This window comes from Streptomyces sp. bgisy159 (assembly GCF_965341775.1).
GTDB lineage: Bacteria > Actinomycetota > Actinomycetes > Streptomycetales > Streptomycetaceae > Streptomyces.
The window spans coordinates 1-57,671 of record NZ_CBDQZH010000039.1 but is presented as its reverse complement, the minus strand read 5'-3'; the positions used below and the strand labels follow the sequence as shown (position 1 = coordinate 57,671).

Here is a 57,671-nt window from a genome sequence, read left to right as displayed (position 1 = left end):
GAGTCCGGCGTCCCGTCACGACGTGAGCGGTGACGGGTCTGCGGGGCTACGGGGGCGCGGGGGCCGGTCGCACGGTTCCCGCGCCCCTCGCGCGTCGAGGCACCCTCAGCTGAGCGGAGGACCTGGTTCCGGGTTGGGGACCGGTTCCGGTCCCGGGGGGATCGGCGACGGACCGGGCTCGGGCACCGGGCCGGGGGCCGGGGGCGCCGGTGTCGGGGGCGCCGGCGGTGTCGGGGTGGGGGGTGGCGGCGGGGCCGGCGGAGGCTCCGGGGCGGGTACCGGGCCAGGAGGTGGCTCCGGGTGCTGCGGATCGGGGCCCTGCGGATCGGGGCCGGGCGTGGGGCCCGGCTGCACCGGGTCGGGGTACGGGTCGGTCATGGTGTCCTCCAGCCAGTGGTCGGCAGTGGCTTTGGACTACTCCCCCGGCTACCCGCCCGGCGCGCGCACAGTCACCCGGCGGCACGGACCGTCACCGTCCGCTTGGCGCAACGAGGGGCACGTGGGTCGTCCGACGGCGTCGGGCGGGCAGAGGAGCACGGGCACCCAGCTGGCGGCGGGCCCTGCCACGCGCGGGGCTGTCCGGTCGCCGAAGGCCGACGGCACCGTCCCGCCGACGCGATGTTCCGCCAGGGCCGGGGGACGCCGTGGGAAGGCGCACGCGGTGCGTCAGAAGCGGCCCGGGTGGGCCGCCAGCCAGTCCTTCGCCGCGCGCAGCAGGGCGGGGTCGGCGACCGGCGCCTCCTCCGGGTGACGCGCGGCCCACTTCATGACGTACGGGCACAGCGGGGCGACGGCGCTGCCCTCACGGGCGGCGACGCGGTACAGCGCACGGGCCAGGGACCCGGCGATGCCCTTCCCCTCGTGCGCGGGCTCCACGATCGTGTGCACCGGGACCAGCGCCGACGCCGGTGACTCCAGCGTGAAGTACTCGATGCGGCCCACGACCTCACCGCCGTCTCCGAGGGCCTCCAACCGCCCGTCGGCCCGGTCGTCACGGATCTCGATGTCGGTCATGGGCGCGCTCCTCGTCGGCTGGTCAGGCCCGTACGGCCTGTGGGCTGCGCTCCTGGTCGGAGCCCGGCACCGGCTCCGAGGGGTCGGCCCCCAACGACACGATCCGGTTGTCCGCGTCCACATGCACGACCTGGGGCCGCAACGCCCGCGCCTCGGCGTCGGTGACCTGAGCGTAGCTGATGATGATCACCAGGTCGCCGGGGTGCACGAGATGGGCCGCGGCCCCGTTGATCCCGACCACACCGGAGCCACGCTCACCCTCGATGACGTACGTCTCCAGCCGGGCCCCGTTGGTGATGTCCACGATGTGCACCAGCTCACCGGGCAACAGATCGGCGGCGTCGAGCAGATCGGCGTCGATCGTCACGGATCCCACGTAGTGCAGGTCGGCCTGGGTGACGGTGGCGCGGTGGATCTTGGACTTGAACATGGTGCGCAGCATGTTGAACTCCTGGAAGACGGCTCCCTGCCAGCTTTCTGCAGGTCAAGGGCGATATCACCCTACAACTGGCACGCACCTGAGTCGAAGATTGTGAGGAACATCGCTTCACTTCGGTGAGCCGGCTCCCTGCCTGGGCTTCCGTACGAACCAGGCTGTTGTGGCTCGTCGAACTGAACCGCCCCGGGTTCGGTAGAGATCTCAGTTAGTGGTTGTGACCTGGCGTTTCGTGGCTGTCAGGTAGTAGCTGGTCTCGTATTCGACGGGTGGGACGTGGCCTATCTCACCGTGCAGGCGTCGGTGGCAGTACCAGTCGACCCACTCGGCGGTGGCCAGTTCGACCTGGGAGAGGGTCTTCCAGGGGCGCTGCGGCTTGATCAACTCGGTTTTGATCAGGCCGATCGTGCTCTCCATCAGGGCGTTGTCGTAGGCGTCGCCGACGGAACCGATCGAGGCCGCGATGCCGGCCGTGTCCAGGTGCTCGGCCAGCTTGAAACTGGTGTACTGGCTGCCCGCATCGCTGTGACGTATCAACTCGCCCCGGACGTAGGGGAGTTCATCGCGATCGCGCTGCCACAGCGCCATCTCCAGAGCGTCCAGGACGAGCCGGGTCTCCTTTGATGTCGCGGCGGACCAGCCGACGATCCGGCGGGAGAAGGTGTCCACGACGAAGGCGACGTAGACCACTGCGGACCAGGTTCGCCACGTGCGTGAAATCCGCAACCCAGCAGCGGTTCGGCGCGCTGGCGACGAAGTCGCGCTCGACGCGGTCGGGCGCCCGCTCGACTTGCTGGTCGGGGATCGTGGTGATGACCTCCTTGCCACGGACGGCGCCGGTGATGCCCATCTCGCGCATCAGCCGTTCGACGGTGCAGCGGGCCACCGTGCGGCCCCGCCGGTTCAGCTCCCGCCAGATCTTCCGAGCCCCGTAGACACGGTAGTTGTCGGTGTGGACCTGCCGGATCAGCTCCTTGAGTTCCGTGTCCCGCACGGTACGGGCGGACGGAGCGGCCAGGCGTTTCTTGTGGGCGTAATAGGTGGAAGGGGCGATCTTGCAGTCGTGCTCGGTGAGCGACCTGCAGATCGGCTCGACCCCGCCGAAGCGGTCCCGGTGCTCGTCGATGAACGCTACGAGCGCGTGTGTGGCCGGTCGAGCTCGGCCGCGAAGAAACTCGCCGCTGCCTTGAGGATCTCGTTGGCCCGCTTCAGCTCGGCGTTCCCCTTCTTCAGCGCCTTGAGCTGGGCAGACTCCTCCGTCGTCGTCCCCGGACGCGTCCCCGCGTCGGCCTCGTGCTGCTTCACCCAGTTCCGCGGCGTCTCCCGCGAGCCGATGCCGAGCTTGTCGGCCACCGCCTGCAGAGCGGCCGTCTCGTTCGGGCAATCGTCGCGGACCTCGGCGACCATGCGCACCGCACGGCGGCGCAGCTCAAGCTGGTAACGGGAGGGTCGTGCCATGACTCGATGCTTTCACGAAATCGAGTCTCCATCCGAGCCGGGGCGGTTCAAGGATTACGCCTGGGCTTTCGCAACGCGCCGGTGCCTGTTCGGGCAATTGTCCGGGAGAGCCCAGCGACTCATGCTGGCCGGATGCTGACTTGCCTGATGAACCATTAAAGGTGCGGGAGACCACTCTGCACACGGACAACGTGCGTCCACGCACCGACCTGTCGGGCACCGACATCGCTCTAGTCCGTGGGAAACGGTCCCCTTTGGTAATCGCCCGGTCGGCGCTCGACCGCCCGGAAACCGGCTCGCTGCCTGCCGCCCGCCCGAGGCCCTCGGCAGCGTGGAACTCGCGAGCGAGGCGGGGTCGAGGCGCTGACACCGACCGCCCGGGCCGAAGTCCAGCTCACGCGCCCCTGCGCACTTGCGTGCGCCGCTCCTCCCTTCCGTACGGTCCAGCCGATGGCTGAACCGCCCACGCACACCGTGAAGGAGAGCCGTTGAAGCCGACCGAGGAAGTGCTCCAGGACCTGACCCGGCCCTCGAACGTCTCCGTCCACTCCGACGACGCGCTCGTCGGGAAGGTGAAGGCCGCCATCACGGCGGACGACGAGAAGCGGAAGGAGAACGAGGACGAGCCGCTCCGCCGGAAGCCCGCCCTCGTCCCGATCCTGCCGACAGAGCTGCCCCGGCAGTTCGAAGTGACCCTCTGGGACGTGCTCCACACCCTCGCCCGGGCCACTGCCCTGTCGTGGCGCGGTGCGGGCCGGGGACTGGCGGAGCACTGGGGCGCACTCAAGTACACCCAGGCCCTGGCCGGCGGTCGTGACTCCTTCCTCGGCCTCACCGACGAACATCGACCTCACACTCCTCGCCGGTGTCCGGATCGATGACGAGGAACCGGCCGCTGAGCGGATCAGTCTGGACGTGCGTGGTCCGGCATCCGCGCGCGGAGGCCGGCTGTGAGTGAGGCGACGATCTCCTGCATCGGAGCGGGGTTCTCGGTGGCGACGTCGAGGTCACGACTGAAGCGTTCGACCAGGCCGTGAGCCTGCACGGCGTATCCGCCGGTGAGGACCAGAGGGTAGGGGGAGCCGAGGTCGAGGATGTCGGCGAGGAGACGCTCGTGGAGCGGAGTGAGCTTCATGCGGCGGTCGTGTCGGCCGGAGCGGTGCGGAGCAGCTCGGGGAAGGCGTCCTCCCAGACCTCGCGGATGTAGGGGCTGATCAAGCGCCGCAGCACGGGCCACTGATCGGCGAGCAGCCGGTGGTGCAGGAGGGTCACCAGGTCCTGGCGCAGTCCTTCGGCGAGGACGGTCCGGTAGAGCGTCATGCGGGACTTCGGACGGTCCAGGCTGTAGCTCGTCCGCCCGGACCAGACGATGTGGAGCGGCAGGTCCACGTTGCCCTCGATGGGGCCGGCCAGCTCCTGCAAGCGCTCGGGCAGTCGGCTGCGATAGCGGTCCCGCAGCACCTCGGCGCGGGGCGCGGTGGTCGTCGTGTCCATGCATCCAGCATCACTGCTGGGAGGCGGCGGCACGGCGGATTCGGGGTCCCCTGTGGTACGTACATCGGGCGGGCGCCCGCCCTTCCCTCGGACGTCTCACCCAGTGGGCGCTTAGAACTCCTAACGAAATGATCTTCGAGGTGGTTGGATCACTCCGGAACCGATGATCTGGGGGTGCGGGGTGGCTCGTCCGAAGCCGTGGGAAGTCGACGACGAGCTGTGGGCAGTGATCGAGCCGCTGCTGCCCAAGGTTGAGCGCCGGACCCTGCACCCTGGGCGCAAGCGGCATCCGGACCGGCTGGTGTTCCAGGGCATCCTGTTCGTGCTGCACACCGGGATCTCTTGGGAACACCTGCCGCAGGAACTCGGCTTCGGGTCGGGCATGACCTGCTGGCGGCGCCTGGCCGAGTGGACCGAGGCCGGCGTGCGGTCCCGGCTGCACTAGGTCCTCCTCGCCAAGCTCCGCAGCGCGGACGCCTTTGACTTCTCCCGGGCGGCCGTCGACGGCTCCCACATCCGCGCGTTAAAGGGGGCTCCAAGACCGGACGAAGCCCTGTCGACCGGGGCAGGACGGGCAGCAAGCACCACCTGATCACCGACGCCACCGAGATCCCGCTCGCCGCCACCCTGACCGGCGGCAACCGCAACGACGTCACCCAGATGATCCCGCTGCTCCAGGCCGTGCCGCCAGTGCGGGGCAAGCGCGGCCGGCCCCGGCGCCGCCCGGACGTGGTCCTCGCGGACCGTGGCTACGACCACGACAAGTACCGCCGTCTTGTCTGGGACCTCGGCGTGAAGCCACTGATCGCCCGCCGTGGCACCGAACACGGCTCCGGTCTGGGCACTCAACGCTGGGTCGTGGAGCGCGCGTTCGCCCATCTGCACTGGTTCCGCCGCCTGCGGATCCGTTGGGAGATACGAGATGACATCCACGAAGCCTTCCTCACCCTGGGATGCGCACTCATCTGCTGGCGACGCCTGAACTCACTGCCAGTAGCCCCTTGACCGAGGCGTCGTCACCACCTCGTTCGGCCACGTCTGCCGGACCCGTCCGAGCTGCTCACGCAGTTCGTCCACCCAGTTGTCCCCCGGATCCAGGACAACGCGGACCGAAACCCCGGACTCGCCACCGTCGTCCACCGTGACGACGGGACGGGGCACCGAGAATTGCCTGTCGATCTCAATCCGGATCTCGGCGTCGCTCATGGCCGTCCAGCGGATGCCCTGCCTGTCGGAGAGCTCGTTCAGGGCCGTTGACCAGTCGTCCATGACTTCCGGTGACAAGCACAGCCCAAGGCGCCCGCCGACGAAGGCGCTCGTGATGACGAGCTCGGCATCAAGGTAGTCGTTGTACGGCGTGTCCCCGGGCCTGTTCCGCCCCAGAATGCGTACCCGGACGCTGCTGTCCGGGTCGATCAGGCAGATCAGGTCCACCCCCTCCTCATCCACGCGCCCTCCCGAACCCCAACGTCTTCCCGATCATCATGCCCGAGTCGCGAACTGGCCCCGGTCGGTATTTCGTCAGGAGTTTTCAGCGCATCATCGCCTACCCGTGCAGGCCCCCAGATGGCGTGGCAACCGGCTGCCCTACAGACCCGGGAGCAGCCCCGCTCGCGGGCGCGGGTGATCATGACGCAGGAGGTTACGCGGAGGGCCGCCGCAGTGGAGTCGGCTGTGGCTTCGGTCTCGGTGTCAGAAATGACGACCTTGCCGCGGGAGCCAGGCACCTGTGCCCAGGTCCTCCGTCATGGCGGCCATCGGTCAGCAAGCAGGGACGCTCCGCGACCGATGCTGACCGTTTGCTGACCTGGAGGCAGCGATCAGGGCGCTGACCTGCCACAATACCCAAACGCTAGATCTTGGACTTGAACATGGTGCGCAGCATGTTGAACTCCTGGAAGTCGGCTCCCTGCCTGCTTTGTGCAGGTCAAGGGCGCTCTCGACTTTACACGGGCACACGAAGCCGATGATTGTGAGGAACATCGCTTTCAACGGGGAGAGGGCTCCCTGCCTGGGCTTCCCTGACGCTGCGGCTTGAGGGCACACACGGGTGTGGCCCCCGAGCACCTCGTCACACACTCCGTTCCGGGATCGCCGGAAGAACCTTCTCGGCGATGTCGAGGAGAGCGCTGTCGTCCGGGAGGGCTCCGGATGCGCTCCACACGGTGATGTCGTAGTAGCCGCCCAGGTCCTTGCCGTCGAGGGCCACGGTCAGCGTTCTGGCCTGTGGGCCTCGCTCGACGGGTCCGCCGGATCCGCCGCTCCCGAGATCGATCTCGATCTTCATGGTGTGATCCGAGAAGAGGACCGCGGGTCGGCCGAGGACCGAGAGCGTCCTGATGTCCGTCTCCTCCCCGAACGCCATCAGTTTCACGTACTGGGCGACCGACAGCTCGTTGTACGTGGCCGAGACGTTCACGGTGTAGGTGTCGAACTGGACCTCAGCCTCCGGCTGGGCGACCTTCCCGTCGGTCAGGGGAGCGGTGTTGCTGGTGCCGGAGGCCACCGCCGCGGTCTCCGTGGGCGTTCCGAGGAGTTGGGCCAGGTCGGGCCTGTTGAGCGCCTTGCACAGCTCGCCGCCGGTGACAGCCCGGGCCGTGTGTTCGTAGGCGCTCGGCAGCTCCTCGTCCTCCCCGCTCGAACATGAGGCGGCCGGGGGCGCGTTGTCGATGTCGGAAGGTAGGAGATGCGGTCCGAGCCACAGTGCGGCCCCGAGTGCCGCGACCACGGCCACGGCGGCGACTGCCTGGCCCCACGCGTTGGGCTCCTTCTCGGTAGCGGCCGGAGTCGGCCGCTGCCCCGCCGGAGCCTGGGACTGGGACTGGGACTGGGGCTGGGGCTGGGGCTGGGGCTGGGCGGCAACGTCGGACACCGCCCTGCCCGCGGAGGCCGCCGTGCTCGGGTTCCGGCGCGCACGCAGGGCCCGGACGACCATGTGGACGCGCACCGCGGTGAAGACAAGGAACGCCACGCCGATCGCGGCTGCCGCCCCTTCCTCGTCGCGCAGGGCCAGATACATGATGCGTACGCCGAAAACAGACCCGACCACGATGAGCAAGGGCTCCCGGATCCAGAAGGGCAGGAGACGGAGGAAGAAACCGAGCATCTGGCGATCACACCAGGGCAAGATCGCGCCGGCTGTGATGGAAGCCATAATTCCGGCTCAGGACCCAACCGTGACCGCAGAGAAGGCATGGCTGCCCCCGAGCCCCGGCGGGCCGGGGCTCTCCCTTCACCGGCGCACCTCGGCTACCGCCTCGACCGCTGCGAGAACCTCACGCGAGGAGGAGCCACTCGACAGGCTCGGCGCCCAGCGCGGGTCCGGGGCTCACCAGCGGGTGAGAGCGGCGAACGCGGGCCGACAGAAGGTGGCGGCCATCGCGAGTCCGGCCGGCGCCTCGATGAGCGTGTTGCGCGCGTACTGGTACGCCGGCGTGCCCTCCTCCAGCTCTCCGAGCCGACGGAACCCGGCTGAGGAAGACCGGGACGGCGGGGGCCGGGGCCACGATCAGCAGGCTGATGACGCCGAGCACCGTGCCGGCGGTCGTCACGGCGCGGGGGCCGCGACGGCCGAGGAGGCGGCCGACACGGATTCCGGCAAGGGCGGAGACGCGAGAGCCTGGGAGAACACCGCGGTGGCCGCCCCGGTCGGCCAACCGGTCGCGGCGGTGATCTGGGGGGTGAGGACGGGGGAAGGCTCTGCCCGCCCTCCCGCCACGCAAATCCTGACCTGGGGCCTCGTCCACGCACTCTGCGGAGGGCCGCGACCCGTCGTCCCCTGTTCCGGTCGCAGCCCCGCCGTCGCGGGTGTCCAGGCCGGTCATGAACCGCAGCAGCCGCCCGCCGGGGCCTGCTGGGCAGGCGTCCCGAGCGTGGCGGGGGCGCCGAGCTGGACGAGCGGCGCGGTGGGCGCGCAGCAGCCGCCGCCGTCGGCCTGCTGGGCGTCGGGAGCGTCGAACAGGCCGGCGCCGCCGCAGACTCCGGTCTCGGGAAGGGTGAGTTCGACGCGGTCGGCTGACTCGAGGTCGCCCGCGAGCGCGGCGGCGACGGAGCGGACCTGCTCGTAGCCGGTCATCGCCAGGAAGGTCGGGGCGCGACCGTAGGACTTCATGCCGACCAGGTACACCCCGGGTTCGGGGTGGGAGAGCTCGCGGTGGCCGTGGGGGTGGACGGTGCCGCAGGAGTGCTGGTTCGGGTCGATCAGCGGAGCCAGTTCGGCCGGCGCCTGGAGGCGCTCGTCGAGGCCCAGACGCAGCTCGCCCAGGAAGGAGAGGTCGGGGCGGAAGCCCGTCAGGACGATCACCTCGTCGACAGGGGCCAGGCGGCGCCCGTCCTCGCCGACCAGGGTCAGGCGGCCGTCGTCCGCCCGCTCGATCGCCTCGGTGCGGAAGCCGGTGACCGCGTCGGCGTGGCCCTCGTCGACGGCGGCCTTCGCCGTCAGGCCCAGCGCGCCGCGCGCCGGAAGCTGGTCGGCTTGCCCGCCACCGAAGGTGGAGCCGGAGATGCCCCGGCGCAGGATCCACACCCCCTTCGTTCCCGCGCCGTCGTCGGACTTGGCCAGGTCGGCCAGGTAGGCGAGGGCGGTGAAGGCCGAGGCTCCGGAGCCGATCACGGCAGTGCGCTTGCCCGCGTACCGGGCCCGGACGGCGGGGTCCTTCAGGTCCGGGACACGGTAGGTGATCCGATTCGCGGCGGCCTTCTCACCGAGCGCGGGCAGGCCGCTGCCGCCGGCCGGGGACGGTGTGGCCCAGGTACCGGAGGCGTCGATGACGGCATGGGCGAGGACGCGCTCGTCACGGCCCTCGGCATCGGTGATGTGAACGACGAACGGCTGCTGCTCGCGGTCGGCGTCCACGAGCCGGTCCCGGCCCGCCCGGGAGACACCGGTGACGGTGACGCCGGTACGTACCCGCTCGCCGAGGACGTCGGCGAGCGGCCGCAGGTAGAGGTCCGCCCAGTCGCCGCCGGAGGGGTAGGCGGCCGGGTCGGGTCGGGTCCAGCCGGTGGGAGCGAGGAGCTTCTCGGCGGCCGGGTCGACGACTTCGCCCCAGGTGGAGAACAGCCGCACGTGGCTCCACTCGCGCACCGCGAAGGCGGCGGCCGGTCCCGCTTCCAGGACCAGTGGCTCGATGCCGCGCTCGACGAGGTGGGCGGCAGCGGCCAGGCCCGTGGGGCCGGCTCCGATGACGACGACGGGGAGCTGCTGGGTGCTCATGGTGCTCGGGCTCCTTGAGAGGTGGAGGAGGCTCAGCGCGCGTGGGTGAGGGCGATCGGCTGGTTGTGCCGGCGGAACCGGCCGCTCGGGCAGGGCGCCACTGGCCTGGGCGCGGCTGTCGCAGAAACCGACGCCGGCCGGATGGCGGGCGGTGCGGCGTTCCAGGGTCACCGCAAGCACGGTGTGGACGGCGGTAGCCACGACGACTCCTTGTTTCGATATCTGTCGATGACTGCCGACACCTCGGAGCTTGCCAGCTGTTTCGACGAACGTCAACATAGACGCATATCGAAATTCGGGGGGTCTTCGGACCGGGGCGACACCAGGGTCTCCCGTCAGGTCGCCGCACGCGGTCGACCACCGCGGCCCCGAGCCCTTCACCGGCCGACGTGTCGGCGTCGTGGGCGGCGCCAACCCCGCTGTGCGGGTCGCCGCCGCACTCGCGCGCGGTCGCCGTGAGGGCGGTGGCCGTCCGCCGGCCGATCAGCTCGACGCGACAGGGCCCGCCAGGCCGCGTCTGGCAAGTACTGCGTGAGTGAGAGGGCTCTGTTGTGTCGGATGTGCGCTGGACCCGTCGCGTGAGGGCGGGCGTGCGCCGCTTTCGACGCGAGGCGGCCGGTCTAGAAGACGTGCACCATCGGCACGATGCTGAGGGCAACTCCCAGCAGGCCCGCCATGTCGTAGTGCTTCCAGAACGGTTTGCGGGAAGCGAGTGCCGTCTCCGCGCGCCCAGGGGACATCGGGTCGTAGAGGACTGCGACGGTGGCCCCCTCTCGGGTGCCGGCGGGGACGTGGCCTTCATCTGCACTGTGTGTCCGCTTGACGCCGTCTGGCGTCGTATAGCTCAGAAGGAACCGCGGGCCGCCCTTCCCACGCCAATCACGATCGATGCACCGAGCGGCGACCTCGACGCCCCAGGAACGAAGCGTCAGCCGCCGCCACATCTGCCAGACCACTGTGAGCAGCAGGAAGACTGCAACACTGTCGCAAGCGATCATGTCCTGCACCCTCAAGGCTCCCCCATTTCCGCGGCGGCACTGATGAGCATTCAGCCAGCCGTCGAGGCCCTCCGGTGCTGCGTTACCGGCTCGCGAAGCCAGAGGACGAGTGGGGCGAGGCCCGACCGGGCAGCGAGGAGTGTTCCGCCGGGGAGAAGAGACGCAGCGAGTCCCACATGTGCTGCCAGGCCCCGCCCGGCGCGGACGCGGCATCGAGGATCGTGAAGTCCAGTCCCCGGCAGACGCAGGTGGCGGCCGGCGGCCAGCCCCGCTTGGCCGGCGCCGACCACCACCACGTCCACGTGCCGCGTCATGAACCCGGCCGGTCGGCCGTGAACCTTCGCCGCCAGGCCAGCGACACGTACACCAGCGCCACGAGGACCGGGACCTCGATGAGCGGGCCGACCACGCCCGAGAGAGCCTGGCCGGAGGTGACACCGAAGGTCGCGATGGCGACCGCGATGGCCAGCTCGAAGTTGTTGCCGGCGGCCGTGAAGGCGAGAGTGGCGGTGCGGTCGTAGGCGAGACCGATCGCCTTGCCGAGCGCGAAGGTGCCGAACCACATCACCGCGAAGTACACGAGCAGCGGCAGGGCGATACGGGCCACGTCCAGCGGCTGCGAGGTGATGGTTCTGCCCTGCAGGGCGAAGAGGACGACGATCGTGAACAGCAGCCCGTACAGCGCCCACGGTCCGATCTTCGGCAGGAACTTCTGCTCGTAGTTCTCGCGGCCCGTCTTTCGTTCGCCGATCCGGCGGGTCAGGAAGCCGGCCAGCAGCGGGACGCCCAGGAAGATCACCACGTTCAGGGCGATCTTCCACATGGAGATGTCCAGGTGCTCGCCGTCGCCGAGGCCCAGCCAGCCGGGCAGCAGGTCGAGGTAGAACCAGCCGAGCAGGCCGAACGCCAGGACCTGGAAGACCGAGTTCAGCGCGACAAGGACGGCGGCTGCCTCGCGGTCCCCGCAGGCGAGGTCGTTCCAGATGATCACCATGGCGATGCAGCGGGCCAGGCCGACGATGATCAGGCCGGTGCGGTACTCGGGCAGGTCCGGCAGGAAGATCCATGCCAGGGCGAACATCACCGCGGGGCCGAGGATCCAGTTGATGACCAAGGAGGGGATCATCAGCTTGCGGTCGCCGGTGACGGCGTCGAGCTTGTCGTAGCGGACCTTGGCCAGGACCGGGTACATCATGATCAGCAGGCCGAGGGCGATCGGCAGGGAGATCCCGCCGATCTCCACCTTCGCCAGCGCGTCGTCCAGTCCGGGGATCAGCCGCCCGAGCCCGAGGCCGACTGCCATGGCGATGAGGATCCACACGGCGAGGTAGCGGTCGAGTGTGGAGAGCTTGGCGACGACGGATGCTTCCTGGTTCGTCGCGGGCGCCTCGGTGCGGGTCACGGGCAGGCCCTCTTGTTGTGGGCGGCAGCACGGGCCTGCTCGGCGAGGTCGGCGAACTGCCCGGCGAGCTGGGCGACGACGTCGGGGCGCAGCTTGTAGTAGGTGAAGCGTCCGCACGGTTCGGTCTCGACGACCCCCGCCTCGCGCAGAACTCTCAGGTGGTTGGAGAGGTTGGTCTGCCTGGCACCGGTCTCCTCGACGAGGTGGGTGGTGCACAGCGTCTCGCGGGCGAGCAAGGTCACGATCCGGAGCCTGAGCGGGTCGGCCAGCACCCGGAGCAGGTCAGTGTCGACTGACGTCATCATGGGCTGATAATGTCACATCAGCCGAAGGTGATACCAGCCTGGACTGACCTATTAGCACGCCGAACGGGTCCCTCGACGGCGCCCAGACCGCGCCCCGACCGCGGTCACCCGCCACATCCGCAGCGGCATCGACCGCCGCACCACCGACTTGCCCGCCGGCCGGCCGGGCATCCGAGCCCCCGCGCCGCCTGCCCCTCCCCTCGACAAGGAAGAACACATGCCCTCCGCCCCGCTCGCCTCCGTGCTGTTCGTCTGCGTGCACAACGCCGGCCGCTCGCAGATGGCCGCCGGTTTCCTCTCCCACCTCGCGGGCGACCGCGTCGAGGTCCGCTCCGCCGGCTCCCTCCCCGGCGACCAGGTGAACCCCGCGGCGGTCGAGGCGATGAAGGAAGTCGGCATCGACATCTCCGCCGCCGAGCCGAAGGTCCTCACCACCGAGGCCGTCCAGGCGTCGGACTACGTGATCACGATGGGGTGCGGCGACGCCTGCCCGGTCTTCCCCGGCAAGAAGTACCTCGACTGGGCTCTCGAGGACCCCGCCGGCAAGGGCGTCGCGTCCGTACGCCCCATCCGCGACGAGATCAGGACCCGCGTCGAGGCCCTGATCGCCGAGATCGACGCCGAGCCGCATGCGGGGACCCCGTGAGACACGGCCGCGGGGCGGCTCCGCGGTTGGCCGGACGCGGAGCCGCCCCAGCAGCGGGGACGGCCCGCCCCGGTGCGGTTCGTCAGCCGGCGTTCGCCGGGTGGGAGAGGTTGGAGCCGGTCCTCGGGTCGAACACATGGGCCTTGCTCATGTCGACCCGCATCTCCAGCGGCCGGCCCTCCCGCGCACGCGTGGCGGCGTCCAGGCGGGCGACGACCTGCTGGACGTCGCCGGCCCCGGTGTCCCTGAGACCCGAGTCGGTCGCGAGCTCCTCCAGTTCGGCGCTCCGCGCGGGGCCGCCCTCCTGGGTGAAGTAGACGTACACGTCGGAGCCCAGGGACTCCAGCACGTCGATGGTGGCGGTGATGACCGGGCCGTGGGCGTCGTGCGCCAGGGCCGCGTCCTCGAAGGCCTCGGGACGCAGGCCGACGATGACCTCGCGGGGTGCGTTCTGCCGCTCCAGTGCCTGCCTGGTCCGGTCGTCCAGAGGGAGTTCCCCTAGGGCGGAGCGCAGGGTGCTCCCCTCGAAGGTCGCGTTGAGGAAGTTCATCGCCGGGGAGCCGATGAAGCCGGCGACGAAGAGGTTGCGCGGGAGGTCGTAGAGCTGTGCGGGCGTTCCCACCTGCTGGACGACTCCCAGCCTCATGACGACGACGCGGTCGCCGAGGGTCATCGCCTCGGTCTGGTCGTGGGTGACGTACACGGTGGTGGTCCCCAGGCGCCGTTGCAGGCGGGCGATCTGGGTGCGCATCTGGACGCGGAGCTTGGCGTCCAGGTTGGACAGCGGCTCGTCCATCAGGAACGCCTTCGGGTCGCGGACGATCGCCCGCCCCATCGCCACGCGCTGCCGCTGGCCGCCGGACAGGGCGGCCGGCCTGCGGTCGAGGAACTCGCTCAGGTCCAGGACCCGCGCGGCCTCCTCGACCTTGCGGTTGATGGTCGCCTTGTCCACCTTGGCCAGCCGCAGCGGGAAGCCCATGTTCTCTCGGACGCTCAGGTGCGGGTACAGGGCGTAGCTCTGGAACACCATCGCCACGTCGCGGTCCTTCGGCGGAAGGTCGTTCACCACCCGGTCGCCGATTCTCAGGGTGCCGTCGGTGATGTCCTCCAGGCCCGCGATCATGTTCAGGGTGGTGGACTTGCCGCATCCGGACGGACCGACCAGGATCACGAACTCGCCGTCGGCGATGTCGAGGTCCACGTCCTGCACGGCGAGGGATCCGTCGGGAAAACGCTTGGTGACTCCCGAGAGGACGATCTCGGCCATGGGTGGTGCCTCCTTGTCTTCACAGCTTCCGGTTCAGGGGTGCGCCATCGGGGGTGGCGGGTCCACGGCGGGCCCGCCGCCCGGGGGCCGGTCACCCCTTGACCGCCCCGGAGGTCAGTCCGGCGACGATCCGCCGCTGGAAGAACAGGACGAAGATGATGATCGGAACGGTGATCACCACGGCGGCCGCGGCGATCGACCCCGTGGGTTGCTCGAACTGCGAACTGCCGGTGAAGAACGCGATCGCGGCCGGCACGGTCCGGGCGCGGTTGGTGGAGGTCAGCGAGATCGCGAAGAGGAAGTCGTTCCAGCAGAAGATGAACACCAGGATGGCCGTGGTGAACACGCCTGGCGCCGCCAGCGGGGCGATGACCAGCCGGAACGCCTGCGCCGGGGTGGCCCCGTCGACCTTGGCGGCCTTCTCCAGGTCCCAGGGGATCTCCCGGAAGAACGCCGACAGGGTGTAGATGGCCAGCGGCAGCGAGAAGGTCATGTAGGGGATGATCAGGCCGATCCAGGTGTCGAAGATCCCCAGGATGCGCTCGATGTTGAACAGCGGCGAGACCAGGGAGATCGGCGGGAACATGGCGATCAGCAGCGACATGCCGATGAGGAGCCCCTTGCCGGGGAACCTGAGCCTGGCGACCGCGTAGGCGGCCATGGTGCCCAGCACGACGGCGATCGTCGTGGAGATCAGGGCGATACCGATCGAGTTGATCAGCGCGCGGGTGAACTCGCTGGTCTGGAAGATGCCCCGGTAGTTCTCCCAGGTCCACTGCCTGGGGATGTAGTACCCGTCGGTGAGCGTGCTCGGGTCCTTGAAGGAAAGGGCGATGATCCACCACACCGGGAACAGGGCGTACAGCACCACCGCGACGTTCAGGACGCCCCATCGGACGGCGTGCGTCCTTCCGACGGCTGCCATCAGCGCTTCACCTCCGCGCCGGGTGCCGCCGCACCGAACAGTTTGACGAACGCGAACGCGATGATCGCGACGCAGATGAAGATCAGCACCGAGATCGTCGATCCGATGCCCAGGTTCAGGGCGGTGAACAGGTTGTCGTAGCCGAGGATCGACACGGACCCGGTGCCGTGCGCGCCCGAGGTGAGGATGTAGATGTTGTCGAAGATCCGGAACGCGTCGAGCGTACGGAAGAGCAGTGCCACCAGGATCGCCGGTTTCATCAGGGGCAGCATCACCTTGGTGAAGCGCTGCCAGGGGGAGGCGCCGTCCACCATGGCCGCCCGCAGGGTCTCCTCGGGCACCAGGGCGAGGCCCGCGAGGAGCAGCAGCGCCATGAACGGCGTGGTCTTCCACACCTCGGCGAGGACGATCAGCCACAGGGCGGGCCACTGCTCGGTCAGCGGGGCGCTGCCGCTGGGCAGCAGCCCGGCGAGATAGCCGAGTTGGGGGGTCCAGGCGTACTGCCAGGAGTATGCGGCGACCACCGTGACGATTCCGTACGGGATGAGCACCGAGGTGCGGACGGCGCCGCGCCAGAAGATCGTCCGGTGCATGACGAGGGCGAGCCCCATACCGAGGACCAGTTCGACGGCGACGGAGACGCCCGTGATGAACACCGTCACCCAGAAGGCGTCCCACCAGTACGGGGAGGACAGCACGATGCCGTAGTTGCTCAGCCCGACGAACTCCGCCTGCCCCGGGAAGCGCAGGTCGTAGCGCTGGAGGGAGAGGTAGACGGCGTACCCGATGGGGTAGGCGGTCACCGCGAGCATGACGATCACGGCCGGGGCGCAGAGCAGCCAGCCGAGCCGCCGCTCCTGCCGGGCGCCCTCCGACAGGGCCTTGCGGTCCTCCCCCTGCTGCTGCTCGGCGGGCGGTGGGCCCGCTTCCGACGGGGCTTGCGTGCTCATCTCGGACCACCTCGGTGCGGGCGTGGCGCACGAGGGTTCCGGCCGGCGGCGGATCGGGGACGGTGGCGGTTCACGGGATCACACCCTTGGATTGCAGGGCATCGTCGATCTGGCTGCTGATGGTGGCGACCGTGCTCTTCGGTTTGATCGCGGAGGGTGGGGAGAGCGCGTGGGAGATCACGATCGACACGTTCTGGTAGGCCGGGGTGATCGGGCGGACACTCGCCGACTGCAGGGCGTCGAGCACCTCTTGGGCGAACGGGTACTCCTTGACGAACGACGCTTCGTCGTACAGGGCCCGCAAGGTCGGCGGCAGACCGCCCTCCAGTGCCGCGGTGAGCTGGTTCTGCCGGTCGCGCAGGCACAGGGCTGCTTCGAAGGACAGGTCGGGGTGGCGCGAGTAGGCGCTGACCGCCAGGTCGATGCCGCCGATGGTGGGCCGTGACGGCCGGTCGGCGTCGACGCGGGGGTAGGGGGCCCAGGCGAAGTTCTTGAACAGCTGCGGGTTGTTCGCCTTCATCGACGGATAGACGAACGGGTAGTTGAGTTCGAACGCCGCCACGCCCGACTCCATGGCCAGCCGGTTCTGGTCCTCCATCTGGTTGGACAGGGAGGGGTCGGCGGCCGGGGAGTTCGCCATGTCGCGCATGACGGAGGCGGCCCGTACGGCGGGCGGGCCGAGGGAGGGCTCGGTGGCGCTCGGGTTGAGGATGGATCCGCCCGCGCTGCTGACCATCGTGTTGAACCAGACGGTGAGCCCCTCGTACTGGGCGCCCTGGATCTCCACGTAGTGGGGCTTGCCCTGCTGGGCCAGCCGGCGGGCCGTGTCCAGCATCTCCGCCCAGGTCCTGGGCGGAGTGGGCACCAGGTCCTTGCGGTACCACAGCAGCTGCGTGTTGGTGTTGTACGGGACGGCGTAGAGCTTGCCCTCCCAGGTCGCCGTCTGGAGGGGGACGCGCAAGGTGCCCTCGGTGGCCTGCTGCTTGTTGCGGCCCGTCCACTCGCGGATCCAGCGTGCCTCGGCGAACTCGGCGGGCCAGGTGACGTCGAGGCCGAGGACGTCCATCGAGTCGTCCTCGGCGGCGAGCCGGCGGACGAGTTGCTGGCGCTGGCCGTCGGCGGCGCGCGGAAGCTTGTGGTAGACGATCCGGTAGCGCCCGCCGGACTGCTGACCGCACCGGTCGGCCGCCTTCTGCAGGGCGCCGGAGTCGTCGGGGAAGTTGTACCAGTTGACGGTGACCGGGCCGGAGCCCTCACCGCCGCCGCACGCGGCGAGCGGGGACGCCAGCAGCGGCAGTGCGGCAAGAGCCCTGAGCCACCGCTGCCGCGCGGTACGCACGTTCCTGCCCGGAGCCCGCTGGATTCCACACCCGCGCACGCGGCGACACCTCGAATCCGGGTTGGTGGCACGGGACTGGGCCCGGCGCGCTTCTCTTCCGCGACCACGCTAAGCCCCCAGAACGCCACATGACGTCACAAGAGCCAGAAATAGCCCATATCGCCCAATAGAATGCGACACTCGTGTTCGTCCGCTCCGGCGGCCCTCGCCCCGCGCTCTGGCCGGCCGCGACGAGGGGACGACGGGGCGGGCGGGCACGCCGGGGGCGCGCGCCGCACGGTTTCGCGCCTCCTGCGGGCGGGCTCTGCCCTCACGCACGCGGGTACGCCCGCCGCGAGGAGGGGCGGGCTTCGCTCCACAGTCGGCGGGCGGGCGGCTCGAAGAGCGGGGAGAAGGCGACTCGAAGAGCGGGAAGAACGTCGCTCCGCCCCGGCGAGCGGGCTCCCCGGCCACCACGGGCGGCCCGCACGAACCGCCCGCCCAGCGCATCGCCCCGAGGGCTCGCGCCCGTGGACGCCGGTCCGGCCGCCCCGGGGGCGACCGGATACAGTGCCCGCAACGGCAGACCGGCCGGGGAGGGGAGAACGTGACCGCCACCAGCAACACCCGGACCGCCGAGGGTGAGGCGCGGACGCCGCGGCGCAGCAGGCTGCTCCGCCTGCTGCGCTACCTCCCCCTGATCGCCCCCGTCCTGCTGTGGGCCACGCCGTGCTGGGTGCTCCTGTACGGCGGCCAGCACTGGCCGCTGCCCGTCACACTGACCGGCACCCTCCTGTTCGTCGTCGGCCTCGTCGGTATGCCGCTGGCGATGGCGCGCGGCCACGGCCGGCGCCAGCGGGACCGGGCGGCGATCGTCGGTGGCACCCTGCTGGGCACCAGCTGGGTCCTGTTCACCTGGTCCGTTCTGCTCGGCGTGCTCGTGCGGCTCGTCCTGACCGCGGCCGGCGTCGGCGAGAGCCAGGACCGGGCCCGCATCGTCACCTGGGCCGTACTCGGTACCACCGCCGTGCTGCTCGCCTGGGGGTACGCCGAGGCCCGCCGCGTGCCACGCGTGCGCCGACTCGACGTGCCGCTCCCCCGGCTGGGTGCCGGGCTCGACGGCACCCGCGTCGTCCTCATCACCGACACCCACTACGGCCCGATCGACCGGGCCCGCTGGTCGGCACGGGTGTGCGAGACGGTGAACACCCTGGAGGCCGACCTGGTCTGCCACACCGGGGACATCGCGGACGGCACGGCCGAACGCCGACGGGCCCAGGCGGCACCGCTCGGTACCGTGCGGGCCACCCGGGCCCGTGTGTACGTCACCGGCAACCACGAGTACTACAGCGAGGCCCAGGGCTGGGTCGACCTGATGGACGAGCTGGGCTGGGAGCCGCTGCGCAACCGCCACCTGCTGCTGGAACGCGGAGGCGACACCCTCGTGGTCGCCGGCGTGGACGACGTCACCGCCGAGTCCTCCGGACTGGCCGGCCACCGCGCCCACCTCGCCGGAGCCCTGAACGGCGCCGACCCCGACCTGCCCGTCCTGCTCCTGGCGCACCAGCCCAAGTTCGTCGACCGGGCGGCGGCCGCCGGCATCGACCTCCAGCTCTCCGGCCACACCCACGGCGGCCAGATCTGGCCCTTCCACCACCTCGTCCGCATCGACCAGCCGGCCCTGGCCGGCCTCAGCCACCACGGCACCCGCACCCTCCTCTACACGAGCCGCGGCACCGGCTTCTGGGGCCCGCCGTTCCGTGTCTTCGCCCCCAGCGAGATCACCCTGCTCGTGCTCCGCAGCCCGCATCCGCCCACCTCGCCGTAGCAGGGGCCACCGCTGAGGAGCAGCCGGTCGGTGCGGCAGGGCGGATACGGGGCTCGGGTTCACCTGGCGCATGTGCGGTTCGGGCGTCGCCCGCCCCTCGGACCTCGCACCGGCGGGCCCTCGGCGTGTCATGGCCGGCCCGTGGGCCCCGTACAGGTGGCGCGGCAGCTCATGAGCAGCCGCTCGCGGGTGCGGTGGTGCGGCCCGGATCAGCCGGGCCGCACGCCCGCCGTTCAGAAGGCGGAGTTGGCGAACCAGTGGGTCAGCAGGTGCTCGTCGCCCTCGTGGGCCAGGGGCTCGGCGCGGTGAGGAAGGCGGCCGTAGACGAGCAGGAGCAGATCGGCCGCGGTGCCCCGGACGGTCGCGTCAGCGGTGTCCGCGGTCGCGTCGGCCGAATCCAGGCCGAAGCCGTCGGGCCGCAGGCGAACGAGCCAGGTGTCGTCGCCGTCGGTCGTGCTGAAGCGGATGGTCCTGTCGGGGCCGCGCAGCTCGGCCACCTTGGGAGCGAAGAAGGTGGCGAAGGGCAGGTTGACGAGGAACTCGTCGATCCCGTCGACGGCGAGGGAACGGTCGATGGCGGGCCGCAGGCCGAGGGCGAGTTCGGCGTCGGCCCGGTGCAGCAGCGTCTCGAAGAGCATGCGGCGGGCCCAGAATCGGGCGTGCTGGTCCACGCCCCACGCCCACATCGGCAGGTCAGGGTCGGTGGCCGCGAAGGCCTCGGCGGCCACGAGCGCGCTCTCGGCCAGCCAGTCGGCGTATCCGTCCTCCCCCTGGGGAAGCCGCAGGTCCACCTCACGCGTGCGCGGGGGTTCCTGGATGCGCGTGCGCAGCAGCACCGAGAACCAGCGCTGGACACTGCCCGTGTGCTTCACCAGGTCGGCCAGGGTCCAGCCGGGGCAGTGGGGCACCGCGGTGGCCAGGTCGGCGTCCCTGACCGTGGCGACGAGCCGTGCGGTCTGAGCCGCGACCGCCGCGCGGTGATCCACCGGCGGGACGGCGGAGGCGTGGTGGGTGGGGTCGGAGGTGTTCATCGTGACATGCCTTTCCGCGAAGGGTGCGAGGTCAGCCGGACGGCTGGTCGAGGACGGCCCGGGAACGGCCACGGCCGGGCAGCTCACCTGAGAGCGTGAGCCGCCCGGCACCATGGGGCACGTCGTCGGGATGTACGACGCTCAGACGCCGGCGGGCCTGCCCGGACCGGGCACGTTGCGGAACCGGAACGGCTCCGGGTCGCGACCGGGCTGGATGAACCAGCACTCCCCCGTGCCCTCCCCGGTGGCGATCCGCAGCACCGTGTCCGCCACGAGTTCGGCCGGGATGACCGGCAGCCCCTGCTCGGAGAGCATGCCGCGCAGGTGGTCGATGATGCGCGACTCGGCGAACCCCGGGCAGACCGCGTTGAAACGCACGTTGTCCGGGGCGAGGGCCGGGCCCAGGGAGCGGGCGAGGCCCACGACCGCGTGCTTGTTGGCCGCGTACAGGGGATCGAGCGGCACCGCCGCCAGACCGGCCAGGGAGGCGGTCGCCACGATCGAGCCTCCGCCGCGTGCCCGCAGGGCGGGCAGCACCGCGTGCGTACCGAAGACCACGCCGTCCAGATTGGCGCCCATCGCCCGCCGGTAGCGTGCCGGGTCGAAGTCGTCGCCGATGCCGCATCCGGTGGCCACGCCGGCGTTGAGGAACGCGATGTCGACACCGCCGTAGCGTTCCTGGGCGAAGTCCACCAGCGCGCGGTTGGCGTCGAGGTCGGAGACGTCGCAGGCACGGAAGTGGCCGTCGATCGTCTCGGCCACCTCGCGGCCGCCCTGCGCATCGAGGTCCGCGACCACGACCCGCGCCCCCGCCTTCGCCAGCGCCAGCGCCGTGGCCCGGCCCAGCCCGCTGGCGCCGCCGGTGACGATCGCCACCTTGCCGCGGAGCCCGGCCCCGCCGCCGACGGCCGTCACGCCAGCTCCAGGACGAGCTTGCCGACGTTCTCACCGCGGAAGAGCATCTGCAGCGTCTCGGGGAAGTCGTCCACCGTGCCCCGCACCACGTGCTCCTTGACCTTGACGCGGCCGGCGCCGATCCAGCCGGAGATCTCCTTCGCGGCCTCCGCGTAGCGCTTGGCGTAGTCGAAGACGACGAAGCCCTCCATGCGGGCGCGGCGCACCAGCAGCGAGAGATAGTTGGCGGGTCCCTTGACCGGGGAGGCGTTGTTGTACTGGCTGATCGCGCCGCAGACCACGACGCGCGCGTGCATGGCCAGCCGGGTCAGGGCGGCGTCGAGGATGTCGCCGCCCACGTTGTCGAAGTAGACGTCGATGCCGTCGGGAGCGTGCTGCCGCAGCGCCTTCCTGACATCCTCGGCACGGTAGTCGACCGCCGCGTCGAAGCCCAGTTCACCGGTGAGCAGGGCGCACTTCTCCGGCCCGCCGGCGATGCCGACGACCCGGCAGCCCCTGGCCTTCGCGATCTGACCCGCGATGCTGCCGACCGCTCCGGCCGCCCCCGACACCACGACCGTCTCACCGTCGCGCAGTGCCCCGACGTCCAGCAGGCCGAAGTAGGCGGTCATGCCGGGCATGCCCAGCGCGCCGAGATAGGTCGAGGGCGGAGCGAGGGAGGTGTCGATCTTCATCGCGCCCCGACCGTCGGAGACCACGTACTCCTGGACACCGAAGGTGCCGACCACGTGGTCGCCCGGCTGGAAGTCGGGGTGGTCGGATGCCGTGACCTCGACGACCGATCCGGCGCGCATGACCTCACCGATGCCCACCGGGGGCAGGTAGGAGGGACGGTCGTCCAGCCAGCCCCGCATGGCCGGGTCCAGGGAGATGACGCGGGTCCGGCCCGCGAAGTGGCCCGGGCCCGGTTCGTCCACGGGCCCCTCGGTGTGCTCCCAGTCCTCGGGTTTCACCTGGCCCACGGGGCGGGCTGCCAGACGGATCTGGCGGTTGGTGGCAGACATGGCGCCTCCTGTCGTCGCGGCTCCCTGCGACCATACCGACCAGTAGGTACGTCAGTTGTGGTGATATTCGCCACAGACCGCTCCGGCCGCCGCACGCCTATGGTTCGGAGGCCCTCGGACCGCCGGCCACCCCCGCCGTCCGAATGCGGTCTCGAGTTCGAAACGTGACGCTCGACTGGCTTACCAGGCATTCCAACCGGTCGGTATCGTGCGCCGCCACGTTCCCCCAAGCCCCCACGGTCCCCGCAGCATCGGAAGGCCTCGCGATGACATATCCCGAAGACGGGTGGTACCCGCAGCCGGCATCGCCGGAACGGACACAGCCGCGGACCGGGCCGTCCGGCCATGTCCCTCGGCACGAGTCGTACGGGCGGCTCCCGGGGCGGCAGCCCTCCGCGTCCGGATACGGCACCCCTGCGCTGCGCGACGACGGTGACGGGCACGGCGACTCCCCGTACGGCAGGTACGGAACGGCCGCCCCGCAGGAGCCGTACGCCCACGAGCGGCACGGCGGCGACCTGGTCGCCCTCCGCTCGGCCTACCGTGTGCTCCGCCGCGTCTCCACGTTCACCGCGCTCGGCTCGTTCGTGGTCTACGTGGTGCTGTCCTGCTGCGCGCCGGGCCTGATGGGATCCAGGATCGCCGGGGAGCTGAGCCTGGGGATGGCCCTGGGGGTCCTGCAGCTCGTCGTCACCTTCTGGGCGGTCCTCTGGTACGGGCGCAGTGCTCGGCGCTCGGTGGATCCGTTGGCCGCCTTGGTCAGGGAGCGGCCGGGCGGCCGGGTCGCGGGCGTGGCGAGATGAACACCGTCGACTCCGGGACCCAGGCCACCGTCCTCGTCCTGTTCACCGCGCTGGTCACCGTCACGCTGCTGATCTGCGTGGTGGCGGGACCGGAGCGCGACGACCTGACGAACTTCTATACCGGCTACCTCTCGCTCACCCCGGTCAAGAACGGCCTGGCCATCGCCGGCGACTACATCTCCGCGGCCACGGTGCTGAGCACCACCGGCATCATCGCGCTCACCGGATACGACGGTTATGTCCTAGCGGTCAGCACGGCGCTCTCCCTGGTGCTGCTGATGTTCCTGCTGGCGGAACCCCTGCGCAACGCCGGCCGGTTCACCATGGGCGACGTCCTGGTCCGCACCCTGCCCGGGCGTGACCGGGCCGTGCGCGTCGCCGCCTGCCTGGTGACGCTTTCGGCGACCGTGCCCTTCCTGGTCGTCCAGCTCTCCGGGGCCGGGTCGCTGCTCACCTTCATCCTGGACATCCCGCACGGGGAGGGTGCCCGGACCGCGTGCATCGTCATCGTGGGCAGCCTGATGATCATTTACGCGGCGCTGGGCGGCATGCGAGGCACCGCCCTCCTGCAGATGATCAAGATCGTCATTCTCCTCGGCGTCAGCGTCGTCGTCGCCGCGCTGGTCCTGAACCGCTTCGACTGGAACCCCGGGGAGGTGCTCAGGGCCGCCCAACACGGCAGCGGCGCGGGCCCCGCCTTCCTCCAGCAGGGACTTCAGCTGGGCACCTCGGCCGTGGACCGGCTGGACTTCGTCGGTCTGCAGATCACCGTGGTCCTCGGCGTGGCCTGCCTGCCGCACATCACCATGCGTCTGTACTCCGCGCAGGACGTGCCGGCCGTGCGTCGCTCGATGTCGTGGGCGGTCGGCACGGTCACCACCTTCTGCCTCCTCGTGATCATCGTGGGGACCGGCGCGGCGGCGCTCGTGGGATCGCGGTCCATCACCGCGGCCGACCCGCACGGCAGGACCGCGCTGCTCATGCTGTCGCAGGTGCTTGGCGGGGCACCCGACTCCGCGGGCGTGACGATTCTCTACTCGGCCGTGGCGGGGATGGTGTTCATCACCCTGCTGTCCTCGGTCGCGGGCATGACCCTGGCCGCGGCCTCGTCGCTCGCCCACGACCTGTTCGCCCACGCGGTGCGGCGGGGGCAGGGGAAGCCGCGTACGGAGATGACGGTGGCGGCGTGGACGAGCGTGGCCGTGGGAACGGTGGCCATCGGGCTCTCGACCATGGTCCAGGACTGGGACGTCGGCGTGCTGACCACGCTGGCCGTCTGCATCGGGGCGTCCGCGGTGGCTCCCGCGCTGACCTACTCCTTGTTCTGGAAGGGCTTCACGCGTACGGGCCTGCTCGCTTCCCTCTACGGTGGTACGGCCTGCGCGGTGGTGCTGATGGTCTTCTCCAAGGCCGTCTCGGGCACGCCGTCCGCGGTCTTCCCGCACTCCGACTTCCACTGGTTCCCCATGCAGTCCACCGGACTGGTCTCGATCCCGTTCGGCTACCTGGCGGGCTGGCTCGGCAGCCGTCTGGACCACCGGCGCCGCGCCGCGGGCAGCCGGCAGACCCGGCAGCTCTACGAGGAGAGCGAGGCCCGGCTGCTCGCCGCCGCCGAGTGACCCGGCACCGCGCGGCGTCCCGGCTCTCGCGAGGCGGCCCGGCGGGACCCGCCGCCGTCCTCGCCGCGTAGGCGGCGCTCACCGCCCCCACAGCCGGAGCCGCCGCGTCCGCGGCGTTCATGGTGGACCCCGTGTCCGACGGGACCGACGCGGACCGTCGGACGGCCGGTGCCGCACCGCGTCGGGCACGTGCAGTCCGCGCGCGGCGGTGACGTCCCCCAACCGCCGCCCGGGCGGCACCGTCACGCCGCCCGGCCGCTACCGGCCGACCGTCCCACCCGGCTCCGCCTCATCGTGTGTGGTGCCGTGCTCCTCCTCGGGGCTGGCGGTCTTCCCGTGGTCGCCACGATGCGTCAGGGGCGGTCGGCCACGGCCGCCTCGACCGCCGCCCGCACGGTGGGATAGACGCGCATCAGCTCCGCCCTGGCCGCGGCGGTGCGCAGGACGTCCCGCACCTGGCCCACGTCGCGGGCGAGCAGGAGCCGGGTTCCGCGGGCCTCGAGTTCCTCGGCCAGGTCGTCGAGCATCCGCACGGCGCTCACGTCGACGAAGGGAACTGTCTCCGCGTCGATCACGACGGCCGTCACCTCCTCGTGTGCGGCGGCCGCCCGAACCCTGGACTCGATCCGTTCGGCGTTGGCGAAGTAGATACCGGACTCGACCCGCAGCACGATCACCCCCGGGACCCGGCGGCTCTCGGCGTGCCTGTCGAGCGCCGCGAAGTGTCCGTCGCCGGGCAGCTGCCCCAGCTCGCTCACGACCGGGCGCGAGGAGCGGTACAGGAGCAGGAGCAACGAGGCGCCGATGCCGATGAAGAGCCCGGGCAGCGTGTCGAAGGCCATCACTCCGAGCATCGCGGCGACCGCGGCGAGGAAGTCGGGCCGCGCGGCGACGCCGTACGCCTGGCCGAGCCTGCGGGTGAAGACGTGGTGGAGGGCGACCAGCGAGGGGATGTCGACCAGTTCGACGACCGCCGCGATCACCACCGCCGCGAGCACGGCCTCGGGGAGCTGTTCGAACAGGCCGGTGAGGAAGAGGAGCGTGATCAGGGTCAGGGCGGCGACGACGATCCCGGAGAGCTGGGTGCGCGCGCCCGCCGACCAGTTGACGGCCGTCTTGGAGAGGCTCCCGTTGACGACCATACCGCTGGACAGACCGGCGCCCAGACCGGCGGCCCCCAGTCCGATCAACTCGCGGTCGGCGTCGATCTGGTAGTGGTCCCGGGCGGAGTAGGTCTTCGCCGCCCCGAGTCCCTCGGCGAAGGCGACGAGCAGCACGCCGACGGTTCCGGCGGCGAGGGCACCGAGGTCGTCGAGCGAGACGTCGGGGAAGCCGTAGGACGGCAGGCCCGCCTCGATGCCGCCGACCACGTCGACGCGATGGTCCTCCAGGTCGAAGGCCGTTGCCGCCGCGACCCCCAGCACCACCGCGATCAGCGAGCCGGGCACCGCCGGGGCGAGCCGCTTGAGGACGAGGATCAGCAGCAGGCTCAGGGCACCGACCAGGAAGGTGGAGACGCTGGTGCCGCCGAGGTCCGCGATCAGGCCCCAGAGCCTCTCGAAGAAGTTTCCCGAGTCGCCCTCGACGCCGAACAGCTTCGGCAGCTGGCCCGCGATGATCGTCAGGGCCAGGCCCACGATGAAGCCCTTCAGCACGGGCTCCGAGATGAAGCCGGCGAGGAAGCCGAGGCGCAGCAGCCCGGCGAGGAGCGCCGCGACGCCCACCGTGAGGGCCAGTGCCGCGGTCAGCGCCGAGAAGCTCGCGCTCGAACCGCCCGCGGCCTCACCGACGATGGCCGCCGAGAGTGCCGCGGTCGCCGCCATCGGCCCGACGATCAGGTGCCTGGAGCTGCCGAACGCGGCGTAGAGGATCAGGGCCGCGGGCGCGGCGTAGAGGCCGACGACGGGTGAGACGCCGGCGATCGTCGCGTAGGCGAGCGCCTCGGGCACGAGCACCGCCCATCCCGTCGCCCCGGCCAGCGCGTCCCGCCCCAGCCACTGTCGCCGGTACCCTCGCAGCGACGGGAACAGTCCACCCATGTCCGCCCTCCCGCCTTCAGGACGACAGGTCGCTGACGGCCTGGCCGATCAGCTTCGCGGCGAGGATCAGGCAGAGCACGGCCATGATGGCCGAGTTGTTCTTCTCCATCCAGGACTTGAGGCCGTCGAGGATGTGTTTCGAGCGCTCCTTGAGGGCGAAGTAGAGCACGACCGGTGTGCCCGTCCCGAGCGCCCCGATGACCACGAAGACCGCGAGTGCCACGGCCTGCGCGCCCGCGGAGGCGCCCGAGCGCGCGATCGCCGTCGCCGCGGCGATCGTGAGCAGCAGGTTCTTGGGGTTGACGGCCGACAGCGCCAGCCCGAGTGCTCCCGCCTTGGCCGGGGAGAAGGAGTCGACTGTCTTCATCCACTTCGGCAGCGCCACCTCCTCGTCGCCGCGCGGCCGGTCGCGCCACTCCTTCACCGCCACCCACAGCAGCAGCACGCCGATCGCCAGGTCGAGTGCGCTCACCCAGTCGGCGGGCTGCCCCTGGTCGCTCGGGTCCGCGCCGCCGGAGACCAGCAGCACGATCGTGCCGACCAGGGCCAGACCCAGCACCCAGCCCAGCAGCAGCGCCGGTCCGTTGATGCGCCCCCGGGGCGTGGCGAGCATCAGGATCACGCCGATGATCGGGAACGGGCTCAGCGCCACGCCGACGCCGTAGGACAGAATCTGACCGATCGCCTCGCCCACGGTCGTCTACCTCACGCCGGTTCGATCTCGCCCGGTCGCCAGCTCTTGTCGAACCAGCTGTCGAGCGGACCGTAGAGCCGGAGGATCATGAACCATCCCTTGCCGGGGACCGTCTGGACCCAGTTGCCCTCCTTGCCCTGCGGCGCCGTCGGGCCGAAGTGGATGACCGTGTCGCCGTTGTCCTCGGGCCGGACGTCGTCCGAGAGGCTGTTCACGCTCGGGTACGGATGGTCGGTGCGCAGCATCGAACGCGTCTGCGTGTCATAGACGTTGACGGCCCAGAAGTCCTTCACCGGGATGCCGCTCGGCAGTCTGAGCGTGTAGGAGCGCCCGCCGTCGAGCCAGGCGCCGGTGGAGTCCTCGGCCGTGTAGGCGTACTGCGATCCGGTCCCGAGGGCCGCCGCCGCCATCGCCGGGGAGGTGCCCGCCCCGACGTAGTAGAACACCGCCCGGGCGTCCAGCAGCCGGGCGCCCTCCGCCGACTGGAACTCGTAGCTGCGCGACGGCCACGGGGTCTTCCACGAACTGCCGGGGTAGTAGTAGAAGTTCGGGTCGCGCGGCTTGAAGGCCAGCGTCCGCACCATGCTCGATGCGATCCGCGCGGCGGTGTCGAGGATCGAGCGCATCCGGTCGTCCGGCCGGAAAGGCTTGCCGGGCACGATGCCGATCGCGGCGAGCTGTCCGGCCCGCTCGGGATCGAGGGCCTCGGGCGGCTCCGCCTGAACGAGGGTGTCGATCTCCTCGAAGAAGGAGAAGTCGTTCGCGTGGACGGCGTTGAAGTCGGATTCCGCCCAGTTGACGAAGCGCTGCTCGGGCGGGTCCGCCGCGGCCGACAGCGGGTAGATCCGTGTCCGGAGCAGGCTCTCCTCGCCGCCCAGCGCACGCAGCAGTACCCAGGAGGAGTAGGTCTTCTGCCGCGTGACGAGGTAGCCGTCGGGGACCTCGCCGTCGTAACCCGGCGGCAGGAAGAGGTACTTGCCTCCCTCTCCCTTGTCGCGTCCGGCCATGCCCATGTCGGTGACGAAGCGCTGCCACAGGTCGTTGACGAAGCACAGCGACTTCGGCGGTACCTCGATCACGGTGGGTCCGTCCCGGTCGAGCGCCAGGTAGGTCATCCCGTAGGTCGTCTCCGTGTTCGCCGTGAGCACCAGCGGTGCCGAACTGCAGCGCGGGGAGGCGAAGCCGATGGTGTGGGAGTCGATGCCGAGGCCGGCGAGGCCGCGCCGCATGGCCACCATCGAGGCTCCGGGCACGCAGTTGAGGAAGACCTCGATCCCGCGCAGCAGGTCCAGCGCGTCGTAGCTGCGGGTGACCGTGTCGGGCAGGGGCAGGCCGTCGAAGAACTCCAGCGGGCCGAAGACCGTCTCCACCCGGTCCGGCACACTGATCGAGGCCAGGGTCTCGGCCGACGTGCCGGGGCTGGCGCCGTCGCTCACTTGGGGCATGGTGTCCCTCCTAGTCGTGCCGTTCCGTCAGGACGGTCTTCCGGTCTTCACGGTCTTCCGGTCGTCACGGTCTTCCGGTCGTCACGGTCTTCCAGTCGTTCTTCACGCTGACCGTCGTCCAGCCGGACCGCTCGGCCTCAGCGCGGGCCCGCAGCGCGCTGTCCTGGTACGCGTACTCCCGTTCGTCGTCGTCGTGCACGACGAGCAGGGCGAATCGTGCGGACCGGAGCAACTCGACGTCCACGTCGTCGTTTCCGGCCGCGAAGCCCGGCAGCCGGCCGGTGCGGGCGAGGACGTCCTCCGGTTTGCCGGGTCCGAGCGCGATCGGTCCGTGCGGGACTGCCTGGCGGATCAGTTCGCCGTCCCGGTAGGCGAACTCCGGGGCCGAGCCGATCACGTTCTCCCGAGGCAGGCCCCAGGTGCCCTCGCAGATCACCCGCATGAAGTCGCGTCCGCCACCCGAGCAGACGAAGAGGCGCCAGCCGTGTGCGCGGAGGTAGTCGAACAGTTCCAGCATCGGGCGGTAGACCAGGCCGGTGGCGGGCAGGCCGAAGCGTTCGTGGCGCCAGGACGCCAGGTAGCGGGTGGCCTCTGCCTCGAACTCCCCGAACGGGGTGCCCTCCCAGGCCGAGCCGACGGCCTCGACCATCGACGTCACGGCGTCGGGGTCCTGGTCGTTCAGCGCGCGGAGGTACGACTCGTCCCGCTCGGCGAGCGCCCGGTAGGGCTGCTCATCGGCCAGCGACGGGTCGGTCTCAAGCCGCGCGGCCAGTTTTCCCAGGACGAAGGGCATCTGCACCGGCGCCGGCTTCTCGACCCACAGGGTTCCGTCGTTGTCGAACACGGCGATCCGGTCCATCGGTGCGACGAAGCCCGGCGTCCCTTCCGTCGCCGCGGACGTCACGAACTCGACGATCGCGCGCTTCGCGGCGCCGTCGTTCCAGCTCCCCAAGGGGGTCGTGCTCATGGCTACCTCATCGTCCGGGCCGGCGTGTCCTCGTGGCACCGTCGCACCAGGTCAGTCCACTGCCTCGATCTCGCCCGGCCGCCAGGTCTTGTCGAAGAACGGCCGCAGGGGGTGTAGAAGCGCAGGACCGCGAACCACCCGCGGCCCGGTGTGGTCTGGATCCAGTTGCCCTCCGGCACGCCCTCGGGCCGGTCGGGCCCGAAGTGCACCGTGGTCGTACCGTCCGCGTCGGCGACCGCCGCCGGGGTCGGATAGTCCTGGCTGCCTGCCCGGGGAAAGCGCTGCGGGGTGTCGAGCATCGAGCGCGTCTGGTTGTCGTAGACGGTGACCGACCAGAACCGGCCGGCGGGGATGTCCGGCGGGAGCACCAGCCGGTAGCGCTCGCCGCCGTCGAGCGTGCGGTCCTCCCGGTCGGCGAACGCGAACAGGTACTGCGAGCCGATGCCGGGCAGCGGCGCCGTGAACGCCGGGCTGATGCCCACGCCCAGGTACGACCACCAGGACCGCAGGTTGAGTTTCCGGGCGCCGTCGTCCGGGCGGGGCTCGACGCCGCTGTCGGTGATGTCCGCGGGCGGTGTCATGAAGTCGTAGCCGGACACGAGCAGGCCGTTGACCCACTGGGGGGACGTCCCGTAGTAGTGCGCCCCCTCGGCCGGGCGCGGGCGGCACGCGAGGGTACGGGCCGTCGCGTTGCCCACCGCGGCCGCCTCGGTGAGGATCTCCCGCATCCGCGGGTCGGGCTGGAAGGGCCGGCCCTTGACGATCCCGATCGCCGCCAGAGAACCGGCGATCTCGGGATCGAGCGCCTCGGCCGGCTGATCGTGCACGAGTTCGCTCGCGAGGTCGAAGTACGTCGCGTCCGCGGGCGGAACCGTGTTGACGGCCAGGCCGGAGCCGTCGACGAAGCGCGGCGGGTCGGGCCTGCGGAGCGCGGCGGTCCACGTCTCGGCGGTCCAGGGCAGCGGCGGGGCCGTGCCTCCCGTGACGATCTCCCCGATGCTGGTTCCGTAGAACCCGGGGACGTAGCGGTGGATGCGCAAGCCTTCCTTGATCCGCTCGGCCGCCGGCTTCGGGTCGCCGTTCTCCAGGAACGCCCGTCCGCCCAGGAGGAGCCGTGTGGTGCGGATCCGCTGGGTGAAGAAGCCTCCCTCCGGGAGAGGCCCGTCGTAGGCGGGCGGTACGAAGAGGTATCTGCCGCCCTCCCCGCGATCCGGTCCGGCCATGCCGGGATCCGCGACCCAGCGGTACCACATGTCGTTGACGAAGCAGAGGGAGAGGGGCGGCATGTCCACCACCAGCGGGCCCTCGGTCAGGTCGAGGAAGGTCACGAAGTAGACGGTGTCCGCGTTCCCCGTCAGCACGAGCGTGTGGGGATCCATGAACTCCGAGAAGAGCAGGGATGTCGTGGTCCCTGATCCCCGCTTCGAGGAAGCCCTTGCGGCTCGCCCACATGCTGACGCCGCAGTACGCGTCGAGGAACCCGCGGACGGCGTGCACATGGTCCAGACGGTCGTAGACGCGGTCGACGGTCTCCGAGGTGGGCATGCCCAGCGGGAACTCAAGAGGGCCGAGGTGCGTGTCGACCCGTTCCGGCGTCGAGAGCGCCTCCATGGCCTGAGGGGAGATGCGCGCTGCTTGCTGCAAGGAACTGCTCCGTTCTCGGGAAGGGCCGCGCTCTCGACACTGGGCGGCACCTGCGCCGGCCACCACCGCGCGTAAGCCGTTGGAGGGCCGTCGTGGGGCCATTGGAGGGCCGTCGGAGGCCGTCGGAGGCCGTCGGAGATGAGCGGCGTGTGGGGGGTAGGGCTCCCGGCGTGGGTGAGGGCCTGAGACGCCGAAGGGCGCACCGGCCGGCGCGGCACAGACACCGCGAGGGACGGCCCGGTCCGTCGCACCCGTCGTCCGCTTGGACGGCCGTCAGCTGAACGTCACCGTCGCCGACCGTCCCGGGCACCGGCGCACATCGCCCCGGACGGGACGCGTTCCACCCAGCTGTGCGCCGCGGGGGCACGGCGGGACGACCGCCGGGACACCCGGGCCCCGGAGAGGGACCTCCGGAGCCCGGCACACGAGTGCGCCCCTGGACGAGAGCCCCGATGTCGCGGCAGCATGCCAGCCCCGACCTCAACAGTCAACAGAAAGCAACATAGGGTTCGTTTCTTTTTGTTCGCAACCCTCATTCGCCGCCACCCACCGCCCTCACGCCCGCGCCGGCGCCACGCCGGCCCGGACCCACCCGACGCGACCGTTCGACCAGGCCGACCGGCCTGCGCGTCGGCGCGGGACTCGCCGCCCCCGATTCGCGACGGCATCCCCCCAAGTGGCCTTCGGAATCGGGGACGCGGGGAAATCGATTCGCAGAAGCACATTAACGGAAGTGCCTTCTGACAACGTTCGACAATCCCGTCCCGCAGTCGGCAAGGTCACCGACCCCAGGTCAGCGGGCCGGATACGCAGGCGAACAACGTCGATAACGGTTCGCGTTTGATTCCGTGATTTCCCGGGGGACTGTGTTGACTTTGCCGCCAGCTAACGGTCAGGGTATGCCCACGCCGCCCCTCCGAGGGACGTAGCAGGGCGGCACACACCTGAGGAGACGCCATGTCACTGCGGACGCAACGCCCCACGCTGCGCAGAGCCCTGGTGGCTCTCGCCGTGCTTCCCGTACTCGCCACCGCGGCGGCGTGCGGCGGATCGGACGACGCCGACGCCTCGGGCGAGGCGGCGAAGTGCGAGAAGAGCGAGGGCAAGGTCGAGCTGTCGTACTGGTCGTGGATCCCTGGCGTCGACAAGGCCGTGGCGGAGTGGAACCGCCAGAACCCCGACATCCAGGTGACCGTCAAGTCCACGCCCGCCGGCAATGCCGGCACCTACCAGAACATGTCGAACGCGCTGAAGGCGGGCAACGCTCCCGACCTCGGCCAGATCGAGTACGACTCGCTGGCGAGTTTCCGCCTCCAGGACGGTCTGACCGACATCGCCTCGTGCGCGGGCGTCAAGGAGGCCAAGGCCGACTTCGCCGACTGGACGTGGTCCCAGGTGACCTTCGGTGCCGACGGCAAGGACGGCGTCTGGGCGGTGCCGCAGGACACGGGTCCGATGGCCCTGTTCTACCGCAAGGACCTGTTCGAGAAGTACGGCATAGCCGTGCCGAAGACCTGGGACGAGTACTACGAAGCGGCCAAGAAGCTGAAGAAGGCCGACAGCAAGGCCTATATCACGCATTTCTCACAGACCGACCCGAACTGGTTCACCGGACTGCTGTGGCAGAAGGGCGCGAACATGTTCGCGCAGGACGGTGACACCTGGCGGGTCGACGTCGACAGCCCGGCCGGCCAGGAAGTGGCCGACTACTGGCAGAAGATGATCGACGAGAAGCTGGTCACCACCAACCTCCAGGGCTTCTCACCCGCGCTGTACAAGGCGTGGAACAGCGGCGAGGTCGCGACCTGGGTGAGCGCCGCCTGGGGCTACAGCACCATCCGCGACAACGCCAAGGCCACCGCCGGCAAGTGGGGCGTCGCGCCCATGCCCCAGTGGTCCGCGGGCGAGAACAAGGCCGGAAACTGGGGCGGCTCGACGACTGCGGTGCTCGGCAAGAGCAAGCACCCCTACGAGGCCGCGAAGTTCGCGCTGTGGCTCAACACGGATCCCAAGGCGCTGGAGATCCTCAACCGTGAGGGCGGCCTCTACCCGGCGGCCACCTCCGGTCTGCGGATGAACGCCCTGCAGCAGCCCGTGGCGTTCTACGGCGGCCAGAAAATCTTCGACACCTTCGCCGAGGCCGCCGAGAACGTGAACACGGACTGGACCTTCGGTCCGACGATGACCGACACCTACCGCTTCATGGGGGACGGCATAGCCGGAGCCCTGGGAGGCAAGGGCACGCTGAAGGACGCACTGAAGCAGGCGGACACCAAGACGGTGGACTCCCTGGAGAAGCAGTCCCTCAAGGTCGCCAAGTAACAGCCCGGGGCCGACGGCAGGGCGGGACAGCCCGCCGTCGGCCCCCGCGTCCCTCGCCAAGGAAGCCCAGGAAGTAGCCACGACATGACCGCCGATCAGACAGCGGCGACAGCCGCGCCACCCTCCGCAGCCACCCCGGCACCGATGCCCCGACGCCGCAGGCGCAACTGGGCGCCCGCCGTGTTCCTGCTGCCGTTCTTCGTGCCGTTCGTGCTGTTCACCCTGGTGCCCGTCGGCTACGCGTTCTACCAGAGCCTGCTGCGGACCGAGCGGACCGGAGGCACCTTCGGTCACAAGACGACGGTGTTCGCCGGTCTCGACCAGTACGCCGAGGTTCTCGGCGACGCGGAGTTCCTCGACAGCGTGGGCCGCGTGCTGCTCTTCGGGCTGGTCCAGATCCCGGTGATGCTGCTGCTGGCCCTGGTGCTCGCGCTGCTGCTGGACTCGACCGTGGCCCGGCTCAAGCGGTTCTTCCGGATCGCCTACTTCGTTCCTTACGGCATCCCCGGTGTGATCGCCGCCCTCATGTGGGCCTTCCTCTACGACCCGCGGCTGTCTCCCGTCGTCGAGCTGCTCAACGACGTCGGGGCGGAGCCCGACCTCCTCGGCTCGGGGATGATCCTCTGGTCCATCGGCAACATCGTCACCTGGACGTACACCGGCTACAACATGCTGATCATCTACGCCGCTCTCCAGGCCATCCCCTCCGACATCTACGAGGCGGCCCGGATGGACGGGGCGAGCGAGGCGAAAATCGCGTGGCGGATCAAGGTGCCGATCCTGCGCCCGGCCCTCATCCTGACCGGTGTCTTCTCGATCATCGGCACGCTTCAGCTGTTCACCGAACCTCAGGTGCTGCGCTCCATCTCCACCAGCGTCACCAGCACCTACACGCCGAACCTGACCGCCTACTCGCTCGCCTCGGCGAACAACTACAGCGAGGCCGCGGCCATGTCGGTGACACTGGCCCTGGCCACGTTCGTCCTGTCCTTCGGATTCCTCAAGCTCACGGGTCGAAAGGCTGAATCATGAGCCTCCTCACCGACACCGCCGGCGCCCACGCGCCCCGACAGGCCACGGAGGGGAAGGCCCGAGGCCCCCGGGAGAGCCGCCTCTCGGTCGTCCTCGCGACCACGTTCCTGGCGGTGATCGCCGTCTACATGCTGCTCCCCGTGTTCTGGCTCGTCGTCTCGGCCACCAAGAGCCAGGGCGACCTGGTCGACTCGTTCGGCCTGTGGTTCTCGGACTTCCACCTGATCGACAACCTCAAGGCGCTGTTCGACAAGCAGGACGGGATCTACCTGCCCTGGCTGTTCAACAGCCTCCTCTACGCGGGGGCGGGCGCGGCCGTCGGCACCCTGCTGTCCGCCATGGCCGGCTACGCGCTGGCCAAGTACCGCTTCCGCGGGCGGGAGTTCCTGTTCTCCGTCGTGCTCGGCGGTGTCCTGGTCCCGGCGACGGCGCTCGCCCTGCCGCTGTTCCTGCTGTTCGCCGAGGTCGGCGGCACCAACACGTTCTGGTCGGTCTTCCTGCCCAGCATCGTCAGTCCGTTCGGGGTGTATCTCTCGCGCATCTTCGCCGCCGCGTCCGTGCCCGACGAACTGCTGGAGGCCGCCCGGATCGACGGATCCGGCGAGCTGCGGACCTTCTTCACCATGGCCCTGCGGCTGATGTCGCCCGCCATGGTCACCATCTTCCTGTTCCAGTTCGTCGTCATCTGGAACAACTTCCTGCTGCCGCTGGTGATGCTCCAGGACGACCGTCTCTACCCGGTCACCCTCGGCCTGTTCACCTGGCAGTCCCAGGTCAGCCGCGACCCGTCCCTGCAGATCCTCAGCCTCACCGGCTCGCTGGTCTCGGTCGTACCGATCGTCATCACCTTCCTGGTACTGCAGCGCTACTGGAAGGCCGGCCTCGCGGCGGGAGCGGTGAAGTCGTGAACGACGCGCTCAAGCAGCTCTCCGACCGGCTGGGCGGCATCGCCTACGGCGGGGACTACAACCCCGAGCAGTGGCCGCGCGACGTGTGGGACGAGGACGTCCGCCTCATGCGGGAGGCCGGCGTCAACCTCGTCACCGTCGGTGTCTTCTCGTGGGCGTTCCTCGAACCCCGCCCGGGAGAGTACGAGTTCGGGCTCTTCGACGAGGTCATGGACCTGCTGCACGCCGGCGGCATCGCGGTCGACCTCGCCACCGCCACCGCGTCTCCGCCGCCCTGGTTCTCGTTGCGGCACCCGGAAGCCCTCCCCATGACCGCCGACGGCGTCCGGCTGTGGCACGGCTCACGGCAGACGTTCTGTCCCAGCAGTCCGGCGTACGCGCAAGCCGCTGGGCGACTCGTCGAACGGCTGGTGGACCGCTACCGCGACCATCCCGCGCTCGCGTTGTGGCACCTCCACAACGAGTGGGGCAACCACAACGCGCACTGCTTCTGCGACACCAGCGCGCAGGCGTTCCGGGTCTGGCTCCGGGAGCGCTACGGAGATCTGGACGGACTGAACAGGGCATGGGGCACGGCGTTCTGGAGCCAGCGGTACGGCGACTGGGCGGAGGTGATGCCGCCCCGTGCCACCACCGCCGTCGCCAATCCGACCCAGCGGCTCGACTACTGGCGGTTCTCCTCCGACGCGCTCCTGGCACTGCACCGGCGGGAGGCCGAGATCGTGCGCCGTCTGGCGCCCGGCACCCCGCTCACCACGAACCTGCTGGTGACGCTGGAGAAGAAGGTGGACGGGTTCGCACTCGCCGACGCGTGCGACTTCGTGTCGGTGGACCAGTACCTCACCGCCGCGGACCCGGAGGCACACATCGGTCTGTCCCTCGACGCCGACCTCGCGCGCGGCATGGGGGCGGGCGCACCGTGGCTACTCATGGAGCACTCCACGTCGGCGGTCAACTGGCAGCCCCGCAACATCGCCAAGACGCCGGGACAGATGCGGCGCAACAGCCTCGCGCATCTGGCGCGTGGCGCGGACGGCATCATGTACTTCCAGTGGCGCCAGTCGACGGCCGGCGCCGAGAAGTGGCATTCGGCGATGCTCCCCCACGGCGGCACGGACACCACGACGTGGCGCGAGGTCACCGGCCTCGGCCGGGACCTCGCGGCGCTGGCCGAGGTACGGGGCAGCCGCGTCGAGTCGGACGTGGCCCTCCTCTTCGACTGGAACGCGTGGTGGGCGCTGGAGATGGACGCCACCCCCTCGCGCGACGTGCGCTACCTCGACCTGGTCCGCCACTGGTACGAGGCGCTGTGGTCGCTGGGTATCACCTGCGACCTCGTCCATCCCGGAAGCGAGCTGAGCGGCCGCCGGCTGGTGCTGGTCCCCAGCCTCTGTCTGACGACGGACTCGGACGCGGAATCTCTGGGAACCTTCGTCAGGGACGGCGGGCACGCTGCCGTCGGCTTCTTCAGCGGTGTCACCGACGAGAACGACCATGTCCGGGCCGGCGGGTATCCCGGTGCCTACCGGGACATGCTCGGTGTGCGAGTGGACGGGTTCTTCCCGCTGCGTGAGGCGGAGGCGGTCCGGCTCGGCGACGGCTCGACGGCCACGGTGTGGAGCGAACTCGTCGAACCCCGCGGGGCCGAGACACTCCTGTCGTTCGCCGACGACCCGACGTGCGGCGGTCCCGTCGCCGGACACCCGGCGATCACCCGACACTCCTACGGCGACGGCGTGTCCTGGTACGTGGCGACCCGCCCGGACGCGGACGGCCTGCGCGAGTTCCTGGCCCGGGTCTGCGAGGAGGCCGGGGTCACCGCCGCGGCGGAGGTCCCGGCCGGGGTCGAGGCGGTGCGCAGGCGGGGGCCCGACGCCTCGTACCTGTTCGTGATCAACCACACCGCGCGCGACGTGTCCGTTCCCGCGGCGGGCGTGGACCTGCTGAGCGGTACGGCCGTCGACGGCAAGGCCGAGGTACGCGCGGGCGAGGTCCTGGTGGTCCGGGAACACGCCGGTACGTCGCCGGAGGTATGACGGCGTGCTGGCCAGGCAGAGGCAGGAGAAGATCGCCGAGTTGGTCCGGCAGCACGGCGCGGTGCGGGTGAGCGCGCTCACGGGCCACTTCGACGTGTCCGACGTGACGATCCGCCGAGACCTGGAGGCACTCGCCCGCCAGGGTCACCTGGAGAAGGTCCACGGCGGGGCGACGACACCGGAGTACGGCGGTTCCGTGGAGCCGGAGTTCGCGGAGAAGCAGTCCCGGGAGACCGCGGCCAAGGAGGCGATCGCGGCCGCGGCCGCCCGGCTGGCCGTGCCGGGCGCGGCGGTCGGCCTGACCGCGGGCACCACGACCTGGACCCTCGCCCAGCGGCTCGTCGACGTCCCGGACCTCACCGTCGTGACCAACAGCGTCCAGGTCGCGGAGACTCTGTGCGCCCACCGGAGGACGGAGCAGACGGTCGTCCTCACCGGGGGCGCCCGGACGCCTTCCGACGCCCTGGTGGGTCCGCTCGCCGTCGCCGCGCTGAGCTCCCTCCACGTCGACGTGCTGTTCATGGGCGTGCACGGCATGAGCGCCGCCGCCGGCTTCAGCACGCCGAACCTGGAGGAGGCGATCACGAACCGGGCGATGTGCCGGTCGGCCAGGCGTGTCGCGGTGCTCGCCGACCACACGAAGTGGAACGTGGTCGGACTGGCGCGCATCGCTCCGCTGGAGGCGGCCGACGTTCTGATCACCGACTCCGGAATCGACACCGGGTGCCGGGAGCTGATCGAACGCCGGGTCGGGGAACTGACCGTCGTCGAGCCCGCCTGACCGCCGGCTCCCGGTGAACCGCCGCGCGGAAGATCCACAAGAAGACCGAACGAACGAAGGCCTCTCCACGTGACCACCGACCGTTCTTCCGACCTGCTGCACTTCCGTGCCGCGGGCACCAGCCTCGTCCTGGACTGCACGGGGCCTCGGCTCCCCCGGATCCTGCACTGGGGAGCCGATCTCGGCGACCGGCCGGGCGGAGCCGAGGACAGCGGCGGGGACGGCCTTGCCGCACTCGCCCGGGTGAGCCTCGCCCAACTGGTCACCAGCGTCCCCGACGTGCCGGTGCCCGTGAGCGTGCTGCCCGAGCAGAGCGCCGGCTGGCTGGGCACCCCCGGTCTGTCCGGCCACCGCGAGGGCACCGGCTTCTCTCCCGCGTTCACGGTCCGGGAACTGCACGCCCCGGGCCCTCGGTGCCTGACCGTCACGGCCACCGACGACCCGTCCGGTCTCGCCCTGCGGATCGATCTGGAGCTCACCTCCTCCGGTCTCGTACGGCAGCGGGCCGCACTCACCAACCAGGGCGAACGCCCCTACACGCTCGACGCGCTCCTGCTCACGCTGCCGGTGCCGGCCCACGCCACGGAACTGCTCGACCTCACCGGCCGTCACCTGCGTGAACGGTCGCCGCAGCGGCATGAGTTCACCCTCGGAACGCACCTGCGGGAGAACCGGCGCGGGCGCACCGGCGCCGACGCCGCACTCGTCCACGCGGCGGGCGAGCGCGGCTTCGGTTTCCGCGACGGAGAGGTGTGGGGCCTGCACGTCGCCTGGAGCGGGAACCACCGTACGTTCGCCGAGCGCACCAATTCGGGGGTCTCGCTGCTCGGCGGCGGCGAACTCCTGCTCCCCGGCGAGGTGCGGCTGGAGCCCGGCGCCACCTACGACACCCCCTGGCTGCTCGGCTCGTACGGCCGGGGCCTGGACGCCATGGCGGCGCGCTTCCACACCTTCCTGCGGGACCGCCCGCACCACCCGAAGGGGCCCCGCCCGGTCACCCTCAACACCTGGGAGGCCGTCTACTTCCAGCAGGACCTGGGCAAGCTCACCGCCCTGGCGGACGCGGCGGCGGAGGTCGGGGCGGAGCGCTTCGTCCTCGACGACGGCTGGTTCCGCGGACGCCGCGACGACCGCGCGGGGCTGGGCGACTGGTACGTCGACCCGCAGGTGTGGCCCGCCGGCCTGCACCCGCTCGTCAGCCACGTCCGTTCCCTGGGGCTGCAGTTCGGCCTCTGGGTCGAACCCGAGATGATCAACCTGGACTCGGACCTGGCCCGGGCGCACCCGGACTGGATCCTGTCCGTGGCCGGGCGCCTGCCTCCCGAGGCACGGCACCAGCACGTCCTGGACCTCGGTCGGCCGGACGCCTACGCCTACGTACTGGAGCGGCTGGACGCCCTGGTCACCGAGTACGCGGTCGACTACCTGAAGTGGGACCACAACCGCGACCTGATCGACGCGGGCAGCGGCCCGTACGGCGTCGGCGGCGTGCACGCCCAGACCGCCGCGGTGTACGCGCTGCTCGACGAGGTGCGCCGACGGCACCCGGAGCTGGAGATCGAGTCCTGCTCCTCGGGCGGCGCCCGCGTGGACCTCGGGATCCTCGACCGCACCGACCGGGTCTGGACCAGCGACTGCATCGACGCCCTGGAGCGCCAGCAGATCCAGTGCTGGACGGGGCTCCTGCTCCCCCCGGAGCTGATGGGCGCCCATGTCGGCGCACCCACCTCGCACACCACGGGCCGTACGCACGGCCTCGACTTCCGCGCCGGCACCGCGCTGTTCGGCCACATGGGAATCGAGTGGGACCTCACCCGGGCGACCGCCGGGGAACGCCGCAGGCTGGCCGAATGGATCGCCGCGCACAAGCGGCTGCGGCCGTTGCTGCACAGCGGGTCGGTCGTCCACGCCGACCACCCCGATCCGGCGCTGCTGGTGCACGGCGTCGTCGCGCCCGACCGGTCCCGTGCCGTGTACGCCCTGGTACAGACGGCCACGAGTGTCCAGGCGCCCGCGGGCAGGGTGCGTCTTCCCGGTCTGGCGGAGGACGCCCACTACAGGGTCGCTCCGCTCGCGCCGGGCGACGAGTTCCACGGTCCGACGACGAGCGGGCTGCCGTGGTGGACGCCGGAGGGCGTCGAGTTGTCGGGGCGTGCCCTGGCGGTGCTGGGTGTCCAGGCCCCGACCCTGCACCCGGAGAGCCTGGTACTCGTCGAGGCCCGACGGCTGGGCCGCTGACCGGCCCGCTCTCCGAACACCGGCGATCCCCGGACCGTCCGCGAGCGCCGGGGCTTCGGTCCGGGGTGGACCGGGTACGGCCGCCCGCGAGCTGCCCGGTATTGCGCCGGCCATCCGAAGTGATGGCCGATGCCCGTCCCGGCGCCGTCGGGCGGGCTGTGGACGTGGCGAGGTCACCTCCCCCGTAGCCTCTGTCCCATGCCCGCCTCACGCCTGCATCGTGTCGCCGTCCTCGTGCTCGAAGGTGCGAAGCCGCTCGACGTCGGCATTCCGGCGCAGGTTTTCACCACCCGCGCGAGCATGCCGTACGAAGTGCGGGTGTGCGGGGCGCAGCCGGGTCTCGTGACCGGCGGCGACGGCCTCTCCTACTCCGTCGCCCACGGCCTCGACGCGCTCGCGTGGGCGGACATCGTCTTCGTCCCCGGCTACCGGCACCCGGACCGCGAGGATCCGCCGCGGCCGGTCGTCGACGCGCTGATCGCCGCCCACGCCCGCGGCGCACGCCTCGCCGCCATCTCCACGGGCGCGTTCGCGCTCGCCGCCACGGGCCTGCTCGACGGCAGGCGCGCCACGACGCACTGGCACTACACGCGGCAGCTCATGGCCAGGCATCCGCTCGTGCGGGTGGACGAGAACGTGCTGTTCGTCGACGAGGGCAGCGTGCTCACCTCGGCCGGCGCCGCCTCCGGCATCGACCTGTGCCTGCACATCCTGCGCGGCGACCTCGGGGTGGCCGCGTCCAACCACGCGGCCCGTCGCCTGGTCGCCGCCCCCTACCGCAGCGGGGGCCAGGCCCAGTACGTGCCGCGCAGCGTCCCCGAGCCGCTCGGCGAGCGCTTCGCCGCCACCCGCGAGTGGGCGCTGCACCGGCTCGGTGAGCCCCTCACCCTGGACACGCTGGCGCGGCAGGCCGAGGTGTCGCCGCGCACGTTCTCCCGGCGGTTCGTCGAGGAGACCGGCTACACGCCGATGCAGTGGGTGATGCGTGCCCGCGTCGACGTGGCCCGCGAGCTGCTGGAGCGCTCCGAGCGCAGCGTCGAACAGATCGCGGCCGACGTCGGCCTCGGCACCGGCGCGAACCTGCGGCTGCACTTCCAGCGCATCCTCGGCACCACCCCGAGCGAGTACCGGCGCACGTTCACCCGGGGCGAGTGACGCCCGGGGCGGGACCCGGCGGCTGGCGCGATCCTTTTGAACCGTGGCACTCCCGCCACTGTCGGCGGCGTGCGCCACGGGCGAGCCTGGTGGCGAAGGGAAGGGACACCACTCATGACTCGCATCGCCATCAACGGATTCGGCCGCATCGGGCGCAACGTGCTGCGCGCCCTGCTGGAGCGCGACAGCGCCCTCGAGATCGTCGCGGTCAACGACCTCACCGAGCCCGCCACGCTCGCCCGCCTGCTCGCCTACGACAGCACGGCCGGCCGGCTCGGGCGCCCGGTGTCCGTCGACGGGGACGCCCTCGTCGTCGACGGACACCGGATCACGGTGCTGGCCGAGCGGGAACCGGCGCAGCTGCCGTGGGCCGACCTCGGCGTCGACATCGTGCTGGAGGCCACCGGGCGTTTCACCTCCGCCAAGGCCGCCCGTGCCCATCTCGACGCCGGCGCCAAGAAGGTGCTCGTCAGCGCGCCCTCCGACGGCGCCGACGTCACCCTCGCGTTCGGGGTCAACACCGACGCCTACGACCCGGCCCTGCACACGATCGTGTCGAACGCCTCCTGCACCACCAACGCGCTCGCGCCGCTGGCGGCCGTCCTCGACGAACTCGCCGGGATCGAGCACGGCTTCATGACGACGGTGCACGCCTACACGCAGGAGCAGAACCTGCAGGACGGTCCGCACCGCGACGCCCGTCGCGCCCGGGCCGCCGGTGTCAACATCGTGCCGACCACGACCGGCGCCGCCAAGGCGATCGGCCTGGTGCTGCCGAACCTCGACGGCAAGCTGTCGGGCGACTCGATCCGGGTGCCGGTGCCGGTGGGTTCGATCGTGGAGCTCAACACGGCCGTCGCCCGCGACGTGACGCGCGACGAGGTGCTGGCGGCGTACCGCGCCGCGGCGCAGGGGCCGCTCGCCGGTGTCCTGGAGTACTCGGAGGACCCGCTGGTCTCCTCCGACATCACCGGCAATCCCGCCTCGTCGATCTTCGACTCGGCCCTCACCCGCGTCGACGGCCGCCACATCAAGGTGGTCGCCTGGTACGACAACGAGTGGGGCTTCTCCAACCGCGTGATCGACACGCTGGAACTCCTCGCCGGACGCTGAGCCGCCGCCGGGCGTGCGGCAGGGGTGGTACGCCGCCCGCGCCGCACGCCACCTGACCGTGATCGCGTCACCCGACAGTGACCGCGGCAGCCTGGAGGAGCACACACGGTGGCCGATGCGCGGCACGGTCGGCGATGCGCCAGGTCATCAAGGTCCGTAGGGTGTAAGCCAGTTCGACGACCCCGACCGCAGGAGCCGCCGGCCGTGACCGACCACGTCCGTCTCACCTCTCCGCCCAGCGTCCCGATGGCCGACGCCGCTGCCTGGCACCGCGTCGTCGCCGCCTCGATGGCCCACGATCTCCCCGGGGTCCCCGCACCCGCGCCCGAGCAGATCCAGGCCCAGCTCGCCACGCCCGGCCTGGACAGCCGACGGCTCACCTGGCTGGCCACCGCTTCCGATGACGTCGTGACCGGGGTCGCGGCCCTGCGTCTGTTCAGCTCGCCCGGCCGGGACCACCTGGCCGAACTCCAACTCCACGTCGACCCCGCGCACCGCCTCCGCGGAACCGGCTCCCTGCTCCTGTCGGCGGTCCTGGACGCGTGCCGGGCCGACAACCGGCGCAGCCTGATCACCGAGACGGCCGCCGACAGCCCGGGCGAGGCGTTCTGCGAGCGGTCGGGGTTCTCCCGCGCCCTCACGCTGAACCACCTGGTCCTGAGCCTCGCCGACGTGGACTGGACCGAGGTCGACGAGCTCGCCGACGCCGAGCGCCCGGGGTACCGGCTGGCCGGCTGGACCGGCACCGTCCCCGACGTCCTCGCCGACGCCTTCGCCGCCGCCAAGAACGCGATGAACGACATGCCCGTCGGTGACCTGGACTACGGCACATCGCAGTGGGACGCCGACCGGGTGCGCTCCATGGCCGAGGTGGTGTCCGGGCGGGGGGACACCCTGCTGACCGTCGCGGCGGTCCATGAGGACGGCAGCATGGCCGGTTACACCGAGATCGTGCTGCCCCGGGGCGGAACCGCACGGGCCGAGCAGTACGACACGGCGGTCGTCCCCGCCCACCGCGGCCACGGGCTGGGCCTGTGGGTCAAGGCCGCCATGTTGCGGCGGCTGCGCGCCGAACACCCCGCCGTCACGGCCGTCAGGACCGACAACGCCGAGGACAACGTCCACATGATCGACGTCAACCGTCGGCTGGGCTTCGGCACGGAGCGCCGCACGCACGAGTACCAGCTCGATCTGCCCACCCGGCCGAAGCCGACCCCGCTCACCAGGTGACCCCGCCTGCCCGGGCCACGCCGTCGGCCCGCCCCGCCGGGGCGTTCGCGCCGGTCGGCTCACGCGGCGGGCGGCGGGGGAACCGGCTGCCGGGCGACGTCCTCGGTCGCCGCGTGGACCGCCTGCGGCGGGAAGAGCGACATGACGGAGGCTGCCCGATGACGAACACCGACATTTCCGCTGGAAGCACCGACTGTCACAACCCGGCGATACCATCGGATCCATGGCGTCGAACACCCAGCGGCGGGACATGACCCGGGACCGCATCGTGAAGGCCGCTGCCGGTCTGCTGCGCGAGCAGGGGCCGGCCGCGGTGACCACCCGCCGCGTGGCCCAGGAGGCCGGGCTTCAGCCCCCGGCTCTCTACCGCTTGTTCCAGGACAAGGACGACCTGCTGGACGCCGCGGCGGAGCACGTCTTCGCCGAGCACGTCGCGGGCAAGCAGGCCACCGCGGTCTCGGACGACCCCGTGGCGGACCTGCGCGCCGGGTGGCACGCCCAGATCGACTTCGGCCTGGCCAACCCCTTTGTCTACGGCCTGCTGCTGGACCCGGTCCGAGCCCGCGACACCCCCGCTCAGACCGCGGGGGTGCGGATCCTCGCCGAGCGGGTGCGCAGGGTCGCCGCCGCGGGGCGGCTCACGGTGAGCGAGGAGCGGGCGGTCAACCTGATCCGCGCGGCGGGGGTCGGCACCGTCCACACCCTGCTGACCCTGCCGCCGGAGCGGAACGACCCGGGCCTGGCCGACGCCGCCTTCGACGCGGTGGCGCGCGCCGTCCTCGCGGACGAACCCGCCGTCGCCGTCCAGGACCGGACGGCGGTGGTCGCCGCCTTCCGCACCCTCGTGCCCGACCTGCCCGGGCTCAGCACGACCGAGGCGGCGCTCCTCGACGAGTGGCTGCGCCGCTGACCTGACCGCACCGCCCGGGCCCGGAACCGAAACCGCTACGCCACGGTCTGCACCGTGGTCGGCTCCTCGAACTGGGTGCGGTACAACTCGGCGTAACGGCCCGCGGCGGCGAGAAGCTCGTCGTGCGTGCCCTGTTCGACGATGCGGCCGGCCTCCACGACCAGGATCCGGTCGGCGGCGCGGACCGTGGAGAGCCGGTGGGCGATGACCACGGCCGTACGGCCCGACAGCGCCTCGGTGAGGGCCTCCTGCACCGCGGCCTCGGAGGTGTTGTCGAGGTGCGCGGTCGCCTCGTCGAGGATGACGACCCGCTGGCGGGCGAGCAGCAGCCGCGCGATGGTCATGCGCTGGCGCTCACCGCCGGACAGCCGGTAGCCGCGCTCCCCCACCACCGTGTCCAGACCGTCGGGCAGTGACCGGACCAGCTCGTCGAGGCGGGAGCGGCGCAGCGCGTCCCACAGCTCCTCCTCGTCGGCGCCCGGCCGGGCCAGCAGCAGGTTGGCGCGGACGGTGTCGTGGAAGAGATGGCCGTCCTGGGTGACCATGCCGAGGGTGGCCCGCAGAGAGCGGGAGCCGAGTTCGCGCACGTCCACGCCGCCGATGCGGACGGCACCCGAATCGACGTCGTACAGACGCGGAAGCAACTGGGCGATGGTCGACTTGCCGGCACCGGAGGAGCCCACGAGGGCGATGGTCTGCCCGGGTTCGGCGCGGAAGGACACACCGTGCAGCACGTCCTCGCCGCCGCGGGTGTCGAGGGCGGCGACCTCCTCCAGGGAGGCGAGGGAGACCTTGTCGGCGGACGGGTAGGCGAAGCGGACGTCGTCGAACTCGACGGACACCGGCCCGTCGGGCACCTCCCGGGCGTCCGGACGGTCGTCGATCAGCGGATCCAGGTCTAGCACCTCGAAGACCCGCTCGAAGCTCACCAGCGCGCTCATCACCTCGACGCGCGCTCCGGCGAGCGCCGTCAGCGGCGCGTACAGGCGGGTCAGCAGCAGCGCCAACGCGACCACGGCGCCGGGGTCGAGGGTGCCCTCCAGGGCGAGGTGGCCGCCGAGCCCGTAGACCAGGGCGAGGGCCAGCGCGGAGACCAGGGTGAGGGAGGTGATGAAGACGGACTGTGCGGTCGCGGTGCGGATCCCGATGTCGCGGACGCGCGCCGCGCGCTCGGCGAACTCCGCGGACTCCTCCTCCGGGCGGCCGAAGAGCTTCACCAGAGTCGCCCCGGGCGCGGAGAACCGCTCGGTCATCCGGGTTCCCATCGCGGCGTTGAGGGCGGCCGCCTCCCGCTGCATGGCGGCCATCCGGCGGCCCATGCGGCGGGCGGGCACCACGAACACCGGCAGCAGGACCAGCGCGATCAGCGTGACCTGCCAGGACAGGGTGAGCATGACGACCAGGGTGAGCAGCAGGGTGACGAAGTTGCTCACCACTCCGGACAGGGTGTTGCTGAACGCCCGCTGGGCCCCGATGACGTCGTTGTTGAGCCGGGAGACGAGCGCGCCCGTACGAGTACGTGTGAAGAACGCGACCGGCATGCGCTGCACATGATCGAACACAGCCGTCCGCAGATCGAGGATGAGTCCCTCACCGAGCGTCGCCGACAGCCTCCGGGCGAGGATGCCCAGCCCGGCCTCCAGGACCGCGATGACCGCGATGAGCAGGGCGAGCCCGACGACGGTGCCGTCCTCGCCGTGCGTCACGATCGCGTCGACGACCCGCCCGGCCAGCAGGGGGGTGGCCACGGCGAACAGTGCGGTCACCACCCCGAGCACGACGAAGAGCGCGATCCGGCGGCGGTGCGGGCGGGCGAACGCGGCGATGCGGCGCAGCGTGTCTCGGTCGAAGGGGCGGCGGTCCTGCTGGGCGTTCAGGACGCTGTGCAGCTGCATCCACGCCGTGGTCTCCATGCTCATGGCCGAGAACCTAGAACCTCGACCGGCATTGAGGTCAAGACCGGGCCGCCGGGACGCGGCCCGGTGCCCCGGTCGGCGAGCGGACCGAAGCCCCGATCGGAGCGGGGACCGGCATCCCGATCGGAGCGGGGACCGGCATCCGGACCGGAGCGGGGACCGGCGTCCGGACCGGTGTCCGCGTGTAAGCCGGGGGTCGTGGCGCGGCCATCCCCCGTTGGGGTGGCGCGGGCAGGATCTGCGGACGTGACCGTGGCAGAGCTTCACCAGGGTGTGCCGCGCCGTCCGGGGCGCGTTCCGGTCCGCCGGCTGCTGTGCCTGCTGCCGCCGGCTCTCGTCGGCGTGGTGGCGGTGCGGCATCGGCAGGTGCTCGTCGAGGGGTTCGGGCAGGTGCGGCGGGCCGAGTGGCCGTGGCTGATGGCGGCCGTCGGGGTGACCTGCCTGACCTGGGTGGCCGCCGCCGTCACCCGGCAGGGCGCGGTGGTCTTGCGGCTGCCCCGGCGGCGGTTGCTCGCCACCCAGTTCGCCGCCGGCGCGGCCAACCATCTGATGCCCACCGGGCTCGGCGCGGGCGCCGTCAATCTGCGGTTCATGACGGTGTGCGGCGTGCCGCCGGCCCGCGCGGCGGCGGCGCTCGCGCTGTACCTGCTGGCCGAGGGGGTGGGCCGGGTCGGGCTGCTGGTGATGCTTGCGCTGGCGTTCCCGCAGGCCCTGCGGCTCGGCCCACTGCTGCCGCGGGGGGCGCTCTGGCCGATGCTGGCGGTGCTCGGCGGCGTGCTGCTGGTGGCGGTGGCCGCACTGGTCCTCGTACGGCGGCTGCGCACGATGGTGTCCGCCTTCCTGCGGACGGCGCTCGCCGAGGCGCGCTCGGTGCACACCCTGCCGGGGCGGGCGCTGGCACTGTGGGGCGGGTCCCTGGCGTTCCCGGCGCTGCAGTCGGCCGCGCTGGTGCTGGTGGCGCGGGCGCTCGGGCTGGCGGTGCCGCCCGGGCACGTCATGGTGGCCTATCTCGCGGCGACGGTCGCGGTGGCGCTGGTACCGACCCCGGGCGGCATCGGCTCGGTTGAGGCGGCGCTGGTCGTGGCACTGGTGGCGGCCGGCGGCCCGGTCGCCGCGGCCACGGCGGTGGTGCTCGCCTACCGGATCATCACGGTGTGGCTGCCGTTGGTGCCGGGGGCGCTGACGCTGGGGGCGCTGGTGCGGTGGAAGGTGCTGTGAGAAGCGCGGCCGGGGCGCGCGTCGGGGACGGTTGGCGGGCCGCTCGGGCTCGGGAACGGCAGGCAGGGCAGGCACGGCCAAGTCTCTGACTGGGGCTGGGGCTCGGGTCGGAACTCGGGCACGGGTCGGAACTCGGGCACGGCCTCGGTAGCGATCGCGCGGGCGACCAGAGGCCCCGCTGACGGATGGATCCCCGTCCCCCCGGCCCGGCCGCCCCGGCCCCGAGTGCGGAACGGCTCAGCCCGGATGAGGGGGCCCGGTTACGTCATGCGGCGGCCCGGGTACGCCGACCGCCGTCGGCCCGGCCGGTCATGCGGCTGCACCGGTCCGGGCCGGTCCGCTCCCCGCCGTGCGCGAACTGGCGTTCAGAATGCGGCAAGATGAGCGCTCACGCGGTCGGTGGAGTCGCCCGGCGCGCGTGATCGCACTTCCCGCAAACGAGCAGGTGGACAACGTGACGCGTTCTCACATCCGACCGTCGGCGGCCTCGTCGGCCGTGGAGCGTACCTTCGGAGGTGCCCGGTGATGACCCGCTCGCTGACGGCGCACGACCTCGTCTTCTCCGGTGTGGCCGTGGCCGCCGGGCTCCTCGCGGCGTTCCTGTCCCGCGCATTGCTGCGCTGGCTGGGCAAGCACGCCAAGCGGACCAAGTGGAGCGGCGACGACGTGATCGTGGACGCGCTGCGCACGGTGGTGCCGTGGGCGGCGATCGCGGGCGGGGCGGCGGCCGCGGGCGCGGTGCTGCCGCTGACGCGGGCCGTGCAGCACACCGTGAACCAGTGTCTGACGGTGCTGCTCATCGTCGTCGCGACCATGTCGGCGGCACGGGTGGTCGCCGGGCTGGTGAGCAGTGTCACCCAGTCCCGCTCCGGTGTCGCCGGGTCGGCCACGATCTTCGTGAACATCAGCCGGATCCTGGTACTGGCCATCGGCTTCCTGGTGGTGCTGCAGACGCTCGGGATCTCCATAGCCCCGCTGCTCACCGCCCTCGGCGTCGGCGGTCTGGCGGTGGCCCTCGCGCTGCAGGACACGCTGGCCAATCTCTTCGCCGGTGTCCACATCCTCGCCTCGAAGACGGTCCAGCCCGGTGACTACATCAAGCTGAGCAGTGGCGAGGAGGGCTACGTCGAGGACATCAACTGGCGTCAGACGACCGTGCGGGCGCTGTCCAACAACCTGATCGTGATTCCCAACGGCCAGCTGGCCAAGGCCAACATGACCAACTTCATGCGGCCCGAGCACCAGCTGACGATCCTCGTGCAGGCCGGCGTCGCCTACGACAGCGATCTGGACCGGGTGGAGAAGGTGACCATGGAGGTCGTCTCGGAGGTGATGACCGGGATCACCGGGGCGGTGCCCGACCACGAGCCCGCGGTGCGCTTCCACACCTTCGGTGACTCGCGGATCGGCTTCACCGTGATCCTCGGCGTCGGGGAGTTCAGCGACCAGTACCGGATCAAGCACGAGTTCATCAAGCGGCTGCACCGGCGGTTCCGCGCGGAGGGCATCCGGATCCCGGCGCCCGCCCGCGACGTCAATCTGCTCGGCCCGGGGGCGATCCCGCAGCAGCGTGGCGCGCAGAACGCCGAGCCGGGCGGACTGCCCGTCGTCCGGCTCGACTGACACCTCCCCCGGCTCGGCCGACGCCTCCCCCGCTCGGCCGACGCCTCCCCGGCTCGGCCGACGCCTCCCGGCGCGGCGCACGCGCGTCGCGGCCCTGCCGGCGCGCGTCCCGCCGGCTCGACGGACACACGTACCGGTCCGGCCGGCCTTCTCACGTCCCGACCGGGCGCCGCGCCGGGGAGCCGACCGGCCCGGGCGCCGGTCGCCTCCCCGGGCCGCCGCCGTTGTGGCCACCCCTGTCGAGCCGGACCCGCTCACGAGATATCTTGATGTCGAGCAATGTTGCAGACGTGGAGCGGAGCACCCGGTGACTGACTCGACCATCATCTATACGCACACTGACGAGGCCCCGGCCCTGGCGACGTATTCCTTCCTGCCGGTGGTCCAGGCTTACGCCTCGCAGGCGGGTGTCACTGTGGAGACCCGTGACATCTCCCTGGCCGGACGCATCATCGCGGTGTTCCCGGAGTACCTCACCGAGGACCAGCGCATCCCGGACGCCCTGTCCGAGCTGGGCGAGCTGGCCAAGACGCCGGCGGCCAACATCATCAAGCTGCCGAACATCTCGGCGTCGATCCCGCAGCTCAAGGCCGCGGTCGCCGAGCTGCAGGCGCAGGGCTACGCGCTGCCGAACTACCCGGACGACCCCAAGACCGACGAGGAGCGGGAGATCAAGGCCCGCTACGACAAGATCAAGGGCTCCGCCGTGAACCCGGTCCTGCGCGAGGGCAACTCCGACCGCCGTGCCCCGGCCTCGGTGAAGAACTACGCCAAGACCCACCCGCACCGCATGGGCGCCTGGACCCCCGAGTCCCGGACCAACGTGGCGACCATGGGCGAGAACGACTTCCGGTCCACCGAGAAGTCCGCCGTCGTCGCCGAGGACGGCACGCTGCGGATCGAGCTGGCGGCCGAGGACGGCACCACCACGGTGCTGCGCGAGTCCGTACCGGTCCTCGCCGGTGAGGTCGTCGACGCCTCCGTGATGCGCGTCGCCGAGCTGCGCGAGTTCCTCACCGCCCAGGTCGCCCGCGCCAAGGCCGAGGGCGTGCTGTTCTCGGTGCACCTGAAGGCCACCATGATGAAGGTCTCCGACCCGATCATCTTCGGCCACGTCGTCCGCGCCTTCTTCCCGAAGACGTTCGAGCGGTACGGCGCCGCGCTGGCCGCCGCCGGGCTCTCCCCGAACGACGGCCTCGGCGGCATCCTCAAGGGGCTTCAGGCGCTGCCCGAGGGCGACGCGATCAAGGCGTCCTTCGAGGCGGAGATCGCCGAGGGCCCGGCCCTGGCGATGGTCGACTCCGACAAGGGCATCACCAACCTGCACGTCCCCTCGGACGTGATCGTCGACGCCTCCATGCCGGCCATGATCCGCACCTCCGGCCACATGTGGGGCCCGGACGGCCAGGAGGCCGACACCCTCGCGGTCCTGCCGGACTCCTCGTACTCCGGCGTCTACCAGGCCGTGATCGACGACTGCCGCGCCAACGGCGCCTACGACCCGGCCACCATGGGCTCCGTCCCGAACGTCGGCCTGATGGCGCAGAAGGCCGAGGAGTACGGCTCGCACGACAAGACCTTCGAGATCCCGGCGGCGGGCACCGTCCGCCTGGTCGACCAGGCCGGCAACGTGGTCCTGGAGCAGCCGGTCGCCGCGGGCGACATCTTCCGCGCCTGCCAGACCAAGGACGCGCCGATCAGGGACTGGGTGAAGCTGGCCGTCACCCGCGCCCGCGCCACGGGCGACCCGGCCGTCTTCTGGCTGGACGAGACCCGCGCCCACGACGCGCGGCTGATCGAGAAGGTCGAGGCGTACCTGCCGGAGCACGACACCGAGGGTCTGGACATCCGGATCCTGGCGCCGGTCGAGGCCACCAAGCTGTCGATCGAGCGCATCCGCCGCGGCGAGAACACCATCTCCGTCACCGGCAACGTGCTGCGCGACTACCTGACCGACCTGTTCCCCATCCTGGAGCTGGGCACCAGCGCCAAGATGCTGTCGGTCGTCCCGCTGATGGCGGGCGGCGGCCTGTTCGAGACGGGCGCCGGCGGCTCCGCGCCGAAGCACGTCCAGCAGCTGGTCAAGGAGAACTACCTGCGCTGGGACTCCCTCGGTGAGTTCTTCGCCCTGGTGCCCTCCCTGGAGCAGTGCGCCACCGCCACCGGGAACGCCCGCGCCAAGGTGCTGGCCGACGCCCTCGACCGCGCCACGGCGACCTTCCTCAACGAGGACAAGTCCCCGACCCGTCGCGTCGGCGGCATCGACAACCGCGGCAGCCACTTCTACCTGTCCCTGTACTGGGCTCAGGAGCTGGCGCGGCAGACGGAGGACGCCGAGCTCGCCAAGGCGTTCGCGCCGCTCGCCGAGACGCTCGCCGCGAACGAGCAGAAGATCGTCGACGAGCTGAACGCGGTCCAGGGCCGGCCGGCCGAGATCGGCGGCTACTACCAGCCCGACCCGGCCAAGGCCGCCGCGGTGATGCGTCCGTCGGCGACCTGGAACGAGGCGCTGGCGTCGCTGAGCTGACCTCGTAACGCCCCGCCGCCGCGCCCCGCCCGGGACCGTCCCCGGGCGGGGCGCGGTCATGCCGCCCGTGCGCACCGCGGTGACTTAGGTGACCGCGGGGACTCCGGCCCGCGGCTGGTCCGGCGACCGGGCCCGTGCACCCGTTGTCAGACCCGTATGGCACCTTGATCCTTCCGGCGCCGGTTTCCGGGCGCCGGTCCCGCCGTACGTCGTCGAACCGCCCCGGAGCCGCCCAGTGTCCCGTCCCGCGCCGCCCCTGACTTGCGAACTGCTGCCGGGTGCCGACGACTCCCCCGTGATCCTGCACGTGCCGCACTCCGCCCGGGAGATCCCGGCCGGTGTGCGGGCCGGGATCCTGCTGGACGACGGGGAGCTGGAGCGGGAACTGGACCTCATCACCGACGCGCACACCGCGGAGCTGGCCGAGGAGGCCGCCCGGCTGGCCGCCGTGACGCCGTGGCGGTTCGTGAACCGGCTGTCGCGGCTGGTGGTGGATCCGGAGCGGTTCCCGGACGAACGGGAGGAGATGCGCGCCGTCGGGATGGGGGCCGTGTACACACGGACCACGCACCAGGAGGTGCTGCGGGCCGGGGACGGTGATCCCGAGCCGCTGGTCGAGCGGTACTTCCGGCCGTACGCGCGGGCGATGACGCGGGCCGTCGCCGGGCGGCTGGCGGCCACCGGCCGGGCCGTGATCGTCGACGTGCACTCCTACCCGGCCGTCCGGCTGCCCTACGAGCTGCACGGCGACGGCCCGCGCCCGCCGGTCTGCCTGGGCACCGACTCCTTCCACACCCCGCCCTGGCTGGCGGCGGCGGCCCGGGAGGCGTTCGCGGAGTGCGGGGGAACCGGCTTCGACAGCCCGTTCGCCGGTACGTACGTGCCGCTGGAGTTCTACGGGACCGTGCCCCGGGTGAGTGCGCTGATGGTCGAGATCCGCCGGGACACGTACATGAGCGAGCCGGGCGGTCCCGCCGGGCCGGGGTTGTCCCGGCTCGCCTCGGCGCTGGCGCGGCTCGTCGACGCGCTGCCCGGGTGACCTCCGGCTGGAGCACTCCGGGGCGACAGCCGGGCGGACGGCGGTCAGGGTGGGGGCATGACAGAGGAGACCACCACGCTCACCGAACCCCCGGTGAGGGACTGGCCGACGCCGGATCTGGACGGCACCGACTTCGACCCGGTGCTCGCCGACCTGATGCGCGAGGGGCCGCTCACCCGGATCCGGCTGCCGCACGGCGAGGGCTGGGCGTGGCTGGCCACCCGGTACGAGGACGTCCGGACCGTCACCAACGACCCTCGGTTCAGCCGGGCCGAGGTGACCAGGCGCCAGGTCACGCGGATGGCGCCGCACTTCAAGCCGATGCCGGGCTCGCTGGCGTGGGCCGACCAGCCGGACCACAACCGGCTGCGCAAGGTGGTCGCGAGCGCGTTCACCGTCAGCGCGATGAAGCGGCTGCGGCCCCGGGCCCAGAGGATCCTCGACGGGCTGCTGGACGGCGTCGTGGCGGACGGGCCGCCCGCGGACCTGGTGGAACGGGTGCTGGAGCCGTTTCCGCCGGCCGTGGTCAGCGAGGTGATGGGGGTACCGGCGGACCAGCGGGAGCGGGTGCACTCCTGGACCCGGCAGATCATCTCCACGTCCGGTGGCGCCGAGGCGGCCGAGCGGGCCAAGAAGGGCCTCTACGGGTGGATCACCGAGACGGTACGGGCGCGCTCCGACGGCCGCGGCGAGGACGTCTACGCCATGCTGGGGGCCGCCGTGGCGCGCGGCGAGGTGGGCGAGGAGGAGGCGATCGGGCTCGCCGGGCCGCTGCAGATCGGCGGCGAGGCCGTCACCCACAACTGCGGGCAGATCCTGTACCTCCTGCTCACCCGGCCGGAGTTGATGACGCGCGTGCGGGAGCGGCCGGCGGAGCGCGGGCCGGTCCTCGACGAGCTGCTGCGTTTCGTTCCGCACCGCAGCAGCGTGGGCCTCGCCCGGATCGCCCTGGAGGACGTCGAGCTGTCCGGGCAGCGGATCTCCGCGGGAGAGCCGGTGTACGTGTCGTACCTGGCCGCCAACCGCGACCCGGAGGTGTTCCCGGACCCGGGCGCCATCGACCCCGACCGGGACCCCAACCCGCATCTGGCGTTCGGGAACGGGCCGCACCACTGCACGGGCGCGGTGCTGGCCCGGACGCAGATCGAGCTGCTGGTCGACACGGTGCTGGAGCGGCTGCCGGACCTGCGGCTGGCGGTCCCCGCCGAGGAGGTGGCCTGGCGCCGCAAGACGATGATCCGGGGGCCGCGGACCCTGCCGTGCACCTGGTGAGCGCTTCTGGTTCGTGCGCTCGGGGCTGCCTCGCGCCGGCCAGGGGCGCGGGCATCCCCCGGGCGCCGGGCCCGGGGTGTGGGCGCCGAGTTCCAGGCGCGTAGGCGCCGGACTCCGGGGCGTGGGCTCACTCGGCCGCAGCGATGGCGCGGCCGCGGCCGGTGACACGGACGCGCGGGTCCGACGGGTCGACGTCCACGAGGAGTTCGCTCGGCCGGCCCATGTCCTCGCCCTGCCGCACGGTGACCGTCACCGGCTCCCGCACCAGGCCGAGGGCGCGCAGATAGCCGCCGAGGGCGACCGCGGCCGCGCCCGTCGCCGGGTCCTCCACCACGCCGCCGACCGGGAACGGGTCCCGGGCGTGGAACAAGACGTCGGACGCGCGCCGGACCAGTTGCAGGGTCGTCCAGCCGTGGCGGCGCATCACGTCGGCGAGGGTGTCGAAGTCGTAGTCCAGCTCGGCCAGCCGGGCGCGGGAGGCGGCGGCCAGGACCAGGTGGTCGTTGCCCCCGAAGGCGACGTGGGGCGGCAGCTCCGGGTCCAGGTCGTCGCCGCTCCAGCCGAGGGCGGCCAGCGCGGCGTCCAGCTCCCGCGGGGTGGCCGGCCGGGAGCGGGTGGGCACGCTGGTCAGGGTGGCCCGGACGTCGCCGTCGGCGCCGGTGGTCGTCGTCACCGGGATCTCGCCCACCGGTGTGTCGAAGACGAACGCGCCCGGCCCGATCCGCTCCGCGAGGGCCACCGCCGTGGCCACGGTGGCGTGCCCGCAGAAGGGGACCTCGGCCAGCGGGCTGAAGTAGCGGAGGCGGAAGCGGCCCCGGGCGTCGTCCCGGGCCGTGACGAACGCCGTCTCCGAGTAGCCGAGGTCGGCGGCGACGGCGAGCATCGCCGCGTCGTCGAGACCGGCGGCGTCGAGGACCACGCCGGCCGGGTTCCCGCCGGCCGCCGTGGCGGGGACCGACGGATCGGCGGGGTCGGGGGTGAAGGCGGCGTAGCGGAGGATGTCGCGGCTGGTGTCGATGCTCATGCTCTTACGCTGCCACGCGCGAGCCATGCAGGGAAATGATGATCGATGAAGGTTCCCATCGGGATACTCGATGGCACTGCGGGGTGGCAGGACCTAGGGTCGCGGTGTGGACACCCGACTCCTGTGCACCTTCGCCACCCTCGCCCGCACCGGCAACTTCACCGCCACGGCCGCCGAGCTGCACCTCGCCCAGTCGACCGTCACCGTCCACATCCGGGCGCTGGAGAAGGAGCTGGGGGCGCGGCTGTTCGACCGGCTGCCGCGCGGCGCGGTGCTCACCGACACCGGCCGGCGGCTGCTCGCGGACGCCGAGGCCGTCCTGGAGGCGGAGGCGAGGCTGCGCGCCACCGCGGCGGCGCACGACGGCGGGCCGGTGACCGGCCGGGTGGTGCTCGGCGCGGGCGAGACGCTGTGCGCGGCCCGGCTGCCGGGGGTGGTCGCCGCGCTGAGCCGCGCCCAGCCCGAGCTGGAGATCGAGCTGCATCCCACGGGCACGGCGGACGCCGTCGACGGGCTGCGTGCCGGCCGGCTGGACCTCGCGCTGCTGCTGGAGGAACGGGCCGAGTACGCGGATCTCAGCGCCGAGCGGTTGGGTACCGAGCCGCTGGCCCTGGTCGCCGCCCCGGGGCACCCGCTGGCCTCGGCGGACGGCCCGCCCGCCGACTGGGCGGACCTCGCCCGGCAACACTTCTTCCTGCACGAACAGGGCTGTTCCTACAGCGACCGGCTGGCCCGGGACCTCCTCGCGGTGGCCGGCGCACGGCCCCGGCTGACCCGGTTCGGCAGCATCGAGGCGGCCCGCTCCTGCGTGACGGCCGGCCTCGGACTGACCCTGCTGCCCCGCGTCACCGTGGTGGAAGCACTGGGCGCGGGCCGGCTGGCCGAGGTGCCGGGTCCGGCCTTCCCCGACGTACCGGTGCAGCTCGTTCGGGCGCGCAGGAGGTGGCGGTCGCCCGCGGTCCGAGCCGTGACGGCGGAACTGGTGCGGCAGTTCGCCGCCGCCTGACCGGGTTACGGCGGTCGGCGGGGTCCGGGCCGAGGCCGGCGACGGCGTCGCCCCCGGCTCACTGGCGACCAGGCCCGGCGGCCTTCCCGGCGGTAGGGCCGCGCCGTCGAGTCGGGGACCCGGTGGAGGTGATCGCGGTCCAGCGACCACCGCCCCCTCATCGTCGAGCCCGACTAAAGTATGGTGTGTGGACGGCGCGTTGATGACAAAGGGCGCGCGGGAGAGGATCTCCTCACAGACAGCCGCACAACCCGCTGCGAACACAAGGGGATCACCACCGATGCGCACCCTGATCAGCACCGCGTTCATCTCGCTCGACGGCGTCGTGGAGGCCCCGGGCGGCGAGCCCGGCTACCGGAACGCGGGCTGGACCTTCAAGGACATCGAGTTCCTGCCCGAGGCGTTCGAGATCAAGGGCCGGGAACAGCAGGAGGCCACCGCGATGCTGCTGGGCCGGGCCAGCTACGAGGCGTTCAGCCCCGTGTGGCCGGACATGGCGGACTTCGCCGACTACAAGGTGATGCCGAAGTACGTCGTCTCCACCACCCTGACCGAGGGCGACCTGGTGTCGAACTGGGGGGACACCACGATCCTGCGCTCACTCGACGAGGTCGCCGCGCTCAAGGAGGGCGAGGGCGGTCCCGTCATCGTCCACGGCAGCGCGTCGCTGAACCGGAGCCTCTCCGACGCCGGCCTGATCGACCGTTACCACCTGCTGGTCTTCCCGCTGCTGCTCGGCGCCGGCAAGCGCCTGTTCAGCGACGCGGACATGGACACCCGGAAGCTGCGGCTCGTCGAGCACGAGGCGTACGCCAACGGCATCCAGAAGAACGTCTTCGACGTCGTCCGGTGACCGCCGCTTCGGCGCGCCCGGCCCCCGCCCCGGCCGCGCCGAAGAGGCCGG

General features: G+C 71.5%; 45 protein-coding genes and 5 pseudogenes. 23 read left to right on the top strand and 27 right to left on the bottom strand.

Annotation, left to right across the window (positions count from 1 at the left end; genetic code table 11):
• Positions 1–666: 666 nt before the first annotated feature.
• From ACSLTV_RS28475 to ACSLTV_RS28465, 3 genes and pseudogenes are all read right to left on the bottom strand, one after another.
• Positions 667–1,014, bottom strand: coding sequence for a GNAT family N-acetyltransferase (locus tag ACSLTV_RS28475; protein ID WP_432136763.1), 348 nt, complete (start codon positions 1,012–1,014; stop codon positions 667–669).
• A gap of 22 nt (positions 1,015–1,036) precedes the next feature.
• Positions 1,037–1,456, bottom strand: coding sequence for an aspartate 1-decarboxylase (panD, locus tag ACSLTV_RS28470; protein ID WP_432155351.1), 420 nt, complete (start codon positions 1,454–1,456; stop codon positions 1,037–1,039).
• A 198-nt stretch (positions 1,457–1,654) separates the two neighbouring features.
• Positions 1,655–2,908 (bottom strand): annotated as a pseudogene (locus ACSLTV_RS28465) (IS3 family transposase).
• Positions 2,909–3,396: 488 nt separating this feature from the next.
• Here ACSLTV_RS28465 and ACSLTV_RS28460 point away from each other — a divergent pair.
• On the top strand, positions 3,397–3,789 hold the full coding sequence (locus tag ACSLTV_RS28460) for a hypothetical protein (protein WP_432136778.1): 393 nt from the start codon (positions 3,397–3,399) through the stop codon (positions 3,787–3,789).
• Here the strand turns inward: ACSLTV_RS28460 and ACSLTV_RS28455 are convergent.
• Together ACSLTV_RS28455 and ACSLTV_RS28450 are read right to left on the bottom strand one after the other, a co-directional pair.
• Positions 3,749–4,043, bottom strand: a pseudogene (locus ACSLTV_RS28455) (nucleotidyl transferase AbiEii/AbiGii toxin family protein); the annotation flags it as partial. The gene ACSLTV_RS28460 and the pseudogene ACSLTV_RS28455 overlap by 41 nt on opposite strands.
• Complete coding sequence (locus tag ACSLTV_RS28450) at positions 4,040–4,402, bottom strand: hypothetical protein (RefSeq protein ID WP_358419508.1); 363 nt, start codon at positions 4,400–4,402, stop codon at positions 4,040–4,042. The pseudogene ACSLTV_RS28455 and the gene ACSLTV_RS28450, both read right to left, overlap by 4 nt.
• A 163-nt stretch (positions 4,403–4,565) precedes the next feature.
• Between ACSLTV_RS28450 and ACSLTV_RS28445 the strand changes: the two are divergent.
• A pseudogene (locus ACSLTV_RS28445) lies at positions 4,566–5,407 on the top strand (IS5 family transposase).
• Here ACSLTV_RS28445 and ACSLTV_RS28440 read toward each other — a convergent pair.
• The 8 genes and pseudogenes from ACSLTV_RS28440 to ACSLTV_RS28405 all read right to left on the bottom strand — a co-directional run bounded on the left by ACSLTV_RS28440 (position 5,387) and on the right by ACSLTV_RS28405 (position 12,322).
• Positions 5,387–5,851, bottom strand: a complete 465-nt coding sequence (locus ACSLTV_RS28440) for a DUF5959 family protein (RefSeq protein ID WP_432136779.1) — start codon at positions 5,849–5,851, stop codon at positions 5,387–5,389. The pseudogene ACSLTV_RS28445 and the gene ACSLTV_RS28440 overlap by 21 nt on opposite strands.
• 622 nt (positions 5,852–6,473) lie before the next feature.
• On the bottom strand, positions 6,474–7,508 hold the full coding sequence (locus ACSLTV_RS28435) for a DUF6215 domain-containing protein (RefSeq protein WP_435613126.1): 1,035 nt from the start codon (positions 7,506–7,508) through the stop codon (positions 6,474–6,476).
• A gap of 264 nt (positions 7,509–7,772) precedes the next feature.
• Positions 7,773–7,868, bottom strand: a pseudogene (locus tag ACSLTV_RS28430) (RNA polymerase sigma factor SigF); the annotation flags it as partial.
• A gap of 354 nt (positions 7,869–8,222) precedes the next feature.
• Positions 8,223–9,617: an NAD(P)-binding domain-containing protein gene (locus tag ACSLTV_RS28425; protein ID WP_435613125.1), complete on the bottom strand. Its 1,395-nt coding sequence runs from the start codon at positions 9,615–9,617 to the stop codon at positions 8,223–8,225.
• Between the two features lie 620 nt (positions 9,618–10,237).
• On the bottom strand, positions 10,238–10,624 hold the full coding sequence (locus tag ACSLTV_RS28420) for a DUF3592 domain-containing protein (RefSeq protein WP_435613124.1): 387 nt from the start codon (positions 10,622–10,624) through the stop codon (positions 10,238–10,240).
• Between the two features lie 103 nt (positions 10,625–10,727).
• Positions 10,728–10,929, bottom strand: a pseudogene (locus tag ACSLTV_RS28415) (FAD-dependent oxidoreductase); the annotation flags it as partial.
• Positions 10,926–12,017: an ACR3 family arsenite efflux transporter gene (arsB, locus tag ACSLTV_RS28410; protein WP_432136783.1), complete on the bottom strand. Its 1,092-nt coding sequence runs from the start codon at positions 12,015–12,017 to the stop codon at positions 10,926–10,928. The gene arsB and the pseudogene ACSLTV_RS28415, both read right to left, overlap by 4 nt.
• Positions 12,014–12,322: an ArsR/SmtB family transcription factor gene (locus ACSLTV_RS28405; protein WP_432136784.1), complete on the bottom strand. Its 309-nt coding sequence runs from the start codon at positions 12,320–12,322 to the stop codon at positions 12,014–12,016. The genes arsB and ACSLTV_RS28405 overlap by 4 nt, the downstream gene beginning before the upstream one ends.
• Positions 12,323–12,539: 217 nt before the next feature.
• On the opposite strand from ACSLTV_RS28405, the gene ACSLTV_RS28400 reads away from it, so the two are divergent.
• Positions 12,540–12,968, top strand: coding sequence for an arsenate reductase ArsC (locus ACSLTV_RS28400; protein ID WP_432136785.1), 429 nt, complete (start codon positions 12,540–12,542; stop codon positions 12,966–12,968).
• An 82-nt stretch (positions 12,969–13,050) separates the two neighbouring features.
• On the opposite strand, the gene ACSLTV_RS28395 is transcribed toward ACSLTV_RS28400, so the two are convergent.
• The 4 genes from ACSLTV_RS28395 to ACSLTV_RS28380 all read right to left on the bottom strand — a co-directional run bounded on the left by ACSLTV_RS28395 (position 13,051) and on the right by ACSLTV_RS28380 (position 17,449).
• On the bottom strand, positions 13,051–14,235 hold the full coding sequence (locus ACSLTV_RS28395) for an ABC transporter ATP-binding protein (RefSeq protein ID WP_432155358.1): 1,185 nt from the start codon (positions 14,233–14,235) through the stop codon (positions 13,051–13,053).
• Positions 14,236–14,326: 91 nt separating this feature from the next.
• Positions 14,327–15,160 (bottom strand): carbohydrate ABC transporter permease, encoded by an 834-nt coding sequence (locus ACSLTV_RS28390; RefSeq protein WP_432136787.1) that lies wholly within the window; start codon positions 15,158–15,160, stop codon positions 14,327–14,329.
• Positions 15,160–16,110: a carbohydrate ABC transporter permease gene (locus ACSLTV_RS28385; RefSeq protein ID WP_432136788.1), complete on the bottom strand. Its 951-nt coding sequence runs from the start codon at positions 16,108–16,110 to the stop codon at positions 15,160–15,162. Before ACSLTV_RS28385 ends, ACSLTV_RS28390 begins: the two co-directional genes overlap by 1 nt.
• Positions 16,111–16,180: 70 nt before the next feature.
• On the bottom strand, positions 16,181–17,449 hold the full coding sequence (locus tag ACSLTV_RS28380; protein WP_432136789.1) for an ABC transporter substrate-binding protein: 1,269 nt from the start codon (positions 17,447–17,449) through the stop codon (positions 16,181–16,183).
• A gap of 586 nt (positions 17,450–18,035) precedes the next feature.
• Between ACSLTV_RS28380 and ACSLTV_RS28375 the strand changes: the two genes are divergently transcribed.
• Positions 18,036–19,256, top strand: coding sequence for a metallophosphoesterase (locus tag ACSLTV_RS28375; protein WP_435613123.1), 1,221 nt, complete (start codon positions 18,036–18,038; stop codon positions 19,254–19,256).
• Positions 19,257–19,489: 233 nt separating this feature from the next.
• On the opposite strand, the gene ACSLTV_RS28370 is transcribed toward ACSLTV_RS28375, so the two are convergent.
• The 3 genes from ACSLTV_RS28370 to ACSLTV_RS28360 form a co-directional block, all read right to left on the bottom strand.
• Positions 19,490–20,287 (bottom strand): maleylpyruvate isomerase family mycothiol-dependent enzyme, encoded by a 798-nt coding sequence (locus tag ACSLTV_RS28370; RefSeq protein WP_435613122.1) that lies wholly within the window; start codon positions 20,285–20,287, stop codon positions 19,490–19,492.
• Between the two features lie 141 nt (positions 20,288–20,428).
• Positions 20,429–21,202: an SDR family NAD(P)-dependent oxidoreductase gene (locus ACSLTV_RS28365; RefSeq protein WP_432140105.1), complete on the bottom strand. Its 774-nt coding sequence runs from the start codon at positions 21,200–21,202 to the stop codon at positions 20,429–20,431.
• Complete coding sequence (locus tag ACSLTV_RS28360; RefSeq protein WP_432140104.1) at positions 21,199–22,206, bottom strand: NADP-dependent oxidoreductase; 1,008 nt, start codon at positions 22,204–22,206, stop codon at positions 21,199–21,201. Before ACSLTV_RS28360 ends, ACSLTV_RS28365 begins: the two co-directional genes overlap by 4 nt.
• A gap of 266 nt (positions 22,207–22,472) precedes the next feature.
• Between ACSLTV_RS28360 and ACSLTV_RS28355 the strand changes: the two genes are divergently transcribed.
• Together ACSLTV_RS28355 and ACSLTV_RS28350 are read left to right on the top strand one after the other, a co-directional pair.
• Entirely contained in the window at positions 22,473–23,009 is a 537-nt protein-coding gene (locus tag ACSLTV_RS28355) for a DUF485 domain-containing protein (RefSeq protein ID WP_432140103.1), read from the top strand.
• A complete protein-coding gene (locus tag ACSLTV_RS28350) occupies positions 23,006–24,628 on the top strand; it encodes a cation acetate symporter (protein ID WP_432140102.1) in 1,623 nt (540 codons plus the stop codon). The genes ACSLTV_RS28355 and ACSLTV_RS28350 overlap by 4 nt, the downstream gene beginning before the upstream one ends.
• Before the next feature lie 353 nt (positions 24,629–24,981).
• Here ACSLTV_RS28350 and ACSLTV_RS28345 read toward each other — a convergent pair whose 3' ends face one another.
• The 5 genes from ACSLTV_RS28345 to ACSLTV_RS28325 all read right to left on the bottom strand — a co-directional run bounded on the left by ACSLTV_RS28345 (position 24,982) and on the right by ACSLTV_RS28325 (position 31,152).
• Positions 24,982–26,667, bottom strand: coding sequence for a SulP family inorganic anion transporter (locus ACSLTV_RS28345; RefSeq protein ID WP_435613121.1), 1,686 nt, complete (start codon positions 26,665–26,667; stop codon positions 24,982–24,984).
• A gap of 16 nt (positions 26,668–26,683) precedes the next feature.
• On the bottom strand, positions 26,684–27,361 hold the full coding sequence (locus ACSLTV_RS28340) for a GAP family protein (RefSeq protein WP_435613120.1): 678 nt from the start codon (positions 27,359–27,361) through the stop codon (positions 26,684–26,686).
• Between the two features lie 11 nt (positions 27,362–27,372).
• A complete protein-coding gene (locus ACSLTV_RS28335) occupies positions 27,373–28,806 on the bottom strand; it encodes a DUF1254 domain-containing protein (RefSeq protein WP_435613119.1) in 1,434 nt (477 codons plus the stop codon).
• Positions 28,807–28,870: 64 nt separating this feature from the next.
• Entirely contained in the window at positions 28,871–29,773 is a 903-nt protein-coding gene (locus ACSLTV_RS28330) for an HAD family hydrolase (RefSeq protein ID WP_435613118.1), read from the bottom strand.
• Between the two features lie 2 nt (positions 29,774–29,775).
• Positions 29,776–31,152 (bottom strand): DUF1214 domain-containing protein, encoded by a 1,377-nt coding sequence (locus tag ACSLTV_RS28325; protein ID WP_435613117.1) that lies wholly within the window; start codon positions 31,150–31,152, stop codon positions 29,776–29,778.
• 1,222 nt (positions 31,153–32,374) lie between these two features.
• Here ACSLTV_RS28325 and ACSLTV_RS28320 point away from each other — a divergent pair.
• From ACSLTV_RS28320 to ACSLTV_RS28275, 10 genes are all read left to right on the top strand, one after another.
• Positions 32,375–33,739, top strand: coding sequence for an ABC transporter substrate-binding protein (locus tag ACSLTV_RS28320; protein WP_432136231.1), 1,365 nt, complete (start codon positions 32,375–32,377; stop codon positions 33,737–33,739).
• A gap of 84 nt (positions 33,740–33,823) precedes the next feature.
• Positions 33,824–34,771: a carbohydrate ABC transporter permease gene (locus ACSLTV_RS28315; RefSeq protein ID WP_432136230.1), complete on the top strand. Its 948-nt coding sequence runs from the start codon at positions 33,824–33,826 to the stop codon at positions 34,769–34,771.
• The gene (locus ACSLTV_RS28310) at positions 34,768–35,679 is read left to right on the top strand and encodes a carbohydrate ABC transporter permease (protein WP_435613116.1); all 912 of its coding nucleotides are present in this window, start codon (positions 34,768–34,770) and stop codon (positions 35,677–35,679) included. Before ACSLTV_RS28315 ends, ACSLTV_RS28310 begins: the two co-directional genes overlap by 4 nt.
• Positions 35,676–37,715: a beta-galactosidase gene (locus tag ACSLTV_RS28305; RefSeq protein WP_435613115.1), complete on the top strand. Its 2,040-nt coding sequence runs from the start codon at positions 35,676–35,678 to the stop codon at positions 37,713–37,715. The genes ACSLTV_RS28310 and ACSLTV_RS28305 overlap by 4 nt, the downstream gene beginning before the upstream one ends.
• 4 nt (positions 37,716–37,719) lie before the next feature.
• Positions 37,720–38,496, top strand: a complete 777-nt coding sequence (locus ACSLTV_RS28300) for a DeoR/GlpR family DNA-binding transcription regulator (RefSeq protein WP_432136227.1) — start codon at positions 37,720–37,722, stop codon at positions 38,494–38,496.
• Positions 38,497–38,565: 69 nt separating this feature from the next.
• The gene (locus ACSLTV_RS28295) at positions 38,566–40,734 is read left to right on the top strand and encodes an alpha-galactosidase (protein WP_435613114.1); all 2,169 of its coding nucleotides are present in this window, start codon (positions 38,566–38,568) and stop codon (positions 40,732–40,734) included.
• A gap of 198 nt (positions 40,735–40,932) precedes the next feature.
• Positions 40,933–41,889 (top strand): GlxA family transcriptional regulator, encoded by a 957-nt coding sequence (locus ACSLTV_RS28290; protein ID WP_432136225.1) that lies wholly within the window; start codon positions 40,933–40,935, stop codon positions 41,887–41,889.
• A gap of 114 nt (positions 41,890–42,003) precedes the next feature.
• Positions 42,004–43,002 (top strand): type I glyceraldehyde-3-phosphate dehydrogenase, encoded by a 999-nt coding sequence (gene gap, locus ACSLTV_RS28285; protein WP_432158780.1) that lies wholly within the window; start codon positions 42,004–42,006, stop codon positions 43,000–43,002.
• Between the two features lie 204 nt (positions 43,003–43,206).
• Positions 43,207–44,232 (top strand): GNAT family N-acetyltransferase, encoded by a 1,026-nt coding sequence (locus ACSLTV_RS28280; RefSeq protein WP_435613113.1) that lies wholly within the window; start codon positions 43,207–43,209, stop codon positions 44,230–44,232.
• A gap of 223 nt (positions 44,233–44,455) precedes the next feature.
• Positions 44,456–45,142: a TetR/AcrR family transcriptional regulator gene (locus tag ACSLTV_RS28275; RefSeq protein WP_432136222.1), complete on the top strand. Its 687-nt coding sequence runs from the start codon at positions 44,456–44,458 to the stop codon at positions 45,140–45,142.
• 35 nt (positions 45,143–45,177) lie between these two features.
• Here ACSLTV_RS28275 and ACSLTV_RS28270 read toward each other — a convergent pair whose 3' ends face one another.
• On the bottom strand, positions 45,178–47,061 hold the full coding sequence (locus ACSLTV_RS28270; RefSeq protein WP_432136221.1) for an ABC transporter ATP-binding protein: 1,884 nt from the start codon (positions 47,059–47,061) through the stop codon (positions 45,178–45,180).
• A gap of 243 nt (positions 47,062–47,304) precedes the next feature.
• Between ACSLTV_RS28270 and ACSLTV_RS28265 the strand changes: the two genes are divergently transcribed.
• From ACSLTV_RS28265 to ACSLTV_RS28245, 5 genes are all read left to right on the top strand, one after another.
• Entirely contained in the window at positions 47,305–48,276 is a 972-nt protein-coding gene (locus ACSLTV_RS28265; RefSeq protein ID WP_435613112.1) for a lysylphosphatidylglycerol synthase transmembrane domain-containing protein, read from the top strand.
• A 525-nt stretch (positions 48,277–48,801) separates the two neighbouring features.
• The gene (locus ACSLTV_RS28260) at positions 48,802–49,899 is read left to right on the top strand and encodes a mechanosensitive ion channel family protein (RefSeq protein WP_432136219.1); all 1,098 of its coding nucleotides are present in this window, start codon (positions 48,802–48,804) and stop codon (positions 49,897–49,899) included.
• Between the two features lie 307 nt (positions 49,900–50,206).
• A complete protein-coding gene (locus ACSLTV_RS28255; protein ID WP_432158783.1) occupies positions 50,207–52,426 on the top strand; it encodes an NADP-dependent isocitrate dehydrogenase in 2,220 nt (739 codons plus the stop codon).
• Positions 52,427–52,661: 235 nt separating this feature from the next.
• On the top strand, positions 52,662–53,465 hold the full coding sequence (locus ACSLTV_RS28250; RefSeq protein WP_435613111.1) for an N-formylglutamate amidohydrolase: 804 nt from the start codon (positions 52,662–52,664) through the stop codon (positions 53,463–53,465).
• Between the two features lie 57 nt (positions 53,466–53,522).
• Positions 53,523–54,737, top strand: coding sequence for a cytochrome P450 (locus tag ACSLTV_RS28245; RefSeq protein WP_435613110.1), 1,215 nt, complete (start codon positions 53,523–53,525; stop codon positions 54,735–54,737).
• A gap of 127 nt (positions 54,738–54,864) precedes the next feature.
• Here ACSLTV_RS28245 and ACSLTV_RS28240 read toward each other — a convergent pair whose 3' ends face one another.
• Positions 54,865–55,761: a PhzF family phenazine biosynthesis isomerase gene (locus tag ACSLTV_RS28240; RefSeq protein ID WP_432136215.1), complete on the bottom strand. Its 897-nt coding sequence runs from the start codon at positions 55,759–55,761 to the stop codon at positions 54,865–54,867.
• A 106-nt stretch (positions 55,762–55,867) separates the two neighbouring features.
• On the opposite strand from ACSLTV_RS28240, the gene ACSLTV_RS28235 reads away from it, so the two are divergent.
• Positions 55,868–56,767, top strand: coding sequence for a LysR family transcriptional regulator (locus ACSLTV_RS28235; RefSeq protein WP_435613109.1), 900 nt, complete (start codon positions 55,868–55,870; stop codon positions 56,765–56,767).
• 280 nt (positions 56,768–57,047) lie between these two features.
• Entirely contained in the window at positions 57,048–57,620 is a 573-nt protein-coding gene (locus tag ACSLTV_RS28230) for a dihydrofolate reductase family protein (RefSeq protein WP_432136213.1), read from the top strand.
• The last annotated feature ends 51 nt before the right edge of the window (positions 57,621–57,671 follow it).

What these genes read in the sequence shown, in the direction of transcription:
- ACSLTV_RS28475 (WP_432136763.1), bottom strand. Translation starts at nt 1,014, where the DNA reads ATGACCGACATCGAGATCCGTGACGACCGGGCCGACGGGCGGTTGGAG.
- panD (WP_432155351.1), bottom strand. Translation starts at nt 1,456, where the DNA reads ATGCTGCGCACCATGTTCAAGTCCAAGATCCACCGCGCCACCGTCACC.
- ACSLTV_RS28450 (WP_358419508.1), bottom strand. Translation starts at nt 4,402, where the DNA reads ATGGACACGACGACCACCGCGCCCCGCGCCGAGGTGCTGCGGGACCGC.
- ACSLTV_RS28435 (WP_435613126.1), bottom strand. Translation starts at nt 7,508, where the DNA reads ATGCTCGGTTTCTTCCTCCGTCTCCTGCCCTTCTGGATCCGGGAGCCC.
- ACSLTV_RS28425 (WP_435613125.1), bottom strand. Translation starts at nt 9,617, where the DNA reads ATGAGCACCCAGCAGCTCCCCGTCGTCGTCATCGGAGCCGGCCCCACG.
- ACSLTV_RS28405 (WP_432136784.1), bottom strand. Translation starts at nt 12,322, where the DNA reads ATGATGACGTCAGTCGACACTGACCTGCTCCGGGTGCTGGCCGACCCG.
- ACSLTV_RS28400 (WP_432136785.1), top strand. Translation starts at nt 12,540, where the DNA reads ATGCCCTCCGCCCCGCTCGCCTCCGTGCTGTTCGTCTGCGTGCACAAC.
- ACSLTV_RS28395 (WP_432155358.1), bottom strand. Translation starts at nt 14,235, where the DNA reads ATGGCCGAGATCGTCCTCTCGGGAGTCACCAAGCGTTTTCCCGACGGA.
- ACSLTV_RS28390 (WP_432136787.1), bottom strand. Translation starts at nt 15,160, where the DNA reads ATGGCAGCCGTCGGAAGGACGCACGCCGTCCGATGGGGCGTCCTGAAC.
- ACSLTV_RS28385 (WP_432136788.1), bottom strand. Translation starts at nt 16,110, where the DNA reads ATGAGCACGCAAGCCCCGTCGGAAGCGGGCCCACCGCCCGCCGAGCAG.
- ACSLTV_RS28370 (WP_435613122.1), bottom strand. Translation starts at nt 20,287, where the DNA reads ATGAACACCTCCGACCCCACCCACCACGCCTCCGCCGTCCCGCCGGTG.
- ACSLTV_RS28360 (WP_432140104.1), bottom strand. Translation starts at nt 22,206, where the DNA reads ATGTCTGCCACCAACCGCCAGATCCGTCTGGCAGCCCGCCCCGTGGGC.
- ACSLTV_RS28355 (WP_432140103.1), top strand. Translation starts at nt 22,473, where the DNA reads ATGACATATCCCGAAGACGGGTGGTACCCGCAGCCGGCATCGCCGGAA.
- ACSLTV_RS28350 (WP_432140102.1), top strand. Translation starts at nt 23,006, where the DNA reads ATGAACACCGTCGACTCCGGGACCCAGGCCACCGTCCTCGTCCTGTTC.
- ACSLTV_RS28345 (WP_435613121.1), bottom strand. Translation starts at nt 26,667, where the DNA reads ATGGGTGGACTGTTCCCGTCGCTGCGAGGGTACCGGCGACAGTGGCTG.
- ACSLTV_RS28335 (WP_435613119.1), bottom strand. Translation starts at nt 28,806, where the DNA reads ATGCCCCAAGTGAGCGACGGCGCCAGCCCCGGCACGTCGGCCGAGACC.
- ACSLTV_RS28330 (WP_435613118.1), bottom strand. Translation starts at nt 29,773, where the DNA reads ATGAGCACGACCCCCTTGGGGAGCTGGAACGACGGCGCCGCGAAGCGC.
- ACSLTV_RS28325 (WP_435613117.1), bottom strand. Translation starts at nt 31,152, where the DNA reads ATGGATCCCCACACGCTCGTGCTGACGGGGAACGCGGACACCGTCTAC.
- ACSLTV_RS28320 (WP_432136231.1), top strand. Translation starts at nt 32,375, where the DNA reads ATGTCACTGCGGACGCAACGCCCCACGCTGCGCAGAGCCCTGGTGGCT.
- ACSLTV_RS28315 (WP_432136230.1), top strand. Translation starts at nt 33,824, where the DNA reads ATGACCGCCGATCAGACAGCGGCGACAGCCGCGCCACCCTCCGCAGCC.
- ACSLTV_RS28310 (WP_435613116.1), top strand. Translation starts at nt 34,768, where the DNA reads ATGAGCCTCCTCACCGACACCGCCGGCGCCCACGCGCCCCGACAGGCC.
- ACSLTV_RS28290 (WP_432136225.1), top strand. Translation starts at nt 40,933, where the DNA reads ATGCCCGCCTCACGCCTGCATCGTGTCGCCGTCCTCGTGCTCGAAGGT.
- gap (WP_432158780.1), top strand. Translation starts at nt 42,004, where the DNA reads ATGACTCGCATCGCCATCAACGGATTCGGCCGCATCGGGCGCAACGTG.
- ACSLTV_RS28275 (WP_432136222.1), top strand. Translation starts at nt 44,456, where the DNA reads ATGGCGTCGAACACCCAGCGGCGGGACATGACCCGGGACCGCATCGTG.
- ACSLTV_RS28270 (WP_432136221.1), bottom strand. Translation starts at nt 47,061, where the DNA reads ATGAGCATGGAGACCACGGCGTGGATGCAGCTGCACAGCGTCCTGAAC.
- ACSLTV_RS28260 (WP_432136219.1), top strand. Translation starts at nt 48,802, where the DNA reads ATGACCCGCTCGCTGACGGCGCACGACCTCGTCTTCTCCGGTGTGGCC.
- ACSLTV_RS28245 (WP_435613110.1), top strand. Translation starts at nt 53,523, where the DNA reads ATGACAGAGGAGACCACCACGCTCACCGAACCCCCGGTGAGGGACTGG.
- ACSLTV_RS28240 (WP_432136215.1), bottom strand. Translation starts at nt 55,761, where the DNA reads ATGAGCATCGACACCAGCCGCGACATCCTCCGCTACGCCGCCTTCACC.
- ACSLTV_RS28230 (WP_432136213.1), top strand. Translation starts at nt 57,048, where the DNA reads ATGCGCACCCTGATCAGCACCGCGTTCATCTCGCTCGACGGCGTCGTG.